The sequence below is a fragment of the Curtobacterium sp. PhB190 genome (assembly GCF_004365385.1).
Taxonomy (GTDB): Bacteria; Actinomycetota; Actinomycetes; order Actinomycetales; family Microbacteriaceae; genus Curtobacterium.
This window is the reverse complement of the sequence record NZ_SODN01000007.1, coordinates 168,830-225,352: the sequence shown is the minus strand read 5'-3', so window position 1 is coordinate 225,352 and position 56,523 is coordinate 168,830. Positions and strand designations below refer to the sequence as shown.

Below are 56,523 nucleotides of genomic sequence, written 5' to 3'. Positions count from 1 at the left end.
AAGAGCCGTTCGACGAACCGGACCTGGAACGGGTTGCGCATGCTGAAGACCGCACCGATGAGCCGCGTGCGGCCCTCGCGGAGCAGCCGGGCCGAGGTGTGCGGGCGGTAGCCTAGCTCGGCCGCCGCCGCGAGGATCCGGTCGCGGGACTCCGCGCTGGGTCCGGGCGCGCCGCGGAGCACGAGCGAGACGAGCTGCCGGGACATCCCGACGTGCTCGGCGACGTCGCGCATCGTCGGCAGGCGGCCGCCGGTGGGGCGCCGCTCCGGCAGGTCGTCGGTCCCCGTCGTCACCCGGCCAGTCTGGCACGTGCGAAGGACGCGTAGGCTGCGATGGCACGAGCCAATCCCTGCGAGAGGACGACGATGACCCTGACGCTGCCCACCCCGGTGCTGCCCGACCCCGACGCCGTTCCGGCCCTGCGGTGGGGCGTGATCGGCACTGGCATCGCCGGCAAGTTCGTCACCGCGATCCACCGGCACACGCCGCAGCGGGTGATCGCCGTGACCGCCCGTGATGCTGCGAAGACCGCACGGTTCGCGAAGGAGCACGGTATCGACCGGACCGTGCCGAGTGTCGAGGCGCTCGTGACCGACCCCGAGGTCAACGTCGTCTACGTCGCCACCCCGCACCCGCTGCACCGCGAGCAGGCCCTCGCTGCGATCGCCGCCGGCAAGCACGTCCTGATCGAGAAGCCGATCGCGATGTCCGCTGCCGAGGCGCAGGAGATCACCGGTGCGGGACGGGCCGCCGGCGTGGTCGTCATGGAGGCGATGTGGACGCGGTACCTGCCGCAGTCGGACATCATGCGGCGACTGCTCACCGACGGCACGATCGGCACCGTCCGGCTCGTGACCGCCGACTTCGGGTTCGTGATGCCGTACGACCCGGGGCACCGCCTGTGGGCGCCGGAGCTCGGCGGCGGCGCGCTGCTGGACGCCGGCGTCTACCCGATCTCGTTCGCCGCCTCGGTGCTCGGCTCCCCGGACCGCGTGCTGGTCGAAGGGGCGAGCGGTCCGGGCGGCGTCGACGTGCGCGCCGACCTGCTGCTCTCGTACGCGGGCGGAGCCCGGTCGATGTTGTCGACGTCGCTCGAGACCGCGCTGCCCGTGCGAGCCTCGGTCGTCGGCACCGAGGGACGCATCGACGTCGGCAGCCCGTTCTTCGGGCCCTCGTCGATCACCGCGGTTCGTGGGAACTTCGCGGCGTCGGAGTCCGCGACCTGGACGGACCAGCGACTCGAGGTGCTGCATGACGGGCTCGCCTACCAGGCCACCGCACTCGCGTCCTTCGCAGCCGAGGGGCGGATCGAGTCGCCGGTGCACACGCACGACGATGTCGTCGGCGTGATGCGGGTCATCGACACGGCCCGGGCAGCGATCGCTGCGGCCCTGTGACGGTCAGGTGAGCCCGACGTTCCGCAGCCACCGGTCGACGTCGTCTCCGGCAGCGCGCTCGCGGACGTCTTCGCCGCGCACTGCGAGCCCCTCGCCGAGCGTCGCCCCGGTGTCGAGGTCGCGGTAGAAGGACTCGGTGGAGCCCAGACCGCTCACCGCGTACGTGACGACCGGCAGCAGCCGCTTGCCGGACAGGTCGACGGCCTCGACGAAGGTCGCCATGATCATCGGCGGCTGGACGTTCCAGATCGGGCTCCCGAGCAGCACCGTGTCGTAGGCGCGCAGATCGGGCAGTTCGCTCGCGATCTCCGGACGGGCGTCGTCGTCCTGCTCCGTGCTGTTGCGCGCCACGGTGGCGTCGTAGCGGTCGGAGTAGGGGTCGGCGGCCTCGATGCGGACGACGTCGCAGTCGATCCGGTCACCGATCAGACCGGCGAGGACCTCGGTGTTGCCCGTGTCGATGGTGCGCCGACCGCCGTTCCAGTAGTTCTCGCCGGGTCGGGAGAAGTACGCCAGCAGGACGCGGTCGTCGCGCGCGGTCGGGGACACGGTGCTCCTCGGGGTGGTGGACGGAGTGGGCGCGGTGGTGCACGCGGCCAACAGCCCACCCACGGCGACACTGAGCGTGCTCGCTGTGGCGGTCCGCAGCACCTGACGGCGGGTGGGCTGCCGGCCGGGCACGCAGATCAGGCTTCGGCGCGGCCGGTGAGCCAGCGGACCATGTCGGGGTCGACGTGGGAGAAGAACTGCGACTCACCGGCCTCGAGCTCGGCGATCGTCGCCATCTGCTCGTCGGTGAGCTCGAAGTCGACGACGTCGAGGTTCTGCTGCATGCGCTCGGGCTTGACGGACTTCGACACGACCACGACGCCGCGCTGCACGAGCCACCGGAGCACGACCTGCGCGACCGATTTGCCGTGCGCCGCACCGATCTCGGACAGGACCGGGTTGGTGAACAGATCGTTCTTGCCCTCGGCGAACGGCGCCCATGCCTCGAGCTGCACGCCCTCCGTCTGCATCAGCTCCTGGTAGTCGGCCTGCTGGTGGAACGGGTTCGTCTCCATCTGGTTCACCGCGGGCACGACGTCGGCGAACGCGATGAGGTCCACGAGTCGGTCGGCGGCGAAGTTGGACACGCCGATCGCGCGGAGCCGGCCGTCTCGGTGCGCCGTTTCGAGAGCACGCCACTCGCCGTAGTAGTCACCGAACGGCTGGTGGATCAGGTACAGGTCGAGGTAGTCCAGGCCGAGCTTCTGCAACGACGTGGTGATCGCGTCACGGGCGCCGTCCTCGCCGCGGCGCTGGATCCACAGCTTCGAGGTGATGAACAGCTCCTCGCGGGGCACACCGCTGGCGGCGATGCCCCGGCCGACGGCTTCCTCGTTGCCGTACGAGGCGGCGGTGTCGATCAGTCGGTAGCCGGACGTGATCGCATCGGTGACGGCCCGCTCGGTCTCGTCGGCGGGGATCTGGTAGACGCCGAAGCCGAGCTGCGGCATCGTCGTACCGGTGTTGAGGGTCACTGTGGGAGTCGTCTTCGCCATGACTCCCATGAGACTCCCGCGACGGCGTCCGTGGGAGGGCGGGCTCTTCCGTGTACCAGCAGTCACTCCTTCGCGACAGCGCGTCGTCGTACGGTGAGGGGCATGGACAACCAGGCCGAGGTCAGTGACTTCCTCCGCACCCGGCGTGCTCGCATCACGCCCGAGCAGGCCGGCCTCATCAGCGGCGGTCGGCGACGCGTCCCCGGGCTCCGTCGCGAGGAGGTCGCGATGCTCGCGGGGACGAGCATCGACTACTACGCAAAGATCGAGCGCGGGAACCTCTCCGGGGTGTCGACCGAGATCCTCGAGGCGATCGCCAGTGCGCTGCAACTGGACGACGCCGAGACCGAGCACCTGCACGACCTCGCCCGCGGCGCGGCTCCGGCCCCGATCCGTCGGCGGACCACCACGCCGGAGCCAGTCGTGCGTCCGAGTCTGCAACGCTTCCTCGACACGGTCACCGGGACACCGACGTGGGTGCGGAACCGGCAGATGGACATCGTCGCGACGAACCCGCTCGGCCGGGCGCTCCTGGCACCGGTCCTCGACGCCCCGGGTGCGCAGGGCAACAACGCACGCTTCACGTTCCTCGACCCCGCGGCCCGGACCTTCTACCCGGACTGGGTGGCGGGCGCGAACAGCATCGTCGCGACGCTCCGACAGACTGCCGGACAACACCCGCACGACAAGGACCTCACCGGACTCATCGGGGAGCTCGTGACCCGGTCCGACGAGTTCCGGGCCCGCTGGGCTGCCCACGACGTGCGGTTCCACCGCACCGGTGCGAAGCGGATCCACCACCCCGACGTCGGCGACCTCGAGTTCACGTACGAGGCGTTCGACCTGCCCGACAGTCCCGGGTGGACCATGTACGCCTGCACGGCGACAGCCGGGTCGCCCACCGGAGAACGCCTCACCCTGCTCGGCAGCCTGTCGGCGACCTCGGCAACGAGCTGACGTGGGTACCGTCACTCCCGTGCCCGGTCCTCGCCTCATCCACCACCTCGGGGTCTTCGCCAGCGACTTCGCCGCGAGCGAGGCGTTCTACACGGCGGCACTCGCGCCACTGGGGGTCGAGGCGGGCTACCGCACCGAGTCCGTCGCCGAGTACTGGACCACCGGCCAGGACACCCCGAGCGTCTCGCTCGAGACCGCACCCACGACGGCGGCGGTGACCCGTGGTCTGCACCTGGCGTTCGAGGCGGCGAGCCGCACCGAGGTCGATGCGTTCCACTGGGCGGCCGTCGCGTCCGGCGGGCTCTCGCGCCACGAGCCTCGGTACTGGCCCGAGTACCGCGCCTACACGGCGTTCGTGAGCGACCCCGACGGCAACAACGTCGAGGCGCTCGTCAAGGAGCACTGAGCGCGGCGACGCCGCCCGTCGGTTCCCTCAGCATGCCTGCAGGCGACCGTTCGCCGACGCGGCGGCGTCGGTCATGCGTCGCAGGAACGCCAGGACGACCCGCGTCTCCTCAGGATCGGTGTCCCGCACCGTGGCGGCGATCTCGGCACCGGAGAACGCGAGGAACCGCCCGCTCTCGGCGCGCGCGGACTCGGTCGGCCGCAGGGTGACCCGCCGTCGGTCGGCGCTCTCGCGGTGCCGGGTGACGTGCCCGGCCCCTTCGAGGCGGTCGAGCAGTACCGACGTGGCGCCCGACGTCATGCCGATCCGCCGGGCCAACTGCGCCGGGGAGAGTGGCTCGCCGGCCTGGTCCGCCCACACGATCTGCCCGAGGGCGTTCGCGTCGGAACCGGGCAGACCGATCCACGACGACAGGTGGCGCTGGAGTTCGTCGAAGGTGACGGCCCAGTCGCGCAGCGCGTGCATGACGGCCACCTCGTCGTCGGACCACACCGTGGTGAGGGGGTCGATGTCGGGCATCCAGGTTCCTTTACTGTGCAGTTGCTTTACTGTAAAGCATGACCTCACAGCACGCAGTGATCTCCGGAGCCAGCATCGCAGGCCTGTCCGCCGCCTGGTGGTTGCGCCACGTCGGGTGGCAGGTGACGGTGATCGAACGTGCGCCGTCCTTCCGCGACGGCGGGCAGAACGTCGACGTCCGCGGGGTCGCTCGCGAGGTGCTCGAGCGCATGGGCCTGGTCGACGCCGTCCGCGCACGCAACACGACCGAGACCGGGACGGTGATCGTCGATCGTGACGGCAAGGTCCGGTCCGAGCTGCCCTCCGACGGCCCGGACGGTGCCACCGCAGAACTCGAGGTCCTGCGCGGCGACTTCGCCCGGGTGATCCTCGACGACCTGCCCGACGGCGTCAGCATCGTCTACGGCGAGACGATCCAGGACGTCGACGACCAGGCCGGCGGACGCCGGGCGACCGTGACCACCGACGCCGGACGGGTGCTCGACGCCGACCTCGTGGTCATCGCCGAGGGCGTCCGCTCCCGGACCCGCGACCGGCTCTTCGCCGCGGAGGGCGAGGTCGACGAGCGGGACCTCGGGGTGACCATGGTCTTCGGGACGATCCCGCGCACGCCGTCCGACGACGACCGCTGGCGCTGGTACAACGCTGTCGGCGGGCGTCAGGTCCACCTGCGCCCGGACCCGTACGGCACGACGCGGGCGATCCTGGCCTACGCCGGCGGCGACGACCTGGTCGGCCGCTCGCGGTCGGAGGCCCTGGCGACACTGCGGACCCGCTACGCCGACGCCGGCTGGCAGACCGAGCGCGTGCTCGACGGGTTCGACGGCTCGGACGACGTCTACCTGGACGAGCTGACCCAGATCCGGATGCCGCGCTGGCACCGCGGCCGCGTGTGCGTGATCGGCGATGCGGCCTGGTGCGTGACACCGATGGGTGGCGGTGGCGCTTCGCTCGCCCTGACGAGCGGGTACGTGCTGGCGGCATCGGTCACGGCGGACGAGGACCTCGACCGCGCGCTCGACGCCTTCGACACGTGGATGCGCCCCCTGGTCGACAAGATCCAGGGCATCCCGAAGGGCATCGTGCACTTCGCGTACCCGCAGACCCGGCTCGGGCTCGCCGCCCGGGGTGTGGCGGACAAGGTGCTGCTGTCGGCGCTCTTCCGACCACTGGCAGCACGGCTGACCCGGGTCGCCGACAGCGATCGCCCCCTGCCGCCACTGCCCGAGACCCTGCAGCAGGGTTCGCGGTAGCGCTGCCGGGGCGGGCCGTGCGTCCTGATCCGTCCGCACGGCCCGCCCCGTCGGCGCAGCCCCGGTTCAGGCCACCGTCCACTCGACGACCCGCGGGTCGTCCAGCGTCACCTCGTGCACCGGCCCCGTCACGTCGACCGTGGCGCGCTCCGTCGCGGAGCCGGGGACGGGGTGTCGGACCGGCCCGTCGCCGGACGCGACGATCCCGCCTGCCGGCACCGGGCCTCCCGGTCGTGACGCCGCCGCGTGGGACGCGACCCAGACCTGCACGGCACCGGGTTCGACGACCCGGCGCATGCGACGGTCGGTGAACGCGAACCGCTGGACGGGGACGCGGAAGCGGACCCGGGTGGACTCCCCCGCGGCGAGCGCGACGCGCGCGTAGCCGAGCAGCTGGACCTCGGGTCGGGTGACGCTGCCGTGCACGTCGTGGCCGTAGAGCTGGACGACGTCCTCGCCCGCGTGTGCGCCCGTGTTGCGGACGGTCACGGATGCCTCGAACACGGCGTCGGAGCGGACGGACGCGTCGACGACCAGGTCGTCGTACGTGAACGTCGTGTAGCCGAGGCCGAAGCCGAACGGGCGGACCGGCGTCGAGTCGGCGGCGGTGACGTCCGAGGGCCCCCCGAGCCGCGGGTGCAGGTACGTGTACGGCTGGGCGCCGGCGGCACGGGGCAGCGAGACGGGCAGGCGACCGGACGGCGATGCGGCGCCGGTGAGCAGGTCGGCGATGGCGGTGCCGCCCTCCTCGCCGGGGAAGAAGGCCTGCACGACGGCGGCCGGACGTCCCGCGCCGGCCGGGCCGGCGGCGACGACGCCGTCGCCGCCGCCGTCGAGCGCCCACCCGATGGCGTACGGCCGCCCTGTGAGCAGCACCACCACGGTCGGCGTGCCGGTGGCGACGACCGCCTCGACGAGCGAGCGTTGCACACCCGGCAGGTCGAGCGACTCGGTGTCGTTCCCCTCGCCGACGGTGCCGCGGCCGAACAGGCCGGCCTGGTCGCCGACGACGACGACCGCGACGTCGGAGGCAGCGGCCACGGCGACGGCGTCTGCGAAACCGGCACGGTCGGAGCCGGTGACGGCGCACCCCGCGGCGAAGCGCACGGCGTCGTCGCCGAGGGCGTCGACCATCGCCTCGCGCACGGTCGGGATGGCGAAGCCGAGCGGCAGGTCGGGGTGCGACGCGAGCACGTGGTTGGCGAACGAGTAGCAGCCCTGCAGGGCCTCGGCGCGGTCGGCGTTCGGGCCGATGACGGCGACGGACGCCCCGGCGCGCAGCGGCAGCACGGGCGCGGCGGCCGGCACGCCAACGCCAACGCCCGCACCAGCACCAGCGCCAGCGCCAGCGCCAGCGCCAGCGCCAGCGACCACATCGTCGTTCGACAGCAGCACCAGCGACCGCGCCGCCAACTGCTTCGCCAACGAGCGGTGCAGCGGGGTGTCCAGGTCGATCCCGGTCGGCGGTTCGTCCTCGAACGCCTGCGGGTCGAGCAGCCCCAGTCGCTCCTTCTGCCGCAGCACCCGCAGGACGGCGCGGTCGACGAGGGCCTCGTCGAGCAGACCGGCCCGCACCCGCTCGACGAGCGGCGCGAGGTACGCGTCCCCGGTGGGCAGCTCGACGTCGATGCCCGCCTCGAGCGCGAGCGCCGCGGCTTCGCCACGATCCGCGGCGATGCCGTGCATGACCTCGAGGAACGCGACCGAGAAGTAGTCCGCGACGACGGTGCCGTCGAAGTCGAGCTCGTCACGCAGCAGTCCGGTCAGCAGTTCACCGTTCGCCGCGACGGGCACGCCGTCGATCTCGGCGTACGAGTTCATGACGCTCCGGGCGCCCCCGTCGCGCAGGGCCATCACGAACGGCGGCAGGTACACGTCGGCGACCTCGCGCGGTCCGGCGTGCACGGGCGCGTGGTTCCGCCCCGCCTGCGAGGCCGAGTACCCGAGGAAGTGCTTGAGGGTCGCGTCGACGCCGGCCGACTGCAGACCGCGCACGTAGGCGGTCCCCACGGTGCCGACCAGGTACGGGTCCTCGCCGATGCACTCGTCGACCCGCCCCCACCGCGGGTCGCGCACCACGTCGAGCACCGGGGCGAGCCCCTGGTGCACGCCGAGCTGCCGCATCGACGCGCCGATGGCGGCGCCGACCTGCTCGACCAGGTCGGGGTCGAAGGCCGCACCCCACGCCAGCGGGGTGGGGAACGTCGCGGCCTTCCACGCGGCGAGCCCGGTCAGGCACTCCTCGTGCACGAGCGCGGGGATCCCGAGCCGGGTCTCGCGCTTGAGTCGCCGCTGTTCCGCCCACAGCCACGCCGCGCGGTCGTCGGGTTCGACCGGTCGGGTGCCGTAGACGCGGGTGAACTGGCCGATGCCGTCGCGGGTGATGTCCGCCAGGGTGCGGCCGTCGGCGGCCGCCGCCATCTCACCCTGCATGGGCGCGACGACGCCGGTCTGGTCGAGCCAGTAGCCGACGAGCTGCGCCGCCTTCTCGTCGAGCGTCATGGCGGCGAGCAGGGCGGTGGCGCGGTCGGGTCCGGTCGCGTCGGGTGCGTCGTGGTCGTCCTGGAGGCGCGGCTGGCGTCCGGTGTCCCGGGTCGCGTCCGTCGTCGTCACCCCTTCACCGCCCCGGTCAGGCCGCCGACGATGCGGCGCTGGAAGATGGTGAAGAACACCAGTGCCGGGATCATCGACATCGACGTGAACGCCAGCACCTTGGCCGTGTCGACCGAGTACTGCGACGAGAACGCCTGCACGCCGAGCGGCAGTGTGTAGCTGCCCTCGTTGTTCAGGATGAACAGCGGCAGGATGTAGCTGTTCCAGCTCGCGATGAACGCCAGGATGCCGACCGTGACGACGCCCGGCAGCGACAGCGGCACGACCATGCGGAAGAAGAACCCGAGGCGGCTGGCGCCGTCGATCGACGCTGCCTCTTCGAGCTCGTCCGGGATCGCCCGCAGGAACGGCACCAGGATGATGACCGTGGTCGGCAGCGCGAAGGCGATCTGCGGCAGGATCACGCCGGCCAGGCTGTTCGTCAGACCGAGGTCCTTCACGAGCAGGTACAGCGGCGTGATGGCGACGGTGATCGGGAACATCAGACCGGCGGCGAACAGGGCGTACAGCGCACCGCGGCCGGCGAACCGGTAGCGGGCGAGCACGAAGCTCACCATCAGTCCGAGCACGACGACGCCCGCGGTGGTGGTCACGGCGCTGATCGTCGAGTTCGCGAGCTGCTGCCAGAAGATCCCGCTGGACAGCACGGATCCGTAGTTGCCGAGCTCGAACGGCGCTGGTAGCCCGGCCGGGCTCGTGGTGATCTGCGAGTTCGTCCGGAAGCCGCCCAGCACGATGTACAGCACCGGGGCGAGGTTCGCGGCGACGAACAGGATCGCCACCAGGTAGGTGAGCGGGTTCGCGCGACCGATGGCCGCGCTGGACCGCCGCTCCCGCGTGGCCCGCCGCCCGGGGGCGACGATGCTCGTGGTGGCCATCAGTTCTTCCTCTCGGTGAGTGCACCCGCGGTGTCGCGGCGGAGCACGAAGCGCTGGTAGATCAGGGCGACGGCGAGCGAGATCACGAACATGACCACGGCGACGGCGCTGCCGAAACCGAAGTTGCCGGACGTGCGACCGTTGGCGACCATGTACGTCGCCATCGTCGAGGTGCCGGCGGTCGACGAGATGTACTGCCCCCAGATGATGTAGACGAGGTCGAACAGCTGCAGTGAGCCGATGATCGACAGGAACGCCCAGATCCGGATGGTGGGGCCGAGCAGCGGCAGGGTGATCCGCCGCTGGATCTGCCAGTAACCGGCGCCGTCGATGGCCGCGGCCTCGAACAGCTCCTCGGGGATGCTCTGCAGGCCGGCCAGGAACAGGATCACCGCGAAGCCGATGTACTTCCACGAGATGATCACGAGCAGGGTCCAGATGGCGATGTCCGGGTTGGACAACCAGTCGGCCCGCAGCCCGCCGAGCCCCATGCCCTGGAGCAGGTCGTTCACCGCGCCGTTCGACTGGAGCATCAGGCTCCAGCCGGTGCCGACGATCACCTCGGAGATGACGTACGGCACGAACACGAGCACGCGGACGAGCCCGCGGCCGTGCATCTTCTGGTTGAGCAGGAGCGCGAGCACGATGGCGATCGGCCCCTGCAGCACGAGGGACAGCACGACGATGAAGCCGTTGTGCATGAGGACCGCGTGGAACGCCTTGTCCTGGAAGATGATCAGGTAGTTCTGCAGCCCCACGAAGTCGGTGGGCGGCCCGTAGCCCTGCCACTTGAAGAACCCGTAGTAGGCGGCGAGCACCACGGGCAGGATCACGAAGGTGACGAAGACGATGATCGCGGGGCCGGCGAGCACCGCGATCTCGACGCGCTTCCGCCAGTCCGCGATGCGGCGCGTGGACCGCCGTCCGGCGGGGAGCGGCGCACCGCTCCCCGCCGGGGACGTCCCCGCGGCCGTGTCCGACCCGGTGGCCGGTGTCGTGCCGAGCGAGGTGTCGAGGGTCATGGTCAGCCCTTGGCCGCAGCCTGGTTGGTGGTGTCCACGATGTCCTTCGCGCTGCCCTTGCCGGCGAGCAGGTCGACGACGCTGGTGTTCAGCGCGTTGCCGACGTTCTGGCCGTACAGGGTGTCCAGGTACTGCGAGACGAACGGCGCGTCCTGGTAGGCGGCGAGCGCCGACTTCAGGTAGTCCGCGTCGACGACCGACTGGGCCTCCTGGTTGACCGGGATGGCCTGGAACGCCGTGTAGTAGGCCTCTTGGTTGTCCTTCTGCACGATGAAGTTCAGGAAGTCCGTGCAGGCCTTCTTCGGGGCCTTCGCCGAGCAGGAGTTGCCGTCGACGCCGCCCATCATCGACTTCGGGTCACCCTTGCCCCCGTCGATCGTGGGGAACGGGAACCAGCCGAGGTCGGCCAGCGGCTTGCCGTCCGGGGTGAGCGAGCTGATCACGCCCGGGTCCCACGCGCCCATGAGTTCCATGGCGGCCTTGTGGTTGGCCAGGAGTCCGGCGGAGCTGCCGGCACCCTGCTGGGCAGCGGTCGTCAGGAAGCCGTCGTTGAACGGCTTCGTCGCGGTGAAGTCCTCGAGCTGCTCGCCGGCCTTCGTCCAGCACGCGTTGTCGAACTTCAGCGACTTCGCCGCGCCCTCGAGCGTCTTCTGGCTGCACTCGCGCAGCGCGAAGTTGTAGTACCAGTGGGCGGCGGGCCAGGCGTCCTTCGCACCGACGGCGACGGGGTCGATGTCGGCGGCCTTGAGCTTCGCGATGTCGTCGTTCAGCTCGTCCATCGTCGTCGGGGTACGGTCGATGCCGGCTTTCTGGAACAGGTCCTTCGAGTACCAGATGCCCTCGGGGAGCACGGCACCGGGCATGGCGTAGGTCTTGCCGTCCTTCTCGTAGCCCGCGAACGTCCCGGCGCTGATCGACTTCTTCGCGTCGGCGCTGATGGAGCCGGAGATGTCCATGAGCTGCCCGGCGGCGATCATCGCGTCCATCTTGCCGCCGCCGCGCTGCAGGAAGACGTCCGGCCCGTCGCCCGAGTTGAGCGCGGTCTGCAGCTTGCCGTCCAGGTCCTCGTTCTGGATGGCCTGCGTCTTGATGGTGACGTTCGGGTACTTCGCCTCGAACGCCTTGACCGTCGAGGCCCAGTAGGCCTTGCCGGGTCCGGTGGTGGAGTTGTGCCAGAAGGTCATCGTGACCTTCCCGTTGCCGTCGTCGGCCGCGTTGCCGCCTGCCGAGCAGCCCGTGGCCACCAGTGCTGTCGCCCCGATCAGCGCGATGGCTGCCGCGGCACGGATCTTCCTCGTCATCGTGGAACTCCTCGTGTCGTCGTTGACATGCAGCGACATCCACTGCCGCTGCGGAGAGCGTGCCAGGTGCTCCTGCCGCTTGTCAATCGATATCGATAACGTTTTCTACGCCGTTTCGACTCGCCATCAGCGGTACGGTGAGCACATGGACTCGGCACTCGGCGCGCGTCCCGGTGCCGGCCGGGTGACGATCGGCGACGTCGCACGGGTCGCGGGGGTCTCGATCCCCACCGTGTCGAAGGTCATCAACCAGCGCGACGGCGTCGCCGCGGCCACGATGATCCGCGTGCAGCAGGTCGTCGCCGACCTCGGCTACGAGACCTCCTTGGTCGCCCGCAGCCTGCGGAGCTCCCGCACCGGGGTCGTCGGGATCCTGGTGCCCGAGTTCGAGCCGTTCTCGACCGAGCTCCTGCGCGGCATCTCGAGCGCGACGACCGGCACCGGCTACGAGCTGCTCGCCTACGCCGGCCTGATGACCGGCGCCGACCGCCCGGGCTGGGAACGCCGGTCGCTGTCCCGCCTGTCCGGCACCCTCATCGACGGCGCCATCGTCGTCACCCCGACCACGGCCCTGTCGAGCTCGTCGATCCCGGTCGTCGCGATCGACCCGCACACCGGACCCGAGGGGCACGCGACGGTGGATGCCGACAACGAGGGCGGGGCCGTCCAGGCCGTCGAGCACCTGCTCGCGCTCGGGCACACCCGGATCGCGCACCTGCGGGGCCGCGTCGACCTGGCGTCCGCCCAGCTGCGCGAGGCCGGGTACCGCTCCGCACTGACCGCCGCCGGACTCCCGATCGACGAGCGGCTCGTCCGCGACGGCGACTACCAAGAGGAGCAGTCCGCGGCCGTGGCGCGGGACCTGCTCACGATGGACGAGCGACCGACCGCGGTGTTCGCCGCGAACGACTCGTCAGCCGTCGGTGTGCTGCGGGCCGCGGCAGAGCTCGGCCTGCGGGTGCCGGAGGACCTGTCCGTCGTCGGGTTCGACGACGTCCCCCAGGCGTCGATCACCACCCCGCCGCTCACCACCGTGTCGCAGCCACTGGCCGAGCTCGGGTCCCGCGCGGTCGAGATGCTGCTGACGATGCTCCGTGGCGAGGCCGCGTCGGACCACGTCCGTCTGTCGACCACGCTGCGGGTGCGTTCCAGCACCGGCCCCGCGCCGCGGGCCTGACCCCCGGCTAGCGGCGCAGGGTCTGCTTCGGGTACTCGCCGAACCTGGCTGCGTACGACGCCGAGAACCGGCCGAGGTGCGCGAACCCCCAGCGTCGGGCGACGTCGCCGATCGCTCCGACCTGCGGGTCGAGTGCGAGGAGTTCGCTGCGCACGCGGTCCAGACGGACGTCCCGCAGGTAGGTGAGCGGCGACACGTCGAACACCCGACGGAACGACTCCTGCACCGACCGCACGCTCAGGCCGGCCACCGCGGCGAGGTCGGCGATGGTCACGGTCTCGGACGCGTGCGCGTGGACGTACTCGACGGCGGCGCGCAGCCGGGCGTTCCGCGGCAGGGCCAGTTCGGCCGGCAGGTCGTCGAGCTGCGGCGGGAAGGTCTCGAGGAACGCGGCGATCGCGAGCGACTTCGCCGCGACCCAGGTGTCGGAGTCCGGACCGCCGACACGGAGCGCGCGGGACAGCGCGGCGAGGGCACCCTGCCACCGGCCGTACATCGCGTTGTCCGGTTCGCGCGTGTGGTCGAAGCGCAGCGGGCGGTCGCCCAGGTCGAGCTGTTCGCCGGCGACCCGGTGCACGAGCTCCCGGTCGAGGTGCACCAGACGCTGGTCGTGGTCCTCGGCCGCGAAGACGAACGCGGTGTCGCAGGGCAGCAGCGTCGGCACGTTCCGGTGCAGGTCCACCCGCTGCCCGCCGACGTCGAGGTGGGCGCTGCCGCTCGTCATCCACGCGACGATGTAGTCGGTGCTGATCGGCATCGCACCGCGCAGGACGCCGCGCATCTGGGACCGACGGATGCTGATCTCGGTGTCGCCGACCGCGGTGTAGCGGTAGAGGAACTCGCCGCCGGTCTGCTGGGCGGACCACTGCTCGGCGCCGTGCACCGTGGCCAGGTCACGCGCCGCCGACTCCGGATCGGTGCCGGACACCTCGAAGCGCACCGACTCGCTCGCGCGTCCGCCGGCAGGTGGGGCCTCGTACGTGTCAGTCACGGTGCAACGCCCCGGTGCCGGACACCCGAACCTGACCGTGCGACTCGTTATGTGAATACGCTGACCCGGTGAGCACGGCGTACGGTGACGCGGACCCGATCGGTTCGAAGGGGGCGCGCTCGTGAGCGATCTCGACCTCGTGGCGGCGCTGACCCGACTCGAAGCAGCAGTGTCCGCACTGCGGGCGCGGCTGCGCGACCAGCTCGACGTCTCTGGCAGCGACCTGACCGTGCTGCAGTTCGTGTCCCGCGCCGAAGCGGCCGACCGGACCGTCCGCGTGAAGGACCTCGCGAAGCACCTCGGCCTGACCGGCCCGGCGGTGACCGGCATGGTGGACCGACTCGAGCAGAGCGGACACCTCAGCCGCGTGCCGAACCCGGCCGACGGACGGAGTCGCCACATCGAGCTGACCGAGACCGCCAGACGCGACTACTCGATCGCCATGGACGGCACGAACAAGCACCTGCACGAGCTCTTGGCCTCCTTCTCGGAACGGGACAGGGTCCGGTTCGTCCGGATCGTCGACCGCATCATCGCGGCCGTCGACCTCGGCGCCCCGAGCCCCTGACGGCAGATTACGGGCGGTCAGCGTGCGACTCCGGTGATTGTCCACCATGCGCAGCTAGGTAACGATGCTACCTATCTCGGGGGCGGGCCGTTCCGACGAGCGACACCGAGTTCGGCCCCACCACGGCGCTGGCCAGGTCGACGCGGGCCAGTCCCCCGGGCACCAGGGCGTCCGCGATCGACAGGCGGAGTGCGGTCTGCGTGTACTGCCCAGTCGTTGCACGGCCGGCCGGGGTCGGGGCGGCCGTGCGGTCCTGCTGCACGTTCACCCGGAGCGAGAGCACCCCGGGCAGCCACGCGAGGACCGTCCCGAGCGCGCGGACGACCGGGCCGCCGATCGTCGTCGTCAGCGTCGTGCCGAGCGCCCCGACGAGTGCGAACAACCGGGTCGTGAGCGTCCCCACCACCGCCTGGGTCAACGGGTTCACGAGCGACGTCGCGAGGCCGGTCACGACGCCGAGCAGACCACCCAGGTCGAGTCCGAGCAGCGCGACCCCGACCGACAGCTTCGTCTGCCCCGCCATGAGCGCCGCGACCCCGGTGTCGACGCCGATCGACAGCGTGGCGATCTTCACGCGGATGCCGAGCACCAGGGGTGCGCTGAGGTCGGCGGCGAGCGCGATCCGGACGTGCAGGGACCCGAGCGCGGTCGTCAGGGCGGTCGTGATCTTCCCCGCCCAGGCGTCCACCACCTGCCCGAGCCGGTCGGCCAGCGCACCGAGGGTGACGGCGTCGAGCACCACCTCGTGGTTCGGCGGCAGGTCGTTGAGCCCGTGCGCGTCGTCGCCGAGCAGGTGCGCGAGGTCGACCCGGACGGATCCGGCCGACAGGTCGAGCGACAACGTTCCGCCGGCGTCCTGCACGGGTTCGGCGAGAAGCGGCGCGACCGCGCCCGCCAGGTCCGGCCCGGTGATCTCGATCGTGCCCCCGATGGTGCCGAGCCCGAGGCTGCCGGTGAGCCCGCCGAGCACCCCGAGCACGCCCTGGTTGATCGTCCGTGCGAGCGCTCCGTCCGTGCCACCGAGTGCGTCGACCGTGGCGTCGAGCTGCACCACGGTGTCGTTCACGGCCGTGACCAGCGCACCGACGAGCGGGCTGTCCACACGGAGGTCGAGGCTCGCGATGCCGTAGTCGCGCTCGAGCCCGGCGGGCCCGCTGTCGGCAGCGACCTGTTGCACCGCGGCCCGCAGGTTCGTCGCGAGCGTGCGCTGGACGACCCCGCCCCACACGTCGTCGCTGATCGCGTCGCACCCGGCCAGCTGCGCACTCGCACCGACGGCACCGACGTCGAGCCCCACGTCGGTGACGTCCGCGATGCCCGGCAGCGCGCGGCCGAGCGTGATCGACGCCGGGTCGGGCAGGTCCCCGGACGGGGTCGTCGGCGTGACGAGCACGCCACCGGAGTCCGCGACGAGCCCGGATGCCGCCACCGCGTCACCGGTGCCCGACGCCGTCGCGACCTGGTTCACCGCGCCCGCCGAACCGGCCGGCAGTCCGAGGCCGAGACCGGTGAGGTCGATGCCCGCCACGTCGCCGAGCAGCCCGACGTCGAGCGGGTTGCCGAACGCCTGCGTGAACGGGCGGCCGCCGGTGCCGAGCTCGGGCGCGGTGGCCGGCTCGACCGATGCCGGTGCGGCTCCGGTCTTCGCGACGTCGACCCCGCGCACCGTCGCGACGTCGTCGAGGTCGATGCCGGCGATGCTCCCGCCCAGGAACCGGCTCGAGGCCGTCGACGTGTAGTCCGCGTCGGTGCCGCAGTCGAACGACGACGTCCCCACGGCCCCGTGCGCCCACTCGCGGTCCGACCACGACGCGGTGCTCGGGACGGCGGTGGGCGTGACCAGGGCTGCTGCGACGACGATGCCGGTGACGACCGCGATCCGCCCACGGCGCAGGTGCAGCGGACGCCGGCTCACGACCGGCTCCCGGGGCGTCGGAATCGGAGGGCGACGCCGGCGAGCACGGCCGCGACCGCGACGAGCACCGGCCCCGCGAACCCGCCGCCCGTCATCGCGAGGACGACCGGACCGACGTCGTCGCCCCCGCCGTCGCCACTGCCGTCGCCGTCGCCGTGAGTCGGGCGTCCGGGCACGACGGGGTCCCCGCCGCGCGCGGTCACGCCGACGCCGACCTCGGCGGTCCGGGGCACCGTGGTCGCGGCGTCACCGAGGGACAACCGGACGAGCAGGTACGCCGAGCCGTCGCCGTCCGGGTCGGGCACACGGACCGACGGCGCGGTCGTCGCCCAGTCGACGAGGGGGACGGCGTCGACGAGGGCGGCGGTCTGTCCGCCGCACGTGGGGGCTCCGGACGGGTCCCCCCACGGCTGGTCGCACGTCGCCACCGACACGAGCACGCCGTCGGTCCCGCCCGGCAGGCCGCCCCGCCCCGTGAGCTGCAGGTCGAGGGTGACCGGGCCGGGCGCGTCGACGCTCGTCCGCACCTGCCACGTGACGTCCGCGTCGTTCCCCGCCCCGGGCAGCACGAGGGGCTCCGGACCGGTGTGCAGCACCAACCGGCCCGGCGTGCCGGTCTCGGCCACGGGCCTCCAGTCCGTCGCGGCGACCGCCACCGCCGTCGTGCCGATGCCGGCCGCACCGACGAGCACCGCGGCGACCGCCGCGGAGGTGGCGAGGACGCGGGTCACGAGTCCTCCCGCCGGGCCGGCCAGAACGCCCACGCGACGAGCACGCCGACGAGCGCGACCGCCAGCCCACGGGCCGGGGCACTCGTGACCACGACGAGCACCGAGCCGAGGCCGGGGGCGTGCGCCAGCACGAGTCCGGCGTGCCGGACGACGTACGGGTCGCGGTCGTCGGAGGCGTTGTCGTCGCCCCGCAGGGTGAGCGACCGCGCCGCGGTGTCCCCCGGCACCCGGTCCACCGCGACCACCCGGTGGGTGACGGGCAGGGCCGACCCCGCGCGTGGGACCGTGACGACGTCCCGTCGGTGATCTCGGCCGCGGGCACGCGGTGCGTGATGGCGAGCCCGCCCGCGGGGATCGTCGGGGCCATCGACCCGGTGGTGACGACGACGAACGACAGCCCGGTGAACGCCACGGCGGCCCAGGCGAGCAGGCACGTGAGCCCGATCGCGCCGGCGACCGTCAGGACGACGGTGCGGATGCGGTCGGCAGGACGACGGGGCGGCGCCGCGCCCTCGTCGGAGGACGTCGGCGCGGTGGAGCCGCGCACGGCCGCGCTCAGTCGGACTCGGCGGCGAACTGCCACGCGGGCGCGGCCGTCCGCCCCTGGAGCGCGTCGACCGACGTGCCGGCGGGCAGGGTCGGCGACGCGGGCAGCGAGACCTCGAAGCAGTACACCTGCGTCGACCCGCCGGCCGCGGCGAGGGGGCGCGCGATCGTCGCGGCAGCCGTGCCGAGCGGCCCGGACGCGACGCTCGTCCACGGCACGTCGAACGCGGTGGCGTCGCACACTGCGGTGGTGTCCGTGATCGCGGCGACCCGGACCTGCAGGGCGTTCCACAGCACGTCGTCGGCGTCGGAGACCGTGACCCCGGACGCCGGGACCGCCGCCCGGAGCACCAGGTCGCCGGCGATCGAGTCGGCGGTGGTGCGGAGCGCGACGGGGGCGTAGGTCGCGGTGCCCGGCGACAGGGCGAGCGCGTCGACGGTGAACCGGAGCGCCTGCCCCGGGTTCGTCTCGTCCGAGGTGAAGCCCGCCGCGGCGAACGGCGCCGTGACGTTCTGCTCGACCTCGAACCCGGACGTCCCCACGCCCGGCCCACCCGAGCCGTTGCCGCCGAACACCCACTCGGTGTCCGTCCACGACGCGAGCGTGTAGCCAGCGCCACCGATGACGAGGACCCCGCCGGCAGCGAGCGCGAACACCCGGTTGCGACGCCGGGAGCGGCGGGCGGTGTCGTCCGCGGCGCGACGGCCGCGGTTCCGGGCGCGCGGGGGCGCAGTGCTGTCAGCCATGACGTGTCTCCTGATCCGTGACGCCGATCGGTGGCGGCGACGGCCGGGGTGGTTGGTCCTGGCCGTCGCCGTCGGCGTCTGCTCCGATCCTGGCGGACTATCCCTCAGGAATCAATGGACGCGTCACCCCTTGACGGCACCGGAGGTGAGCCCCGACACGATCGAGCGGCGGAACACGAGCACCAGGATCACGATCGGCACCGTCGCCGCGACGCTCGCCGCGAAGATCTGCGCGAACGGCACCGTGAACTGCGTGCCGAACAGCGCGATGCCGACCGGGATCGTCCGGAACGAGTTCTCGCTGTTGAACGTCAGCGCCATCAGGAACTCGCTCCACGACGCCGTGAACGTGAAGACGCCGACCGTGAACAGGCCCGGCTTCGCCATCGGCAGGATCACGCTGAGCACGGTGCGCCAAGCTCCCGCCCCGTCGATCTCGGACGCTTCCTCGATCGTCGAGGGGATCCCGACGAGGTAGTTCCGCATGATCCAGATGGCGAACGGCAGGTTGAACGCGACGTACGGCACGATCAGGCCCGGGTACGAGTTGAGCAGCCCGAGGTTGCGCTCGAGCAGGTACAGCGGCGTGAGCACCGCGATCGCCGGGAACACCGACAGCATGAGCAGCGACGTCATGATCGCCGTGCGGCCCTTGATCCACCGGCCGGCGAGCGCGTAGCCGGCGAGGAACGCCAGCGCGAGCACGATCACCGTCGTCGACACCGACACGATGACGCTGTTCACCATGTACTGCCCGAGCGCGTTGTCGCGGAAGGCCACCACGAAGTTGTCGAGGGTGAACGACTGCGGGAACGCGGTGGGCGGCGACTGCCCGATCTCGGACGCCGGCTTGAGCGACGTCGACACCAGCCAGTACAGCGGCAGCGCCGTGAGCACCGCGATGACGACACCGCTGACGTTGACGGTGTTGACCCACTTGCGCCAGCCCTTGCGCACACGTTGACGGGGCATCAGGCATCCCCTCCCTTCGCCTGGTTCCGGAAGGCCCGGAGGAACAGCAGACACCCGGCCGCGACGATGATCGCGGTGGACGTCGCGATCGCCGCGCCCGGGCCGATGTTGATGTCCTGGAACAGGACCTTGTAGCCCATGATCGCGAGCGACTGGGTGGCGGTGCCCGGTCCGCCGTTCGTCAGCACGAACGGCAGGTCGAAGACGCCGAACGCCTGCAGGATGCGGAACAGCACCGCGATCGTCAGCGTCGGGGTGAGCTGCGGCAGCACCACGCGCCAGAACGTCTGCCAGGTACTCGCGCCGTCGAGCTCGGCGGCCTCGTAGTGGTCCTCGGAGATCTGCACGAGCCCGGCGAGCAGGATGATCGCCACGAACGGCGTCGTCTTCCAGATGTCAGAGACCATCAGGCCCGTGATCGCGGGCACCGGTTCGCCGAGGATCACCGGGGCGTCCCCGAACAGGCCGAAGAACCAGGTCGCGACGCCGTAGGTGCTGTCGTAGATGTACTTCCACAGCTGCGCGTTGACGATGGTGACGAGCGACCACGGGATGAGCATGAGCGCGAGCATCCAGCCGCGCGTGGCCCCGAGCCGCTCGAGCACGAGGGCGACGAGCATGCCGAGCACGAGTTCCACCGAGACGGTCACGACCGTGTACAGCACCGTGAAGCCGAGGGCTCGGTACCAGTCCGCGCTCTGCAGCAGGGCCGCGTAGTTGCCCAGCCCGAACGACTGGATCGTGAACCCCTCGTAGCCGACCTCGACGTCCGCGAAGCTCAGGACGATCGAGTAGACCACCGGGAAGATCGTCACCGCCGCGACGACCAGGAGCGCCGGGGCCGCGAAGCCCCACGCGCCCCGCGCGCGGATGCGGTCGAGACGCGACCGCCCGCTCAGGCGGGGCGGCGGGTCTTGGCGACCCGTGCCTCCCGGCCTGGTGCCCGACCGTGTGGCCGTGCCGGCGCTCACAGCGCCTCCCCCTGCAGGGCGAGCGCGATGGCCGAGGCCATCGTGCGCGTGCCGCCGTCGACGGACGCCTGTCCGCCGAGGATGCTGTTGCCGTTCTGGTACACGCCCTGCGAGACCTTCGGGTAGTACGCCGTCGACGTCGGACGGGGCACGAGCGTGATGCCGGCAGCGGTGTCGTACGTCGGGCGCTTCTGCTGCTTCGCGTCCTCGCTGACGAGCGACGCGCTGCGGGCAGGCAGGACGCCGCCCTCGCGGGTCAGGAACTGCTGCGCCGTCTCGCTCGACATCCAGCGTGCGAACGTCAGTGCCGCCGCGGGCTGCTGCGTGTGCGGGTTGATGTAGTTCCCCCACCCGCCGATGGTCGAGTGGTGCTCGTCCTGCCCGTCGAAGGTGGGACGGGCGGCGAGCCCGACCTTGCCCGCGACCTGGCTGTCCGGCCCGTTCGCGATGCCCCACGCGTACGACCAGTTGCGCAGGAACGCCGCCCGGCCGCCCGAGAAGGCGTCGTTCGTGTCCTGCTCCTGGTACGTCAGGGTGGCCCGGGGGCTCGCGCCGTCCGTGATCAGGGACCGCATGAACTCGAAGGCGCGCTTCGTCTCCGAGCTCGTCGTCTCGGGCTTCGTCAGGTCGTCGTTGAGCAGCGAGCCGCCGGCGTCCGCGACGAACTCGGTGACGTTGCAGGTGAGGCCCTCGTACACGTCGCCCTGGAACGCGAACCCGTAGCTGACGTCACCGGTGTCGACGAGCTTCGCGGCCGTCTCGCGCACTTCCTCCCACGACCCCGGCACCTGCAGGGAGTGCTTCGCGAGCAGGTCCTTCCGGTACAGGAAGAACGACTCGTCGATGTAGAGCGGGAACATGTAGTACGTCCCGTCGACGCTCGCCGCCTGCCGCAGGCCCTCGGGGAACTGGTCGAAGAAGTCCTCGCCCACGAGCTGGTTCACGGGGGTGGCGAGCTTGTTCTTCGCGAACTGCCCGGGCCACGCGACGTCGCCGAGGTAGACGTCCGGCGTGCTGCTGCCGGCAGCGATCTGCGTCGTCAGGCTCGTCCGGTTCGTGTCCGTGTCGCTCGGGGCGGACACGATCCGCACCCGGATGTTCGGGTGCTCCTTCTGGAACTCGGCGATGAGCCGGCGCCGCAGGTCACCGCCGTCCTTCGAGGCGACCTGCCCCGCCCACCAGCTGATCGTCGCCTCGCCCTCCGGCGGGTCGGTGGGCCAGTCCTGGACCAGCGTGCGCTCGGGGCGCGTGGAGCAACCCGCGAGGAGCAGCACCCCCGCTCCCCCGAGCAGGAACATCCTGCGGTCGATGGCCATCCGTCCTCCTCGACGTGTGGTGCTGCGAACCTGTGCGTCCACACAACCAACGGACCCTGAGCGCCCGGTAGGCGCGCGCGGCGGCGGCCGCACGGTGTCACTGGCGGCTCGGTCACTGTCGCGAAAGCGACACCCTGCCGCGGAACGTTCGCAGGGATCTGTCGCTTTCGCGGGTGGGGACGTGGGGCCGCGGGGCGGCGGCCTGGAGGCCCGTGGCGGGGACGACCCGCGCCTCCAGTCCGGCAGGTGGTCGCGAAAGCGACAGAACGCGCGCAGGTGCCCCCGTCAGTGCTGCGAAAGCGACAGTGTGCCGCGAACCGTTCGCGGAGATCTGTCGCTTTCGCGGGCGGGGTTGGCAGGTGGTCAGGCGGGGGCGGGGGCCGTGGACTCCGCCGTGCGGAGCGTGCACGGCAGCAGGAAGTGCGGCAGGTCGTCGGACGTGCCGTCGAGCTGCTCGATGAGGGCGTCGGCGGCCCGGATCCCGAGCTCCTGACCCGGCGCGACCATGGTCGACAGCCGCGGGTAGTGCTGGTCAGCGTTGGCCTCGGACGACGCGATGCTGAGCACGGAGACGTCCTCGGGGACCCGCCGCCCGGCGGTGTAGAGGCCGACGAGGACACCGGCGGACGAGTCGTCCTTCATCACGAGCAGCGCCGTGACGTCGGGGTCCGCCGCGAGCAGGTCGCTCGTGGCCTGCCGTCCGCCGTCGCTGCCCGGCCCGGCGGTGACGACCGTCCCGGCCAGCCCGCGCTCGGCGATCGCGCGCCGGAAGGTCGCCTCGACGCGCAGGTGCGGGGCGTAGCCGGCCATCGGGGTGCCCTCGAGGTCCTCGAGCACGAGTCCGAACCGGCGGTGCCCGAGCGTCTCGAGGTGGTCGAGGCTGTCCTCGATGGTCGTCTCGAAGTCGATGTCGACGAAGGGCAGACCGCTGCTGTCGCGGGTCCGGCCGATCAGGGTGAACGGAACGCCGAGGTCGGTGAGGACGGCGACGCGGGGGTCGTCCATCCGCACCTCCATCAGGATGACGCCGTCCACGAGCCCACCCGAGACGAGGTCGTCGAGGTCGTCTCCAGCGGGGTCCACCGGCCAGAGCACGAGGTGGTAGCCCCGCTCGGACGCCCGTTCCGCCGCACTCATGAAGAACTGCGAGGTCGTCGGGCTGAAGCGGTTGCCGGTGGTCGGGAACAGCAGCGCGATGATCCGGGTCCGCCGGCTCGCCAGGGCCCGGGCGACGACGTTGCCGCGGAACTTCAGCTCGCGCATCGCGGTCTTCACCCGCGCGGTCGTGCCGGGGGTCACGTACTTCGTCCCGTTCACCACGAAGGACACGGTGGCGATCGAGACCCCCGCCCGATCGGCGACCTGCTGCATCGTGGCCATGGCGCTGATCCTAGCGCGCGGGAAGTCAGAAAAGCGCTTTACAGGTGAAGCGCTTATCTGTTAGCTTCTCGCCCCAGGAGCACAGCGACGATGACGTCAGCGGCCTCGTCGATGCGTGCCTGCCCCAGCACCCGTCAAGAGAAGAGCTCTGCAATGAAGCAAAGATTCCCCTCCATGTCCCGCCGGACGCGCGCCCTCGTCGGCGCTGTCGCCGTCGTCGCCACGATCCCCCTGGTCCTGTCCGGCTGCTCCGGCTCCGGATCGGCCTCGTCGGGCGGCAGCAAGGCCCTGACGATCGAGGACTACTACGACGCGAACTACAACCCGGTCTACAAGACCTGCGCGAAGGAGGTCGGCGCGACGGTCACGATCAACCACGTCGCCGGCGCCGGTCTGATCGCGAAGGTGCTGCAGCAGGCATCGTCGAAGACGCTGCCCGACGTCCTCATGCTCGACAACCCCGACGTCCAGCAGATCGCCTCCTCCGGTGCCCTGTCCGACCTGTCCGACTACGGTCTCGACGCCGACGGCGACGTCCCCGGCGTGAAGGCGGCGAGCACCTACAAGGGCAAGCTCTACGGCCTGCAGTCGAACACGAACTCCATCGCGCTCTACTACAACAAGAAGCTCCTGGCGGACGCCGGCGTCCAGCCGCCCAAGACGTGGGACGAGCTCAAGGCCGCGGCGAAGAAGCTCACCAAGGGCTCGACCTACGGCTTCGCGATGAGCAACATCAACACGTACGAGGGCACCTGGCAGTTCCTGCCGTTCTTCTGGTCGAACGGCGGTGACGAGAAGGACATCGCCACCGCGGACGCCACCCAGGCGCTGCAGCTCGTCGAGGACCTGCAGGACGACGGCTCGATGTCGAAGAGCTCGATCAACTGGGCCCAGGCGGACGTCAACAACCAGTTCCTGGCCGGCAAGGCCGCGATGATGATCAACGGTCCCTGGCAGCTGCCGGCGCTCAACGAGAAGAAGAGCCTCGAGTTCGACAGCGTCCCGATCCCGACGCGCACCGGCGAGGCCACGGTCGCACCGCTCGGCGGCGAGGCGTTCACCGTCCCGCAGACCGGCGACAAGGACAAGATGCAGCTCGCCGGCAAGTTCGTCGGCTGCCTCCACTCGCAGAAGATGCAGAAGACCCTGTCCGAGGTGAGCGGCAACGTGCCGACCAACCTCGAGGCCGGCGCCGCCTGGGCGAAGGACCACCCGCAGGTCGCGTCCTTCGTCACCACGGTGCAGACCGCCCGCGCCCGCACCGGTGAGCTCGGACCCGACTGGCCCAAGGCCGCCACGAAGATCTACACCGCCGTCCAGCTCGCCCTCACCGGCAAGGCCAGCCCCGAGGCAGCGCTCAAGCAGGCGCAGTCGCAAGAGCAGTAGTCCACGGGGAGCCGGCCGACCGGTCGGCTCCCTCCGGCGTGCAGGAAAGGACCCCGGCGTGAGCGCCTCGACACAGACACGACCACGGACGATCCCGCCCGTGACGACACCCCGACCCGGGCAACGACGAGCCCGGTTCCGATCCGGCGTGACCCGATGGCTCTTCGTGGTGCCAGCGGCGGTCTTCGTGGCCGTCTTCTTCGGCTACCCCGTGGTGAAGAACATCATCATGTCCTTCCAGGACTACACGACGGCGACCTTCTTCACCGGCGAAGCCCCCTGGGTGGGACTCGGCAACTACATCTCCGTGTTCCAGAGCTCGGTCTTCACGACGAGCCTCGTGAACACCGCCCTGTTCACGGCCGGCTCGATCATCCTGCAGTTCGTCATCGGGCTGAGCCTCGCGCTGTTCTTCCGTCGGCACTTCCCGCTGTCGGGCTTCCTGCGGGGGCTCCTGCTCCTGCCGTGGCTGCTGCCGCTCATTGCCTCGAGCGCGGTGTGGAAGTGGCTGCTCGACCAGGACAGCGGGGCACTCAACCAGCTCCTTGGCCTGGTGGGCATCGCCCCGGTCCCGTGGCTGGTCAGCCCGAGCCTCGCGCTCATCGCCGTCATCGGCGTCAACGTGTGGCTCGGCATCCCGTTCAACACGACGATCCTCTACAGCGGCCTGCAGTCCGTGCCGCCGGAGCTCTACGAGGCCGGGTCGCTCGACGGCGCCACCGGGTTCAAGGCGTTCTGGTACATCACGTGGCCGAGCATCCGGTCGGTGGTCAGCGTCGTGGTCGTGCTCGGGGTCGTCTACACGTTGAAGGTCGTGGACATCATCCTCGGCCTGACCGGCGGCGGGCCGGCGAACTCGACCCAGACCCTCGCCACGAACGCGTACCACCAGTCGTTCATCAACTTCCAGTTCGGCATCGGAGCCGCGGTGAGCAACGTGCTCATCGTCGTCTCGTTCGTCTTCGCGATGGTCTACATCGCGATCTCCCGGAAGGCGGTCGACGAATGAGCGTCGGACTCGCGAACCAGACCGTCACCGCCACCCGCGCGATCACGACGAAGCGGACCACCCGGGCACCCCGCCCGCGCGGTTCCGCCAAGGGCATCCCGTTCACGATCCTCGGGTGCGTGTTCCTCGCGATCATGGTGTTCCCCGTCTACTGGATGGTGAACACCAGTCTGCAGGCGACGTCCGGGGCCGCCACGGCGACGTGGTTCCCCTTCTCCCCCACCTTCGCCGGGTACGAGGCCGCGTTCGCCCAGCAGGGACAGAACTTCCTGTCGAGCATGATCATCGGCCTCGGAACCGTCCTGCTGACGCTGGCCATCGCGACGCCGGCCGCCTACGGGCTGGCCCGGTTCCGGATGCGCGGCGGCCGGGTGTTCCTGCTCGTGCTGCTGATCACCCAGATGATCCCGGCGATCGTCATCGCGAACGCGCTGTACACGCTGTTCAACAACATCGGGCTGCTCAACAGCTACGTCGGGCTGATCCTGGCCGACAGCGCGGTCCAGGTGCCGTTCGCCATCCTGCTCATGCGGGCGTTCATGGAGTCGATCCCGCCGAGCCTGGTCGAGGCGGCACTGGTCGACGGCGCCAGCGACTTCCGGGCGTTCGTGTCGATCGTCGTGCCGATCAGCCGGAACGCCATCGTCACCGCGGCGCTCTTCACGTTCCTCGGCGCGTGGGGTGACTTCCTCATCGCACTGACCCTGACGTCGACGACCGCAGTGCGACCGATCACGCTCGGCATCTACAACTACATCGGCTCGAACGTCACCGACTGGGGACCCGTCATGGCGACCTCGGTGCTGGCGTCCCTGCCCGCTGCCGTCCTGCTGATCTTCGCGCAGAAGTACATCTCCGCTGGTGCCCTCGGCGGTGCCGTCAAGTGACGGCCCCGGACCGACGCCACCACGCAACCCAGCCAGAAAGGCACACCATGACCACCACCCCGCTGCGCATCACCGTCTGGGGCGAGAACGTCCACGAGCAGGTCGAGCAGCACGTCGCCGAGCGGTACCCCGACGGCATGCACGGCGCGATCGCCGACGGCATCCGCGAGAACCTGCCCGACGCCGTCGTCCGGACCGCCACCATGCAGGAACCCGAGCACGGCCTGACCGACGAGGTCCTGGCCGCGACGGACGTCCTGACGTGGTGGGGGCACGCCGCGCACCAGGACGTCGACGACGCCGTGGTCGACCGGGTGCACAAGCACGTCCTGTCCGGCATGGGCCTGGTCGTCCTGCACTCCGGCCACTGGTCGAAGATCTTCGGCAAGCTGATGGGCACCACGTGCACCCTGCGCTGGCGGAGCGAGCACGACCAGGAACTCGTCTGGACCGTCAACCCGCAGCACCCGATCACGCGCGGCGTCCCGAACCCGATCGTCATCCCCGAGCAGGAGATGTACGGCGAGTACTTCGACGTGCCGACCCCCGACGAGCTCGTGTTCATCTCGGGCTTCACCGGCGGCGAGGTGTTCCGGAGCGGCATGACGTACCGCCGCGGTCTGGGGAAGATCTTCTACTTCTCGCCCGGCGACCAGGACTTCCCCGTGTACCACCACAAGGACGTCCGCCGCGTGATCGCGAACGCCACCGAGTGGGCCCGGCCGGAGCGCGAGCGCGAGATCCCGACGCTCCGCCGCTACGACCTGGGCGAGTACTTCGAGGGCCAGCACTACCGCGGCCCGTTCGACGACGCGCCCGTCGACGACGCTCCGGTCGACGACGCCCCCGTCGACGACCACGCCGGGGCGCAGGCGTGACCGCGCTCCGCGTCCTGCAGGTCGGTGCCGGGGGCATGGGTCGGGCCTGGCTCGGCACCGTCGCCGCCGACCCCGACGTCGAGCTGGTCGGCATCGTCGACCTCGACCTCGACGCCGCCCGGGCCGGTGCCGAACACGCCGGCGACCCGAGCATCCCCGTCGGCACCGACCTGACCGTGCTCGCCGCCGAGACCGGTGCACAGGCGGTGCTCGACATCACCGTCCCGGTCGCGCACCACCCCGTCACGCTGCAGGCCCTGCACGCCGGACTCCCCGTGCTCGGCGAGAAGCCGGCAGCGCAGACCGTCGCCGAGGCACTGTCGCTCGCCGCGGCCGCCGAGGCCACCGGCAAGCTGTTCATGGTGTCGCAGTCGCGGCGCTACAACGACCAGCTCGTCGCGTTCCGCCAGCACGTGCGCGGCCTGGGCGCGATCGGCGGCCTGGGCACCCGGTTCGCCAAGGCCCCGCACTTCGGCGGCTTCCGCGAGCAGATGGACGACGTCCTGCTGCTCGACATGGCGATCCACGCGTTCGACTCCGCCCGTTACGTGCTCGAACGGGACCCGGTGTCGGTGTACTGCGAGTCGTGGAACCCGTCGTGGTCCTGGTACCGCGGCGACGCGGCGGCGGCAGCGGTCTTCGCCTTCGAGGACGACATCCGGTACGTGTACGACGGCTCGTGGTGCGCACCGGGGGCCGAGACCTCGTGGAACGGCGACTGGCGGGCCTCGGGCGCGGCTGGCACGGCGCTGTGGGACGGCGACCACGACCCGTCCAGCGACCTCGACGGCACAGCCGGTGCGCCGTCGCCCGCCGCCAGCGTCGGGCACGAGATCGCCGGGGCATTGACGTCCTTCGTGCACGCCGTGCGTTCCGGCGAGACCCCGGATGGTGAGGTGCACGGCAACGTCATGAGCCTCGCGATGGTCGAGGCGGCGATCGCCTCGACCCGCACCGGGCAGCGCATCGTCATCGACGAGGTGCTCGAGCGCGCACACGTCGAGGCACTCGCCGCCGAGCGGCACGACGCGGTCCGCGACCGCCTGGCCGCCTGGGGCCCCGTGCGCGAGGCGCTGAGCACCCCCGTCCCCACGCCGTAGGCGCCCCGGCACGCGCGCGCGTGTTCCCCCGAGGTTCCGAGATCTCGGCATGTCGGCGGCCGTCAGGCTCCCGATCGGAACCTCGGCGGACGTGAGAGGCGAGTCGCGGGACCGCGACCGCTCCTGTCGGGCGCGGCGCGTGCGGTGGACGCGACCGAGGACGGACGGGAGGCCCGTGGCGACGCCGCCACGGGCCTCCCGTCCGTCCCGCGGTCACGTCAACGCGGGATGACCGAGAACAGGAACCTCTTGCGGACCATGTACCAGGCCAGCAGGATCAACGCCGAGTGCACCACGAAGCCGATCCAGAAGTCGCCCCACGGCACGCCGGGGATCGACGCGATCGCCAGCGCGAAGAACACCTGCCACACGAAGACGTAGAGGCTCGCCTGCCCGATCGGGATCCAGAGCCAGCCGATCGCCGTCGAGATCGGCTTCCAGAACACCGTCAGGATCGCGTACGAGACGATCGCGAAGAACGCGATGTCGACCAGTCGGCCCCACTGCAGGTCCACCCGCTGGTACGCCGTGTTGTACAGGTCCTCGTACATCGACGCCGGGAACGGGACCGGTGTGAACCCGGCGTGGTTCGCCGCCCAGACGTACACCAGGAACGCCGCGTAGCAGCCGACACCGATGCCGACCAGGACCTTGCCGAGCCGCCCGGTGAGCGCGCCGATGATCTGCCGACGGTAGTACCCGAGCACGAGTCCGTGGGTGAACACGACCTGCCAGGTGAGCAGGGGGAAGACCGCCTCGAACTGCGAGTTCAGCGGGCGGAACTCGGGATTGAGGGCCTGGAACACGTACAGCGCCCAGCTCACGACGAGCACCACCCACCAGAAACCGCGGCGGATCAGCCAGAGCAGCGGTGGGATGAACAGGCTCAGCACCACGAACAGGCCCATGATGTTGAACGGCCACGGGCCCATCTCGAGCAGCAGGAACTGTCGGATGGCGTACCACGGCGGCGGGTAGCCGAGCAGCTGCATCGCGTTCGGGTACAGGTCGTACACCCGACCCTCGGCGCCGACGCCCCCGGTGCCGGTCCCCCGGTCGGTGAACGTCGTGATCGCGTCGGTGTTCAGGAACGGGACGAAGCTCAGCGCGAAGACGACCGCGATCACCACGAGCGTGACGAGGTACTGCTTGCGGGCACGCTTCCACGCCCCGATCGCGGCCGCCCACTCGCCGAACTTCTTGATGGCGAACGGGTAGGTCATGCCGAGGACCATGCCGGACAGGAACACGAACATCTCGGCACCGGTGATCGCACCGACCGCGTGCAGCGTGAGGTACGAGTACGGCCCGCCGATCTCGATGTGGGTGATCACCACCGCCAGGATGATGAACCCGCGGAACAGGTCGAGACGCAGGTCACGCCCGGGTTTGCCGTCGTCGGGGTAGCGCCAGCTCGGCAGCAACCGTCCGAACAGCCCGCTCAGCAGGAACACCACCGCCAGGCCCACGGCGACCCAGACGATCCACGCCATCTGGTCGCCGCCGGTGTCGTACTGCTGGTCGGTCGCGGCGTTGCCCTGCTGCGTGGTGATGCGGTCGGTGACGGGCCCGAAGGCGAAGTGGTCGCCGCGCTCGAGGTCGGTGCGGAACGACCCGGCGATCCCGGGCACCGCTGTGTCGCGCCAGTCGGCGACACGGTTCCCGGCCTCAGGCTCGCGGCGGTTCGTCTCGAGGAAGGTCACGCCCCGGATCAACGGGCGGTCCTGGACCGAGGCGATCACCTGCCGCCACCAGCCCTGCTTGACCGGGAGCTCCGCGTCGCCCCGGCGGGTGTGGTCGTACAGCGCGCCGGTGTCGAGCAGCATCGACCGGTCACCGGCGACGGCGAACCGGTCGTAGAAGCTGTCCGCCTGCTGCTGCTCGTAGCCCCACGTCTCGTCGAACCGGGACTCGACCTCGCCACGCTCCGGCACGTCGTTGCGGGTGAGGGGGACGTCACGACCGGCGGCTTCGGTCGACTTGCCCTTGCCGAAGTAGTACATCGACAAGCCGACCCAGTCCACCGAGGCGTCGCCCGGCCAGTACGGCTCGTAGGGGTCGTCGGCCGCGGTCAGCTCGCCGTCGCCGTTGGTGTCGAGCTTCGCGACGTCGGTCGCGGAGAGGTCCGCCAGGCGTCCCGCAGACTCACCGAACGGGTACCCCGCACCGTACGACGGCGACCACACCATGCGCGCGTCGGAGTCGCCGCCGTGCACCGCGGTCGCGAGCGTCCGGAACGCCTGCACGAACTGGGTCGGCTGCTGCCCCCAGCGCACCCACGTGCCGTTCATCTGCGGCGCGAACCGCACGAGCACCTGGGTGTCGTACTGGTCGTGGATCTCCTGGAACGCGGTGTTCGCGGCGCGGGCGTCGGCGGCGTCGAGTGACCGGAGCGACTGCCCGGGCTCGAGGCTCACGACGAGGACCGCGCCCTGCGTCGCCGCGGCACGCGTCGCGCGGAGGAGCTCCCGCCGGGCCGAGCGGTCGAGCGGGTAGTCGATCTCCACCCCGTACATCGACGGCGTCGCACCGAGCCGTCCCTCGTACCCCGCCGGGGAGTCGTCGCCCCAGTCGAGGTCCGGGCCGAACCAGGTCGTCCCGCTCGCCGGCTCCGTGGCCGAGGCCGTGTGCACCGTCGCCGCGGCCGTGTGTTCCGTCACCGCGGACGCCGGCAGCGCACCGCCGAGCAGGAGCGTCGCGATCGTGACGAGGACGGCGACCACGCGGGCCGCCAGCAGCCTCACCGGTCGCACACCAGCGTCCAGACGTTGTGCCCGTGCTCGTGCCGGTGCTCCAGCCGGTCGAGGGCGGCGATCGCGAGCGCCAGACCGCGTCCGCTCTCCTGCTCGACGTCGGCCATCGTGACGGCGCTCAGGTCGATGTCCACGGGCAGACCGTTGTCGGTGAGCTCCGCGGTGAGCGCTCGGTCGGTCGACTCGAGCCGCACGGTGTAGCGCCGACCGGTCTCCTGGTCGGAACGGATCGTGTGCTCCACGATGTTCGCCGCGACCTCGGCCAGCGCGGTCTCCAGCGCGAAGCGGAGCCGGGCGTCGTCGATGCCGAGGCCGTCCCACCAGACGCCGAAGCGGTCCTGGACCTCGTCGAGCGACACGGGCGTCGCGGCGACGTCGAAGGTGGTCTCGGCGTTCACAGTGGTCCTCCGGCGGTGCTCGACTCGTGCTCTGACTGGACTCCCGTGCCCGGGCCGCGGTAGAGCACGGCCCGGGTCACGATGCTGAAGATGAACAGGTCGAAGACGACCCATGCGGTGTTGACGAGCGGCGCGATGCCCGACGCCTGCCCGGTCAGGTAGCGGATGCCGATCAGGATCAGTGCCGCGACCAGCGCCCCCATCGCGATGAGCTGCGGCTTGACGAGGTCCCACCGGGGCTTCTGCTCGGTCTCGTCGCGCACCTTCGGCGTGACCCGGAACCCGAGCGGCTTGCCGCGGAACACGTTCTCGAACGCGCTCGTCACCGCCTCGATCCACACCGGGAACAGCGCGAGCGAGTACTGCTGCCCGCGCCACGTCGGTCTGCCGGCGGCCACCACCCAGAACAGCAGCTGGTTGAGCACGAGGAACGGGATCAGCCGGGCGAAGAAGTCGACGCTGTAGGCCTGCACCGGGACGACGCCGAACGACAGGCAGAGCACCGGGGCCGCGATGTAGACGATCGCGGCAAACCCGGACAGGTAGCTCCACATCGTCGAGAAGTACATCAGGCGCTGCCCCCAGGACAGGCCCTTCTGCACCAGCGGGTTCTCGCGGAAGAACACCTGCATGGTGCCCTGCGCCCAACGGAGCCGCTGCACGAGCATGGTCGGCATGTCCTCCGGCGCCAGGCCCTTCGCCAGGATCTCGTCGTGGTACGCCGACTTCCAGCCGAGCCCGTGCAGCCGCATGGCGGTCGCCATGTCCTCGGTCACCGAGATCGTCGCCAGCGGCATGATCGGCTGCGCCTCGTCGTCGCGGTTGACGTCGAGTGCCCGTGCGAGGACCGCGATCGACTCGATGGCCGCCACGGGCGATGCGTCCCGCCGCCCGAGCACGTCGAGCGCGGCGTCGTCGAGCCCGGCGAAGGTGTTCGCGTCGGTCGACATCGCGGCGAGTTCCTGCAGGTCGTTCCGCACCGACTCGAGGTCGGCGGCGGCGAACCGGAAGGCGATCGTGTCGATCCCCCGCTGGAACGCGTAGGTGACGTCGCCGAGCGGTTCGCCGGACCGGACCTGGTCGCGAGCGCGGTCGACGACGGCTTCGGCCTCGTCCAGGGCGCCGAGCACCCGCGGGTCCGTCTCGGTCTCACGCGCACGGGCCAGCAGCTTCCGCGACGTCGTGATCGTGCGCTGCACCGAGGCCTCGACCTCGACCACGTAGCGGGAGATGCCGAGCTGCATCAGTGCCTCGCGCCGCAGGATCGCGTTCGACCCGCAGAAGAAGGCGGCGTTCCAGCCGTCCTTCGACTGCTGGATCGGCCCGTAGAACAGCGGCGCCTGACTGCCGAGCAGGTCCGCCTCGGGGACGTTCTCGAACCACTGCGGCGTCTGCACGAGCGCCATCCGCGGGTCCTTGAAGTAGCCGAGCGTGCGGTCGAGGATGCCGGGCTCTGGTACCTGGTCGGCGTCGAGGATGAGCAGGAACTCTCCCTGGGTCGCGAGCAGGGCGTTGTTGAGGTTGCCGGCCTTGGCGTGCCGGGGACGATCGATCCAGTCGGCACCGCGGGTGATGACACCGACGCCGAGCGAGTCGGCGGCCGCACGCATCTCGGGGCGGTTGCCGTCGTCGAGGATCCACGTCGTGTGCGGGTGTGATCGCCTGCGCCGCACGGGCCGTGCGCACGACCATCTCGACGGGTTCGTTGTAGGTGGTGATGAAGACGTCGACCGTGACGTCGGAGGACGGCTTCGTCGGGGGCTCACCGCGCTCGCGCAACCGCCATGCCCCGAACGCGAACAGGAGCGAGTCGATCACGCTGTAGGTCTCGGCCAGGATGAGCGGCACGGCGATCCACCAGGAGTGCCAGTTCACCGAGGCGGCCCAGCGCCAGACGACGTAGTTCACACCGGCGATCGACGCCAGGAGCGCGACCGTGCGCACCGTGACGAGTCGTCGGCGGGCCGTGCCGGTGGTCAGCCGGCGGCGGTCCTGGCGGCTGACGTCGAGCGCCGTCACCGGGTCGCTCCGTCTGCGGGGTCGCCGGCCGAGCTGCGTCGCAAGGGTGCCTCCTGATCCGCGCGGACCCCGGCCGCAGCGCACGCCCGGGTGTGGTGCCGTCCGGTCGCTGCCCAGGGGACACCGTGCCGGCCGTCCGCTCCGGTCGTCGGGCACGACCTCGGCGTAGGGACCTGTCTACCGCAGTGACCGGAACTCTGTCAGGCCCCGAGTGCGAGTCGTGGACAACGGCCCGGGGCGACCGCACGACCGGGTCAGAACGCGGCGGCGAACCCGAGGTCGTGGGCGAGCCGCGCGACCACCTGGTCGAAGTAGGCGGCGCCGTCGGACACGGAGCCGACGAAGTGGCCGAAGAGCTCGAACGAGATCGTCCCGAACACCGTCGACCAGGCCATCAGGGTGCGGACCAGGACCTCGTCGGGCAGTGCGATGCCGAACGACCGCAGGGTGGTCACTGCGTCTGCGACGGCGGGACCGGCCACCCCGGGAGCCGCCGTGGGCGCGGCGGGTGATCCGGGCCTCCCGTCCGCTCCCGACGCCGACGTGACGTCCCCGCCGGGCGCGACCGCGTCGGCCACCACCCGCACCAGCGCGAGCGTCGTCCGCGCGGCGGGCACGACCGTCTCGCGCGGTGCGGCGTAGCCCGGCACGGGCGATCCGAACAGCAGCGCGAAGTCGCCCGGGTGCGCGACGGACCACGATCGGATCGCGCGGCACGCGGCGACCCAGCGCGCACCCGGTTCCGGGCCGGCCGCAGCGTCAGCAGCCTCGACCGCTGCGCCGAGTTCGTCGTAGTCGACGATGAGCAGCGCGGTGAGCAGGTCGTCGCGACTCGGGAAGTACCGGTACACCGCGGACGACACCATGCCGACGTCGCGGGCGACGGCTCGGAGGCTGAGCGCTGCGGGCCCCTCGTCGGTGAGGCGGGTGCGCGCGGCGGCCAGGATGTCCGCCCGGATCGTCTGCCGGGCGAGCTCGCGTGCTGTCGGTGCCATCTGGTCACCATGCCACAAGAGAGCACTGCACACAAATGAGAGCAGTGCTCTTGCTCTTTCGTCGCCGGACGCGCATCCTGGTTGCGAGAGCACCGCTCTCACAACCAGAACGGAAGCAGGGACCATGTCGCACCACCACCTCGTCATCGGCGCCGGCCCGGTGGGCCGCCACGTCGCCGCGCTGCTCGCCGAGCGCGGCGAGCACGTCACCGTCGCCACCCGCTCGGGTCGGGACACCGGCCTGTCAGGGGTCGATCACCTCGCGCTCGACGCCTCCGACGCCGAGGCCCTCACCCGGGCAGCCGACGGCGCCGCCGTGCTGTACAACTGCGCGAACCCCGGCGACTACACCCAGTGGGAGCGCACCTGGCCACCGCTCGCGGCGTCGATGCTGACCGCTGCCGAGCGGACCGGAGCCGTCTACGCCATCACCGGGAACCTGTACCCGTACGGCCCGGTCGACGGCCCGATGCGCCCCGACACACCGGACGCGGCGACCGACCACAAGGGGATCCTCCGCGCACGGCTGTGGGCCGATGCCCTGGCCGCGCACCGTGCCGGACGCATCCGCACGGTCGAGGTCCGCGCTTCGGACTACGTCGGGCCGGGCATCGGGGCGAACGGACACGTCACGCGGGTGCTGCCGGCCGCACTGCAGGGGAAGGCCGTGACGATGATCGGCAGGACCGACCTGCCGCACACCTTCACCGACGTGCTCGACGTCGCCAGGACCCTGGTGGCGGCAGCCTCGGACGAGCGCACGCACGGCCGCACGTGGATGGTGCCGAGCAACGCTCCTCGCACCCAGCGGCAGGCACTGACCGAGGTGCTGGCAGCGGCGGGCAAGGCACCCGTGGGCGTCCACCGGATGCCCGCGGGGGTGATCCGTGCGCTCGGGCTCGTGTCGCCGATGATGCGGGAGCTCGCCGAGATGAGCTACCAGTGGACCGCACCGTACGTGGTCGACGATGCCGAGAGCCGCGCGGTGTTCGGCATCGAGCCGACCCCGTGGGATGAGGTGTGTCGCCGGACCGTGGCGGGGGTGGCGTGAGGCGGGCTGGGTGGCGGGCTGCGCCGCCGCCGAGGTTCCACAACATGCCGCCGGTGTGCCGCCGAGGTTCCACGGAGTGACCGAGAGAGCGCCGACACTCCAAGATTTCGGAACCTCGGGCCCCGCCGCACGACCCCCCCCCCGCACGACGCCCGCGCCCGCCCCGACCCCCGGAACACAGGACGGGGTGGGACGCGCCGTTGCGTCCCACCCCGTCCTGCCTCGGTCTGCCGGTCAGATCACCAGCAGCCGCGAGTACTGCGCCGACGACAGCTGCTGCGCAGCCCCGCCGGAGGCCGGCACGCGCCACAGCCCGGCCGAGGGCCCGCTGTCGACGTTCGCGAACACGTCGCCGTCGTCGGAGGCGGCACCCGTGTTCGCCCCGCGCGACCCCGCCGTGATGCCGGAGACCGCCACGGTGGACTTCCCACTGGAGCCGACCACGAGCTTGTCCGGGATCGTGCGGTCGACCTTGCAGCCGGCCGGGCTGGTCGGGTACTCGGCGGGGGCGCTGCACCACTCGGCGGACTGCAGCAGCGAGAACCCGTCGGCGTTGGCGGCCGCGTACTCGAACGCCAGCCGGGGCTCGATCCGCGTCAGCGCCGTGGCGCCCGGCTTCAGCTGGTACCAGGCCCACGAGCCGGCGCCACCGGGCGAGCGGATGTCGACGTACACGTTGCCGTGCGAGTCGGCGAGGACCGCTGCGGGGTACCCGACGCCGGAGCTGCCGGGGAGCGTGATCGCCCGTGCGGCCGTGCCGGTGCCCACGACGATCGGGGAGATCTGCGAACCACCGACGGCGACGACCTTGCCGTCGGGGGTGACGGTCCAGAACCGCTGGCCGCTGCCCGTGGCAGTCAGGTCGAGCACGGTCGTCGCGGTGGAGCTGCCGACGGGGAGCTTCTGCACGGCCCCCGTCACCGAGTCGATCCAGTACAGGTTGCCGGCGACGTCGGAACGCAGGTCGGGGGTCAGGTGCAGCCCGGTCGCCAGCGTCCGCGTGGCACTTCCGTCGGCGGGGTGGAACAGGATCGAGGTCAGGTCCGCCGAGGGGGTGAACACGTCACCGACGTCGTCCGCGGCGAAGCCCGTCCCCTTCGCGGCGACGACCTTCCCGGCGCCGGAACCGTCCTCGGCGAAGCGCACGACGTTGCCGGACGCGTCGAGGGCGAAGAGCGACTGCGTCGTGTCGACCACGGACGGCGTGGTGTAGCGGACCAGGATCGTGCGGCCGGACTTCTTCGCGCCGATCGCCCGGACCGAGAACTTGTAGGTCGTCTTCGGCGTCAGGTCACCGAAGCGGTCGGACCGCGCCTTCGCCGGCAGCCGGTCGACGCCGTTGCCGGGCTGCTGCTGCGCGGGGGCGATCGTGACCTTCCAACCAGTCACCTTCGCGCCCGACTTCGGGGCGCCCCAGGTCACGGTCGCGCTGTCGCCGGCTCCGGTGACCCGGACGGTGGTGGGCGCTCCGGGCGCCGAGGACGAGGGGGCTGCCGTCGCCGGCGCCACTCCCCCGATGACGAGCGCCGCCGCTGCTGCGACGGTGATGAGTGCTCGGTACACGTTCGTTCCCCTGCCTTCTCCGCGGCTCCCTGCGTCACGGCTCCAGGTATCACAGCACCGCTCGGGCGCCAGGGGAACGGATCCGAGCGTGATCTGCGGTTCCCCGCACCGCAAAGCTGGTGACGCAAGGCCGGCACGCGGGGCGGCCCGCGGCGGGAGACGCGACCGGACGACGGACGGGAGGCACGGTGCCAGCTGGCACCGTGCCTCCCGTCAAGAGGTGGTCGCGTCCAGGACGCAACTCGCGTCGACGACGCGACTCGCGTCAGTAGCGCGGCTTGCGCTCCGGACGCTCGTCGCGGCGGCCACCACCACGGCGGTCGGGCTTGATCTCGATGAGCTTTCCGCTGATCCGGGTGTCGGTCAGGCGGTCGAGCACGCCGCCGTCCATGTCGGCGGGCAGCTCGACGATGGAGAAGTCCGGCTGGATGCGGATCGCACCGAAGTCGTCGCGGCGCAGGCCACCCTCGTTGGCCAGGGCGCCGACGATCTGGCGCGGCTCGACGCGGTGACGGCGGCCGACCTCGATGCGGTAGGCGGTCATCGGCTGCGAACGGCGGGGCGCACGGTCCCGGTCGCCACCACGGTCGCCGCCACGGTCGCTGCGCGGGCCGCGGTCGTCACGTGCACCGCGGTCGTCGCGCTCGCCACGGCGGGCGTCGCGCTCCATCTGCGTGCGGAGGGCGTCGTCGGCTGCGGTCAGGAGCAGCGGCGAGTCGCCCTGCGCCACGACGGCAAGGGCGGCGGCGACGTCGTCCGAGGGGACGTCGTGGTGCTCGACGTAGTGCGCGATGACGTCGCGGAAGGCAGCGATGCGACCCTGGTCCTCGAGCGCCGCGGTGATCGCGTCGTCGAAGCGGGTCAGGCGCGTCTCGTTGACGTCGTCGATCGTCGGCAGCTGCATCTGGGTGAGCGGCTGCTTCGTGTGGCGCTCGATCGCGGAGAGCAGGCGACGCTCGCGGGGGGTGACGAAGCTGATCGAGTCACCCGAGCGGCCGGCACGACCGGTGCGGCCGATGCGGTGCACGTAGGACTCGATGTCGACCGGGATGTCGTAGTTCACGACGTGGGTGATGCGGTCGACGTCGAGGCCACGGGCGGCGACGTCCGTGGCGACGAGGATGTCGAGCTTGCCGGACTTCAGCTGGTTGACGGTCCGCTCGCGCTGGGCCTGGGCGACGTCACCGCTGATGGCGGCTGCGGCGTAACCACGGGCACGGAGCTTCTCGGCCAGGGTCTCGGTCTCGCTCTTGGTGCGGACGAAGATGATCATGCCCTCGAAGTCCTCGACCTCGAGGATGCGGGTCAGGGCGTCGACCTTCTGCGGGTACGAGACCATCAGGTAGCGCTGCGTGATGTTCGCGGCGGTCTTCGTCTTGGTCTTGACGGTGATCTCGGCCGGGTCCGTCAGGTACTGCTGCGAGATGCGGCGGATCTGGGCGGGCATGGTCGCCGAGAACAGGGCGACCTGCTTGTCGTCGGGGGTGTCCGCCAGGATCGTCTCGACGTCCTCGGCGAAGCCCATCTTGAGCATCTCGTCGGCCTCGTCGAGCACGAGGTACTTCAGCTCGGACAGGTCGAGCGTGCCCTTCGCCAGGTGGTCCATGATGCGACCGGGGGTGCCGACGATGACGTCGACGCCGCGGCGCAGGGCGGACAGCTGCACGCCGTACGCCTGACCGCCGTAGACCGGCAGGACGTGGACGTGCTTCATGTGCGACGCGAACTGCTCGAACGCCTCGCACACCTGCAGGGCGAGCTCACGCGTCGGGGACAGCACGAGGGCCTGCGGCTTCTTGCTGCCGGGCTCCATGCGGGACAGGATCGGCAGCGCGAAGGCGGCGGTCTTGCCGGTTCCGGTCTGCGCGAGGCCGACGACGTCGCGGCCGTCGAGCAGTGTGGGGATGGTGGCTTCCTGGATGGCGGAAGGGGTTTCGTAGCCGATGTCCTTGACGGCCTTGAGCACAGCATCGCTCAGGCCGAGATCGGCGAAGGTCACCACGGGCCCCTCGTCGGTGGTCTCGGTGGTGGTGGCGGTGTCCGTGCTCATACACCAACGGTATCTCGAATGCACGCTCCGCAGTGACCGGGGGGCGTGCGGACGGGAGGAACGGGGCGGGCCCGCCCCGCGCCTCCCGTCCTCTTGTTGGTCACGTCACGGGCGCGTGGTGCCGATCCCGAGGACCGCGTCGGCCCGGTCGTTCAGTCGCGTGAGCATCTCGGCGAGCGAGCGCAGCTCGTCCGAGGCGAACTCCTCGGTGAGGTCGTCGAAGACCTCGGCGCCGGCGGCGTCGAGCTGGTCGAGCAACTGCTTGCCCGCGGGTGCGAGCGAGACCAGGGTCGCTCGGCCGTCGGCGGGGTCCGGCGAGCCGACCAGGTGCTCGGCCTCGACCAGCGACGCCACCCGGCGACTGATCACCGGGCGGGACAGGCCCGTCGCGTCGGCGATCGCGGTCGCCCGGACGGGTCCGTGACCGGCGACGGCACGCAGGATCACCCGCGCCGTCGGGTCGAGCCCGCCGCGGGACTCGATGAGCGAGGAACGCAGGGTCTGCCGGACCCACAGCCGGTCGAGCTGGGATCGCAGGAGTCGCTCGGCGGCACGCCGGTCGTCGCACATGGGGCCAGCGTAGTGGGCACATTTAGTTGCTTGCTGGAAGCAACAGATGTATCGTTGCGCGGTCTGCAAAGTTACACAGCACGAAAAAGGAGTTCGATGACCGCCACCGCACCCGTCCAGGTGCAGCACGGTCGGCACACCGCCGAGGCCCCAGCAGCCTCCGGCGGGACCGGCCCGCAGCCCCTGATGACCCACCGCCAGATCCTCCTGGTGATCTACGGCCTGATGGCGGGCATGTTCCTGTCGTCCCTCGGCCAGACGGTGTTCGGCACGGCGATCCGCACCATCGGCGACGACCTGCACGGCCTCGACCAGCAGGCCTGGGTCACCACGGCCTACCTGATCACCTCGACGATCGCGACGCCGATCTACGGCAAGCTCTCCGACATCTTCGGCCGCCGGCCCCTCTACATCTTCGGCATCGTCGTGTTCATCCTCGGCGCCGTCCTGTCGTCGATGTCCACCTCGATGCTCATGCTCGCGGCCTTCCGCGCCGTGCAGGGCATCGGTGCCGGTGCGCTCATGTCGCTGCCGCTCGCGATCATGGGCGACATCCTCGCCCCGCGCGAACGTGCCAAGTACCAGGGCTACTTCCTCGCCGTGTTCGGCATCTCGTCCGTCATCGGGCCGCTCATCGGTGGGCTGCTCGCCGGTTCCTCCGAGATCCTGTGGATCACGGGATGGCGCTGGGTCCTCCTGATCAACGTGCCGATCGGTGTCGCCGCGCTCCTCATGGTCATCGTCTTCCTGCACCTGCCGAAGGTGCACAGTGCCGACGACGCGAAGCCCAAGGTCGACTGGTGGGGCGCGACCGCCGTCATCGTCACCCTCGTGCCGCTGCTGCTCGTCGCCGAACAGGGCCGCATCTGGGGCTGGGGCTCCCCCGCCGCCATCGCCTGCTACGTCGTCGGGGTCGTCGGCCTGATCGGGCTGCTGCTCATCGAGTCGAAGATGGGCGACGCGGCGATCATCCCGCTCAAGCTCTTCCGCTCGGGCACGTTCTCGATGGCGACCGTCATCGGGTTCCTGGTCGGCTTCGCGATGTTCGGTGCGATGCTCACCATCCCGCTCTACCTGCAGATCGTCGTGGGGCTCACCCCGACCGAGTCCGGCTTCGCCACGCTGCCCCTGGTCGGCGGTCTCATGATCGCCTCGATCACGAGCGGTCAGATCGTCGCCCGCGTCGGCCGCTACCGGATCTTCCCGGTCATCGGCACCGCGCTCGTGTCCGCCGGCTACGTCGTCCTGACCTTCATGTCGATCGACAAGCCGCTCTGGTTCCTGATGATCGGCATGTTCCTGATCGGCCTCGGCCTCGGCTCGGTCATGCAGTCGCTGACCCTGGCCTCGCAGGGCTCCGTCGAGGCCCGTGACATGGGCGTCGCCACGTCGTCCGCCACGTTCTTCCGGCAGATCGGTGGAACGCTCGGCACCGCGGTCCTGCTGTCCATCCTGTTCTCGGTGATGCCGGCGAACATCCTGCACGCCACCGCGAACGAGAAGGACCTCGGCCCGGCGCTCGACGCCGCGCTCAACCCCACCGTCGCCAGCGCGAAGGCGAACCAGGGCGCGATGGACAAGATCTGGACGCCCGTCGTCACCCCGCTGACGAAGACCGTGCAGTCGCAGCTCGACGCCGCCTCGGCGAAGGCGACGCAGGCCGCCGATGCCGCGGTCACCGAGCAGGTCACGGCAGCCGTGCAGCAGCAGGTCGCCTCCGGTGCGGTCCCCGCCGCCTCGGCCCAGTCCGTCATCGACCAGCAGGTCGCAGCGGCGACGCCGGCGGCCGAGCAGTCAGCGCTCGAGCAGGTCGCCGACCAGGCACACGCCAGCGTGCAGGACGGCACCGTGTCCGTCGACTGGTCGAACGCCTCGCAGCGCTCGTACTGGGTCGACGAGCTCACCCCGGAGCTCGCGAAGAAGATCGACGACGGCAACACCACGAGCGACAGTGCCACCAGCACGAACGACACCTCGTTCCTGACCGGTGCCGACAGCCGCCTGACCCGGCCGTTCATGGCGGGCTTCAACGCCTCGTCCGTGACGATCTACTGGGTCGGCCTCGGTGTGATCCTGCTCGCGTTCGTGCTCACCTGGTTCTTCCGGGTGCCGCCGCTGCGCCAGCGATCCGCCCTGCAGGAGCGTGCCGACCTGTCCGCCGAGGCCCAGCTCGAGGCCGAAGCCGGCGCCGCCGCTGCCGACGCCGGCTCGTTCACCGGTCCGATGACCGGGTCCGTGCCGACCGGCTCGGTGCCCACCGGATCGGGTTCGACCGGATCCGCGCCGACGCACCGTCGGTGACCGACCGGGCCGTCCGTGCCGTGCCCCCTTTCCGGCACGGGCGGCCCACCAACCCCCACCACCAGGAGTCCACGTGATCACCACCCCGGCAGCTGCAGTGGCGACGGAGCCGTGCACCCTGCGGGAGCGCAAGAAGCAGCAGACCCGGCAGGCGCTGCACGACGCGGCCCTGACGCTGGTGTCCGCGCACGGGCTGGACGGCGTCACCATCGAGCAGATCTGCGCCGATGCCGACGTCTCGCCCCGCACCTTCTTCAACTACTTCTCGTCCAAGGCGCACGCCGCCCTCGGACTCGACTCCGTCGAGGTCCCGGAGCCTTCCGCAGCATGGTTCACCGAGGCTCGTGGCGGCCTGGTCGACGACCTCTGCACCCTCGTCGCGGCGACCGTACCGCTGTCCCAGGACCGCCGCCGGATGAAGGAGCTGCTGGTCCTCCGGCCCGAGATGTCGTCGATGGTGATGCAGTGGATGGCCGAGTCGCGCCAGTCCCTGCTCAGCGTCGTGGGCACCAGGACCGACGACCAGACCGCACGCACGGCGGTGACGCTCGTGATGTCGGCGCTCAGCGAGGCCGCCCACCGCGACTCCGTGCGGAACAACGACGAGCTCGCGGTGCGGCTCCGGGCCGTGGTGCGCGAGATGGCGGCGCTGGCGTCCTGAGGGGGTCGTGCGGGCCGCCGCGCGGAGCGTACCGAGTCGTTTCGGGCGTACCGGGTCGGAACTTCTGACCAGGTGCGCCCGATTCCGCTTCCCATCGCACGCGTTCTGGGAAAGAACGTCAGGTGGTGGCGACGCCTGCTGGCCGCCGAGCTGGCCGGTGCCAGATGAGCGCGGCGTTCGCGGAGTCGCGGGCGAAGCGGAGCACCCGCAGCACCACGATGTCGTGGTCGCCCGCGCGGTGGACGGCCTCGACTGAGCACTCCAGCCACGAGTGCGCGCCGTCGAGCAGGATCGCTCCCGCCCCGGTGTCCGTGGACGGCACGCCCAACAGTCGCTGCGCCCGGTCGCGGGAGGCCAGCTGCCGGGTCTGCGCCGCGTGCCCCTCGGCGAGCACGGAGATGCCGAGCACCGGCGCGCAGGCCAGGTCCGGCCAGGTCGTCGACGAGTGCTGCACGGCGATCGTCGCGAGCGGCGGGTCGTACGAGACCCCGACGGTGAAGGACGTCGCCACCATGACGACCAGCACGCCGTCGACCCGGGCTGCGATGGCGGCCACGACGGAGGGGACCTCGGCGATCGCCTCGCGGATGTCGAGCGGGTCGTCGGTGAAGTCGTGCTGCATGGTGGTTCCTTCGTTCAGGAGCGGGCGAGCAGGGTGCGGGCACGGCGCTCGTCGGCACGCATCGCGGCGACGAGGGCGTCCGGCCCGGGGAACGTGCGCTGCCGCCGGAGCCGACGGCCGACGGTGAGCTCGACGGGGGTGCCGTACAGGTCGCCGTCGAAGTCGAGCACGTGGATCTCGACGGTGCGCGGCCGGTCGGCGAAGGTGCTGTTGCTGCCGATCGACACGAGCGCCTCACGGGCACCGGACCAGGTCGGCGCGGTGAGCCAGCCGACGTAGACCCCGTCCGACGGAACAGCGCCCGCGTCGTCGGGCAGCAGGTTGGCGGTCGGGAACCCGAGCCCGTGCCCGACCCCGGCGCCGTGCACGACCGCGCCGGTCAGGACCGCCGGCGCTCGCCCTGGCAGGGACGCCGCCGCCACGAGTGCCCCGAGGGCCGCCAGCGCCAGGGCACCGAGGGCAACCGCGTCGGTCGACACCGCGAGCAGCACCGCGGTGACCGTGCTGCCCAGGACGGCACCGAGCTGCTTCACGGTGTTGAAGGTGCTCGACGCCGCACCGATGGTCGCCGGTCCGGCCCCGAGCACCGCCGCGAGCGAGAACGGCGACCAGACGAACGCGTTCGCGACCCCGAAGCCGGTGAACGCCGTCGCGACCGCCCAGAGGGGTGCGGCGGTCCCGATGAGCACGGCGGTCAGCGCCACCGAGACGACGAGCAGGACGGCGCCGATGGTCGCCGTCGCACGGGGGCCCGCGGTGTTCGTCGTGCGGCCGACGAACGGTGCGGCGGCCAGGCAGGCGACCCCCATCGGCACGAGCACGAGGGCCGCGGCACCCGGTCCGAGACCACGTCCGTCCTGCAGGTCGAGCATGAGCGGGATCGGCGCCGACCCGACGCAGAACGACGCAGCCGTCGCGCCCCACGAGCCGGTCACGAACCCGCGGTCGCGGAACAACCCGAGCGGGACGAGCGCCCGGTCCCCCGCGCGGCGCTGCACCGTGAGCACCGCAGCGACGACGAGTGCGCCGAGCACCACCAGACCGACCCGCGGCAGGGGGGCGGCGAGGACGCCGTCGCCCGTGCCCTGGACACCGACGACCACCGCGAACACCCCGGCGGTCACCCCGACGACGGCGAGCACCGGCAGGGGCACCGCGATGCGTCGGGACACCGGCACGAACCGCAGCACGGCGCCGGCGGTGACGATGCCGACGGGCACGTTCACCAGGAAGACCGACGGCCACCCCCACGCCTCGACGAGCACGCCGCCGACGATCGGGCCGGCGACGGTCGCCGCACCGCCACCGGCGCTCCAGACGGCGAGCGCGACGGCGAGTCGGGGTGGTTCGAACAACGAGCGGATCACGGTCAGGCACTGGGGTGTCAGCAGCGCGGCACCGACGCCCTGCACGGCGCGCCAGACGATGAGCGCGCCGATCCCCGGTGCGAACGCGCACCCGACCGACGCGACGGTGAACACCGCGAGCCCGAGCAGGTAGACCCGGCGGTGCCCGAAGCGGTCGCCGAGCCGTCCGGCGACGAGGAGCGGCACGGCGAACGCGAACAGGTAGGCGCTGTTCACCCAGACCGACAGCGACGCGTCGGTGCCGAGGTCGCTGCCGATGTCCGGCAGGGCGACGGACACGATCGTGCTGTCCAGCAGCAGCATGAAGAAGCCGAGGCAGAGCCCGCCGAGCGCGAGCCACCGACGGGCCGGGGTCACCTCACACCGCCAGGTTCTCGCGGAGCGTCGACCCCGGGTACCGCGGCGCCAGGGCACCTCGGGCACGCAGCTCCGGCACGAGCAGCTCGCTCAGGTCGGCGAACCCGGTGGGCATGCCGAGCGGGCTGGACAGCATGTAGCCGCCGCGTCCGCCGGTGGCCGCGAAGTTCTCCTGCAGGGCGTCGGCGACCCCCGCGGCGTCGCCGACCAGCATGTGGTCGAGGCCCGTCGCAGCACGCCAGCCGTGCTCGAAGAAGTCGTCGCGGTCCATGGTGTGGTCCTCGCCGAACTCGGCGACCAGGCTGCCGACCAGGCCGGCCGGGCTCGCCTGCGCGGCGACGATCTCGTCGCGCAGCTCGCCGAGGCGGAACGTCTCCGGGAGCGTGGAGAAGTCGTACCCGGCGTTGTGCGAGATGAAGGTGCCGACGGCCTCGCGGTTCCAGAACGACAGCAGCGAGTCACGGCGGGCGGCGGCCTCGGCGTCGGTGGCGCCGACGATGACCTGGGTCGCCCAGAGGATCCCGACGCCGGACGGGTCCCGACCGGCGTCGGTGAGCGCTGCGTCGAGGGCGTTCCGGTGCCGGAGCTGTCCGGCGACGCTCGACCCGAACCCGAACACCAGGTCGGCGAACGACGCGCTGGCGGCGATGCCGCGCGGCGAGTTGCCGGCCTGCACGACGACGGGGTGCCGCTGCGGACTCGGGACGCTCGCGAGCGGGCCGCGCACCTTGAAGAAGCGGCCGTCGTGGTCGATCGGGTGCACCCCGGCCGGATCGGCGAACCGGCCGGTCGCGCGGTCGCGGACGATCGCGTCCGGGGCGACGGAGTCCCAGAGCGCACGGCAGACGCCGATGAACTCCTCCATCCGTTCGTACCGCAGGTCGTGGTCGATCAGGTGGTCGGACCCGTAGTTCGCCGCGTCCGCGCCCCGCGACGAGGCGACGACGTTGAACGCCATCCGTCCCCCGGTGACGTGGTCGAGCGAGTTGAGCAGTCGGGCGACGGAGAAGGGGTGGGTGAACGTGGACGAGTAGGTGAGCCCGAACCCGATGTGCTCCGTGACGGTGGACATCGCGGCGATCACGGGCGACATGTCCTGCCGGGGCCACTGGATGCCCCACTCGACGGCCGGGTCGATGCTGCCGCGCCACGTGCTCGGCACACCGGACCCGTCGCCGAAGAACAGCATGTCGACGCCTGCGCGCTCGGCGGTCCTGGCGACCTCCATGTACATGCGGACGTCGGGGAAGTCCTGGCCGACCCAGCTGCCGGCCGCTGCCCACCGCCCCTCGGTGTGGGTGAAGGACAGGTCGTAGGCCAGGTGCATGCCGCTCATCGGGCACCCACCGGCGAAGCGGACGCAGACCCGGACGCAGACGCAGCAGCAGCAGCAGCAGCAGCAGCAGCAGACGCAGACGCGTCAGCAGCCGCGCGCCACAGCGCCACCGTCTCGTCGGCGTCGGTCACGACGCCCACGTTGAGGTCGATCAGGGTGAGTGCGGCGTCGTGCACGTCGGTGTCGTACGCGGCGGTGGCGTCCTGCGGGACCACCACGTGCCAGCCGAGCTGCATCGCGTCCTGTGCGGTGGCGAGGACGCAGCACTCGGTCGTGAGTCCCACGACGGTGACCCAGCCGATCCCTGCGGCGGTGAGCCGGGCCTCCAGGTCGGTGCCCAGGAACCCGCTGTAGCCGCGCTTGACGACGCGTGTCTCACCGGGCTCGGGCGCCGTGCGGTACCACTCGGCGCCCTCCGTGCCGATCCGGCAGGGCTCGTCGTCCGGCATCGGGCCGTCCGGGTCGCCCCCGCGCAGCCACGTGCTGGAGCGCCACGGCCGGGCCGGGTCGCTGCCGAGTTCGACCCAGACGACGGGGACGCCCGCTGCGCGGGCCTCGTCGACGAGCGAGCCGATGCGGGTGACGGCGGCGGCCACGGCGACGGACGCGCGGTCGTCGAGTCCGTAGGGGGCGATCCGCGCCGGCTCACCGAAGTCGCGCTGCACGTCGACGACGACGAGCGCGGGGCGGAGCGGAGCGGACAGCAACTGCGCGAGCCGCGGGTCGCGACCCGCGTCGGGTCCCCCGGTCACCGGACGACCGCCGCGTCGTGCTGGCGGAGCGCCGGCAGGACGGTCTCCCCGAACAGCACCATGTCCTGGTCGTACTCGGGGAAGATCAGCATCAGGCCGTCGAGCTCGCCCCGGTCGACGATGTACTCGATGTGCTCGATGACGGTCTCGGCGGACCCGGCGACGTACGCGGTCTGGAACGCGTCCTCACCGGCAGCACCGTCCGCCCAGGCACGCGCCTGCTCGGCGGGGACGCCCCACGACGCCCGCATCGAGGCCAGTGCTTCGCGGTCGACGCCGGCACCCCACTCGCGCACCTTCCGCTGCGCGGCGGCGTCGGTCTCGCCCTGCACGACCGTGAGCATCGAGTAGGTGCGGCACTCGCGTCCCTCGGCGGCGGCGCGGTCGTGGACGTCGCGGGACAGGTCGCGCATCTCGTCCAGGCTGTCCGCTGCCAGGAAGGCGCCGTCGGCGTGCTTCGCCTGGAACGCCCGGGCTGCCTCGGACTTGCCGGCGCTGATGATGGTCGGCCGCGATGCGGGGTGGGGGCGGGACTCGCACGCGTCGAGGTCGAAGTACGGCGTGTGCATCGTCACGCTGTCCTCGGTCCACAGGCGCGTGACCGCCTCGGTCCAGAGCTCCGTCATCCGGTACCGGTCGGCGTGGCTGAGGGCCGCGTCCCAGATCCCGAACTGCTCGAACTCCGCCGCGTAGGCGCCGTTGACGATGTTCATGCCGGCCCGGCCGCCGGAGACGTCCTGCAGCGTCGTGTACATCTTCGCGGCGACCGCCGGGTTGTGGACGTTGGCGTGCATCGTCGCCCAGATCTTGACCCGCTCGGTGGCCTCGGCGATGCCGGCCATCATCGTCATCGACTCGAGGGAGCGACCCCAGTGGTCGGTGGAGCCGCCGAAGCCGCGCCACTTCGCCATCGACATCACGAAGTCCAGGCCGATCGTCTCGGCGTGCAGCGCCGCGCGCTTGTTCCACGCGTAGGTCGCCTCGGGGTGGGGTGCCGTGGTGGAGAGCATCCACCCGCCGTTGCCGATCGGGAGGAAGATCCCGTACTCCTTCGCGGGCATCTCACGCCGCCTTTCTGGTCGTTGCGGAACACTCGGTGACGATGGCGCTCACGGTGCCGGCCACACGGTCTCGCCGTCCTTCGTGATGGCGTCGATGTACTCGTTCGTGAACCAGCGCTTCGCGTCGTCGGCGGTCACGGAGCTCTTGACGATGTCGAACTGGTGCAGCATGTCCACGAGCTTCGTCACGTTCTCCGGGTCGATCCCGCCGAGCGGCTGGTCCGGCGTCGGGTTGTCCGCGATGACCTTCGTCTCGGTGGTCCAGATCTTGGTGTTCTGGGCGGTGTCGTAGGTGGCGCCGGACAGCTTCGCGGCGTACCCGACGCACTGCTTGGTCTTCGCCTCGCTCGCGGAGCAGAAGTCGTAGGCGTGCAGGGCTGCGCGCAGGACGTCCTCGACCGCGGTCGGGTGCGCCTTCGCGAAGGCGGGGTTCACGGCCATCGCACCGATCGACGAGGGGATGTCGTAGTCGACGGGCTGCCAGACGGTGACGTCGTCACCGGCGGCCTTGAGCAGGTTCGGTTCGTTCGACACGAAGCCGGTCAGCGCCTCGAGGCCGTTCTGCTTGCGGGGCAGGACGGACGGGTCGTAGCCCTCCTTCACGAGCGTGAGGGAGTCCCACTCGACACCGGCCTTCTCCATCATCGCCCGGACCGAGGCGGGGACGTAGCCCTTGTGGCCGACGACCTGGCCGTCGAGCTGCGGCAGCTTCGTGATGTCCTTGTTCGTCATCAGGACGTCGAGGCCGGCGTTCGAGTACGACGAGATCCCGGTGATGTCGATGCCGTTCGCCCGGGCCTGGATGAGGTCCTGCTCGGCGACGGCGGACACGGTGGCCTGGCCGCTGGCGAGGAGCTTCGTGTTCTGGGCGGTGTCACCCGAGCCCGGCTTCAGGGTCACGTCGAGGCAGAGGTCCTTGAAGTAGCCGAGCTCGTCCGCCGCGATGTACTCGAGGATCGACGCCGACGACTGGTACTGGTAGCCGGAAAGGTAGGTGATCTTGCCGGCGTCCTTGTTCTCCTTGCACCGCTCGGCCGAGATCGCGCTGCCCTCGGACGAGGTGGTTCCGGCGCTCGAGCCGGTGCTGCAGCCGGTGAGCGCGAGGGCGACGACGGCGGTGGCGAGGGCCGCGAGTGCGGCCTTGGTGCGGTGCTGCATGGTGCTGTGCTGCATGGTCACTCCTGTGGGAAGAGATGGGTGGTGCAGGGCGGGTGCGGGTGGGTCGGTGGGTCGCCGGACGTCGGCCTGGAGGCGCGGCTGACGTCGCGCGGGCAGGCTCGCGCCGGCGGGTGGTGCGGCAGGGCCGCGGGGCGGCCGCGTGGTGCGGCCGGCGGACCGCGCGTCAGTCGTTCGCGGTGCGGTGCCAGTGCAGGACGCGCCGCTCGACGACCGTGATGAGTCCGAGCAGGACCACGCCCATCACCGCGAGGATCGCGATCGCCGCGTAGACGACGTCGAGCTGGTTCATCGACGACGCCGTGCTGATCACGGTGCCGAGGCCGCCGGTCGAACCCGAGGCGGACAGCTCCGCGACGACCGCGCCGATGATCGACAGCGGGAACACGATCCGCAGGGCCGCGAACACGAACGGCAGGGCGTTCGGGATCCGCAGGTGCACGAGCATCTCGAACCGGGAGGCATCGATCGTCTTGTACACCTGCAGCACGGGCTGCGGCACGGACCGCAGGCCTGCGGCGGTGTTGATCAGGATCGGGAAGAAGCAGATGAGCGCCGTGATGACGAGCTTCGGCAGCGGCCCGAACCCGAACGCCACCACCAGGGCCGGGGCGATCGCGACGAGGGGCGTGACGTTCAGCACGATGGCGATCGGCATGACCGCACGGCGGACGATCGGCAGCTCACTCGTCAGCACCGCGAGCACGAAGGCGGCGAGGAACCCGATGGCCAGGCCGACGAGCGACTCCGCCAGGGTGATGCCGGCGTTCTGCAGGTAGTAGGGCAGCTGCGTGGCGAGGGTCTCCCCCACCGCGGGCAACGGCGGCAGCAGGTACGGCATCGCCGTCGCGCCGATCTGCCAGAGCACCGCCAGGACGGCGAGCATCACGACGAGGGGCAACCAGACGGTCGGTCGGAGCCAACCGGGCACCGGTCGGCGCGCGGTGCGTCGTTCGGCGTCGGCCGTGGTGGCGGTCGCGGCGGGCGTGGAGGTGGTGGTGGCGCTCATGGTCCCGTCTCCCTCAGGCCGCATCGGTCATGCGCCAGGCGCTGTGCAGACGGGTCCGGACCAGGTCTTCGTACTCGTGGAACCGCTGTTCCTCGAACAATCGCTGGTTGCGCGGGCGGGGCAGGTCGATGTCGATGACGTCGACGATCCGGCCGGGGCGCGGCGCCATCACGACGACGGTGTCCGACATCCGGACGGCTTCGGACACCGAGTGCGTCACGAAGAGCACCGTCGTGCGCAGCTCGTCCCACAGGTCGAGCAGCTGGTCCTGCAGGCTCTCGCGGGTGAACTCGTCGAGCGCCGAGAACGGCTCGTCCATCAGCAGGACGTCGGGGCGCAGGCCGAAGGCCCGGACGATCGCGGCACGCTGCTGCATGCCGCCGGACAGCTGTGCGGGGAGCTTGTCCATCGCCTCGCCGAGTCCCGCCATCCGCAGGAGTTCGCGCATGTCCGGGCCGGTGCCGGTACTGCGCTCCTCGAGGTCCTCGATGGCGGCACGGCGGCGACCGGCACCCGGGTTCACGCGCCCGGCGAGCGACACGTTCTGCAGCACGGTGAGCCAGGGCAGCAGCGCCGGCGCCTGGGGCACGAGTCCGATGAGCTTCGCCGCGCAGGCCTGGGCCGGTGTGACACCGTGCACCCGGACGTCACCGCGGTCGGCGGGCTCGAGCCCGGCCACCAGGCGGAGCAGCGTCGACTTCCCGCAGCCGCTCGGGCCGATGAGCGACACGAACTTCCCGGGCTCGATGGTCAACTCGACGTCGTCGAGCGCGACCATCGCGCTCGGGCCGCTGCCGTACACCTTGCGCACCGCGTCCACGCGGACCGCTGATGTGGTCATCCGTTCCTCCATACCGTCGGCGAGCACGCAGGCTCGGTCTCGTATGGCGGAGAGCGTGCGTCGCGAGCTCGGGTTGGTCTGCGACGCGGAAATCCGCTGCTGGTGACGAGGCTAGGACGCCCGTGTTACGGAGTCGGACCACATGTGTTGCGAACGTGTGAACGAGTGCGCGGGTCGGGTCGACTGCGCTCAGCGCGGCGAGAGCACTGCGGTCTGCCCGTCCCAGACGAGCACCTCGACGCCGAGGTCCTCGGCGGCAACCGCCACCCACCCGGCGAGCGCCCTCGCCGCGGGTTCGGCGACGACGAGCACGGCCCGCTCCACCCCGGGGACCGACCGCCGCAGCCACAGCAGCTTGAACAGGTCCGCCATCACCTTGTTGCGCCAGGCGGGCTTGTAGGCGCCCTGGTTCGCGACGAGCTGCACGACGACACGGTCGGCGTCGTCGATGCCCTCGACCTCGACCCGGGCGCGGTCGAGCACGACCGTGCGCGGGCGGAGGACGAGGCCGAGGGCGGTGCCGGTGTGCTCGAGCATCCGGCGTTCGACGGAGTCGGGGGCGAACCGGCCCCACTCGGAGCGCGCGACGGGGACCTCGGTCATGTCGGCAGTGTAAGCGGGCCAGCCGCTCCGGATCGACCGGCGCGTCAGACCGACCGCGCGGCCGCCTCGAGGGCCTCGGCCGCTTCCCCGGCGCGCACGATGTCGCTGTCGCTGACCGACCGCGCGTTGTACTCGGCTTTGGTCTTCACCGCCAACAGCACCTCGAGGTGCTTCGCAACCGGCTGTCCAGCTGCCGCACGCAGCACGGGTACCGCTTCGTCGTGTGCTCCCGATCGCGAGTACTCGCCGGTCCGAGCGACGCAGATCGCGTCAGCCGCGGCGATGCCGCTGAGGACGCACTGCGTGACGAACGCGTTCGCGAACTGCGATCCGGCACTGAAGACCCCTGCGTCACCGCCGAGCGCGCGGAGGGCCTCTGCAGCTTCGAGGAACTCCGTCGCCTTGGCGAGCCGGCCCCTCCGGAACGACTCGTCGCCCGGTGCGGTGGTGCCGGTTCGCGGGGTCATCCAGTCAGGGTACGGAGCTTCCGGGACAGCCATCGACCATCGCCTGCGATGGGAATCCCGTCCCCGGCAACCGATGCGAGGAGCGGGTCGGTGCCGTCGATCTCGTCCTCGTCGAAGAGGACCGGCCGCACGGCGTTCCCGGTCCACCGACCGGCCGCACGGCACAACGCGTGGATCTGGTCCTCTGCCTCCTCACGTCGGCCGTGCTCGACGATGAAGCAGACATCGAGGTCGCTGTCCGGCCGCATCTCACCACGGGCGCCGGATCCGAAGAGCGCGGCGTACCGGAGGGGGATCGATCGACAGCCCGATCGGAGTCGTTCGAGGAACGCGCGCCGGAGATCGGCCAGAGCGGTGATCGCATCGGCGGCGAGGTGTTCCCGGTTCAGGCTGAACGACTTCGTCCGTCCGGTCCGGTGCCCGTCGACGACACCCTGCTCGACCAGCCGATCCGCACTGTTCCGGACCCCGGCGTACGACCGGTCCGGCACCAGGCTGCAGATGGCCGCGATCGTCATCGGTCCTGGCGCTCGTGCCAACACGGCGAGCACATCGCCGTCCACGGAGGTGGTCACCGTCGCGAAGGGGGACTGCAACTGCATCGGGACCTCCGATCGGATACGAGTAGAAATCTACCACTTCTAGTAGATTTCTACTCGTATCTGAGCATTTTCGTCAGACGACCGACCACCCACCGTCGCTCGGCAGCACGGCGCCGTTCACGTTGGCAGAGTCGTCGCTGAGCAGCCAGGTGATGGCCGCTGCGAGCTGCTCCGGCTGCGCCACCGGCGGGATGGCGACCTGCATGATGGGGCCGACCCGGCTGGCGGCGTACTCGCTGCGCATCGGCGCCTCGATGTTCGTCGCGACCGCGCCCGGCGCGACCGCGTTTGCCCGGATGCCCTGCGGCCCGTGGAAGAACGCCACGCTCTTGGTGAACCCGGCGATCGCGTGCTTCGACGCCGTGTACGCGGCACCCGCTGCCGAGGCACGGAGTGCGGCCTCGGAGGCGACGTTCACGACGGCGCCGCGGCCGGCGGCGATCATGTGCGGCAGGACGGCGCGGGTGAGGCGCATCGGTCCGGTGACGTTGACGCTGAAGACGCGGTCCCAGGTGGCGTCGTCGACCTCGCTCGGCGGAAGGAAAGCGTCCATGATGCCGGCGACGTTCGCCAGTCCGTCGATGCGATCGCCCGCGGCCGCGATGAGTGCGTCGATGGTCTCGGTCGCGGCGACGTCGCCGATGACGGTCTCGAGTTCGAGGCCCTCGAGTTCGGAGCGGAGCGCGTCGAGGCGGTCGGCGACGACGTCGGTCGCGATCACCCGCCCGCCCTCGTTCGCGATGCGCGTCGCCGTGGCGCGTCCGATGCCGGAACCCGCCCCGGTGACGATGATGGTCCTGCCGGTGAAACGTCCGGCGGTGGTGTCGGTCATGTCGTCTCCTCACTGAGAGGCGCTCGCTGCGCCACGACGGTTATAGCACTCAGTGCCGAAAGGACTCCATGCGCCCGACGAGTGACCGGCCGACGAGCGATCGACCGACGAGCGATCGGCCGACGGGACGCCCCCGCACGATCGACCCGGACGCGGTGTCCCTCGTGGCGCTCCGGCTGTTCGACGAGCAGGGCTTCGACGCCGTGTCGATGGACGACGTCGCGACAGCTGCCGGGGTGAGCCGCCGGTCGTTGTTCCGGCTGTTCCCGAACAAGGCGGCGCTCGTCTGGGGTGGGCTCGACGAGTTCGCCTCGCGGTTCGGTGACGCACTCCGACAGCGGCCGTCCACGGAGTCGTCGTCGGTCGCCCTGCGTGCCGCCTACCGGATCGGCGCGACCTTCCCCGACGACGCCGTCGAGGTCACCCGCCACCGACTCCGCGTCATCCGCGCCAACCCCTCCCTCGAGCACGTCGGCGCGGCCACGGTCACGACCCTGACCGACGCGATCGTCCGGTTCGTGGCCGAGCGGGACGGCGCGACGCCCGACGACCTCGCGGTGTCGGTGCGCGCGCACGCCCTGGCGGCCGCGGCGAGCGCGGCCCTCACCTGGTGGGCGCTGCACGGCGACGGCCGACCGGAGGACGTCGTGGACCGCGCACTCGCCCTGCTCGCCTGAGACGCGCCCTGGACACGACCACCGGACGGACGGGAGGCCCGTGGCGGGCGCGCCACGGGCCTCCCGTCCGACACCCGGCCGGGCTCAGCCCATCGCGCGCTTCCCACGGACGTCGCGCGACAGCGCGTCGATGCGCACCACCTCGTCGTCAGTGAGCCGCACGTCGGCGGCGGAGACGTTCTCGGCGACGCGTCCGGGGTTGCGCGATCCGGGGATCGGGACCAGGTCGGCGCGCTTCGCCAGGATCCAGGCCAGCGCGAGCTGCGAGAGCGAGACGCCCTTCACATCGGCGATCTCGGTGAGCGCGGCGACGACGGCGACGTTCGCGTCGAAGTGCTCCGGCGCCCACCACTCGAGCTGCTGCCGGATGTCGTCGGCCGCGTAGGCGCTCGCGGGCTGCACGGCACCGCTCAGGAACCCGCGCGCCAGCGGCGAGTACGCGACGACGCCGATGCCGAGCTCGTCGACGAGGGGGAAGAGCGCCTCGGACTCCCGCGAGAAGACGGAGTACTCGGTCTGGAACGCCGAGATCGGGTGCACAGCGTGCGCGCGGCGGATCTGGTCGGCATCGGTGTTCGACAGGCCGAGGTACCGGACCTTGCCGGCCTGCACGAACTCCTGCATCACGCCGACGACGTCCTCGATCGGGACAGCCGGGTCGTGCACGTGCTGGTAGAGCAGGTCGATCGAGTCGGTGCCGAGGTTCTGCAGGCTCGCGTCCACCACCTGCCGGATGTGCTCCGGTCGGGAGTCCGGCGCGTAGGCCTCGGGCGTGAACCCGAACTTCGTGGCGATCGTCACCTCGTCGCGGATCGGGGCGAGCGCCGCGCCGAGGAGCCGCTCGCCGGTCCCCCAGCCGTACAGCTCGGCCGTGTCGAAGTGCGTGACGCCGAGTTCGTGGGCGTGCCGGATCGCGGCGACGGACTCGGTGTCGTCGCCGGGTCCGTACGCGAACGTGGTGCCCATGGCGCCGTAGCCGATGGCGCTGACGGTGAGGCCCTGTCGGCCGAGGGTGCGTTGCTGCATGGTGCCGTCCCTTCGTGACGTGTGGTGGTCATGCGAGTGGCACTGTACGCCATTACTGTCAGAGTCTGACAACTTGGACGGAAGATGACGTCACGGTACGATCGGTCCCGTGAGCGACGTGCGAACCGGCCTACGGGACATCACCCGCGATGCCGTCCGCGCGCGCATCGCCGCCGTGGCACTCGAGCGGTTCGACACCGACGGGTTCGACAACGTCACCGTGGAACAGGTCGCCGCCGAGGTGGGGATCTCGGCGCGGAGCTTCCACCGGTACTTCCCCGCGAAGGAGGACGCCGTCATCGGCGACCCCGCGCGACACCGGGACGCCCTCGCCGAGGCGTTCCGGTCGCGGTCGACGACCCAACCGGTGTGGCCCGCGCTGCGCGAGGCCTTCGCCGAGATGCTCGAGCGCGGCAGCACCGACGACCCCGAGACCGGTCGACGGTCCGTCCGCGTGATGACGAGCACGGCGTCACTGCGCGCACGGAACCTCGAGAAGCACCAGGCCTGGGCGGACGTCCTGACGCCCCTCGTCGTCGGGCAGCTCCACGGCCCCGACGCCGACCTGCGGGCACGGGTCCTCGTGCAGGCGGCCCTCGGTTGCTTCGACGTGGCGATCACCACCTGGGCCACGGGCAACGACCCCGACGCGGCCGCGATCCTGCGACGCGCGTTCGACGGCATCGCACCGAGCGCCTGACGAGCGGACGCGCGCCCTCGTCCAGCGGTATCGTCCGGGCATGAACGTCACCGGACCGTCGCCGTACTTCCAGTTCGCCGGCACCGCCAGGCAGGCCCTCGAGCACTGGCAGGGTGTCTTCGGCGGCGAGGTCCAGATCGCGACCTACGCCGACTTCTCACGGACCGACGGCCCCGCCGACGCGGTCGCCCACGGACAGCTCACCGGCGGGCTGCAGCTCTTCGCCGCCGACGCGAGCGAGACCGACGAGCCGTTCGCGGCGACCGGCCT

53 protein-coding genes and 1 pseudogene (2 of these 54 only partly in view) are annotated in these 56,523 nt (G+C 71.2%); 17 read left to right on the top strand and 37 right to left on the bottom strand.

Features of this window, described 5'->3' with window-relative positions; translation table 11 throughout:
- A protein-coding gene (locus EDF47_RS13525; RefSeq protein ID WP_207906634.1) for a LacI family DNA-binding transcriptional regulator crosses the window boundary here: on the bottom strand, positions 1 to 293 show its beginning. The gene continues 748 nt to the left of window position 1, outside the view; 293 of the gene's 1,041 nt are visible here — the first part of the coding sequence; its start codon is at positions 291 to 293; its stop codon lies beyond the left edge, outside the window.
- A 72-nt stretch (positions 294 to 365) separates the two neighbouring features.
- Between EDF47_RS13525 and EDF47_RS13520 the strand changes: the two genes are divergently transcribed.
- Positions 366 to 1,397 (top strand): Gfo/Idh/MocA family oxidoreductase, encoded by a 1,032-nt coding sequence (locus tag EDF47_RS13520; RefSeq protein ID WP_131878154.1) that lies wholly within the window; start codon positions 366 to 368, stop codon positions 1,395 to 1,397.
- 3 nt (positions 1,398 to 1,400) lie between these two features.
- Here EDF47_RS13520 and EDF47_RS13515 read toward each other — a convergent pair whose 3' ends face one another.
- Both EDF47_RS13515 and EDF47_RS13510 read right to left on the bottom strand, forming a co-directional pair.
- On the bottom strand, positions 1,401 to 1,946 hold the full coding sequence (locus tag EDF47_RS13515; protein ID WP_243648959.1) for a flavodoxin: 546 nt from the start codon (positions 1,944 to 1,946) through the stop codon (positions 1,401 to 1,403).
- A gap of 137 nt (positions 1,947 to 2,083) precedes the next feature.
- Complete coding sequence (locus EDF47_RS13510; RefSeq protein WP_131878152.1) at positions 2,084 to 2,941, bottom strand: aldo/keto reductase; 858 nt, start codon at positions 2,939 to 2,941, stop codon at positions 2,084 to 2,086.
- 102 nt (positions 2,942 to 3,043) lie between these two features.
- On the opposite strand from EDF47_RS13510, the gene EDF47_RS13505 reads away from it, so the two are divergent.
- A complete protein-coding gene (locus EDF47_RS13505; RefSeq protein ID WP_131878150.1) occupies positions 3,044 to 3,898 on the top strand; it encodes a helix-turn-helix transcriptional regulator in 855 nt (284 codons plus the stop codon).
- A gap of 19 nt (positions 3,899 to 3,917) precedes the next feature.
- Positions 3,918 to 4,304, top strand: coding sequence for a VOC family protein (locus tag EDF47_RS13500; protein ID WP_131878148.1), 387 nt, complete (start codon positions 3,918 to 3,920; stop codon positions 4,302 to 4,304).
- A 27-nt stretch (positions 4,305 to 4,331) separates the two neighbouring features.
- On the opposite strand, the gene EDF47_RS13495 is transcribed toward EDF47_RS13500, so the two are convergent.
- Positions 4,332 to 4,823, bottom strand: coding sequence for a MarR family transcriptional regulator (locus EDF47_RS13495; RefSeq protein ID WP_131878146.1), 492 nt, complete (start codon positions 4,821 to 4,823; stop codon positions 4,332 to 4,334).
- Between the two features lie 38 nt (positions 4,824 to 4,861).
- Between EDF47_RS13495 and EDF47_RS13490 the strand changes: the two genes are divergently transcribed.
- On the top strand, positions 4,862 to 6,076 hold the full coding sequence (locus EDF47_RS13490) for an FAD-dependent monooxygenase (RefSeq protein ID WP_123340593.1): 1,215 nt from the start codon (positions 4,862 to 4,864) through the stop codon (positions 6,074 to 6,076).
- 66 nt (positions 6,077 to 6,142) lie between these two features.
- On the opposite strand, the gene EDF47_RS13485 is transcribed toward EDF47_RS13490, so the two are convergent.
- The 4 genes from EDF47_RS13485 to EDF47_RS13470 all read right to left on the bottom strand — a co-directional run bounded on the left by EDF47_RS13485 (position 6,143) and on the right by EDF47_RS13470 (position 11,890).
- Positions 6,143 to 8,578, bottom strand: a complete 2,436-nt coding sequence (locus EDF47_RS13485; protein ID WP_133938544.1) for a glycoside hydrolase family 3 N-terminal domain-containing protein — start codon at positions 8,576 to 8,578, stop codon at positions 6,143 to 6,145.
- A 107-nt stretch (positions 8,579 to 8,685) separates the two neighbouring features.
- Positions 8,686 to 9,567, bottom strand: a complete 882-nt coding sequence (locus EDF47_RS13480; RefSeq protein ID WP_123313217.1) for a carbohydrate ABC transporter permease — start codon at positions 9,565 to 9,567, stop codon at positions 8,686 to 8,688.
- On the bottom strand, positions 9,567 to 10,589 hold the full coding sequence (locus tag EDF47_RS13475) for a sugar ABC transporter permease (RefSeq protein WP_133938531.1): 1,023 nt from the start codon (positions 10,587 to 10,589) through the stop codon (positions 9,567 to 9,569). Before EDF47_RS13475 ends, EDF47_RS13480 begins: the two co-directional genes overlap by 1 nt.
- Before the next feature lie 2 nt (positions 10,590 to 10,591).
- Positions 10,592 to 11,890, bottom strand: coding sequence for an extracellular solute-binding protein (locus tag EDF47_RS13470; RefSeq protein WP_133938533.1), 1,299 nt, complete (start codon positions 11,888 to 11,890; stop codon positions 10,592 to 10,594).
- 145 nt (positions 11,891 to 12,035) lie between these two features.
- On the opposite strand from EDF47_RS13470, the gene EDF47_RS13465 reads away from it, so the two are divergent.
- Complete coding sequence (locus tag EDF47_RS13465) at positions 12,036 to 13,067, top strand: LacI family DNA-binding transcriptional regulator (protein WP_123294674.1); 1,032 nt, start codon at positions 12,036 to 12,038, stop codon at positions 13,065 to 13,067.
- 7 nt (positions 13,068 to 13,074) lie between these two features.
- Here the strand turns inward: EDF47_RS13465 and EDF47_RS13460 are convergent, their stop codons facing one another.
- Positions 13,075 to 14,058: an AraC family transcriptional regulator gene (locus tag EDF47_RS13460; RefSeq protein WP_133938535.1), complete on the bottom strand. Its 984-nt coding sequence runs from the start codon at positions 14,056 to 14,058 to the stop codon at positions 13,075 to 13,077.
- Between the two features lie 121 nt (positions 14,059 to 14,179).
- On the opposite strand from EDF47_RS13460, the gene EDF47_RS13455 reads away from it, so the two are divergent.
- A complete protein-coding gene (locus EDF47_RS13455) occupies positions 14,180 to 14,626 on the top strand; it encodes a MarR family transcriptional regulator (RefSeq protein WP_123294672.1) in 447 nt (148 codons plus the stop codon).
- Between the two features lie 67 nt (positions 14,627 to 14,693).
- Here EDF47_RS13455 and EDF47_RS13450 read toward each other — a convergent pair whose 3' ends face one another.
- The 8 genes from EDF47_RS13450 to EDF47_RS13415 all read right to left on the bottom strand — a co-directional run bounded on the left by EDF47_RS13450 (position 14,694) and on the right by EDF47_RS13415 (position 23,204).
- Positions 14,694 to 16,541 (bottom strand): choice-of-anchor G family protein, encoded by a 1,848-nt coding sequence (locus EDF47_RS13450; protein ID WP_133938537.1) that lies wholly within the window; start codon positions 16,539 to 16,541, stop codon positions 14,694 to 14,696.
- Positions 16,538 to 17,272: a hypothetical protein gene (locus tag EDF47_RS13445; RefSeq protein ID WP_133938539.1), complete on the bottom strand. Its 735-nt coding sequence runs from the start codon at positions 17,270 to 17,272 to the stop codon at positions 16,538 to 16,540. The genes EDF47_RS13450 and EDF47_RS13445 overlap by 4 nt, the downstream gene beginning before the upstream one ends.
- Entirely contained in the window at positions 17,269 to 17,508 is a 240-nt protein-coding gene (locus EDF47_RS13440) for a hypothetical protein (RefSeq protein ID WP_133938541.1), read from the bottom strand. The genes EDF47_RS13445 and EDF47_RS13440 overlap by 4 nt, the downstream gene beginning before the upstream one ends.
- Before the next feature lie 319 nt (positions 17,509 to 17,827).
- Entirely contained in the window at positions 17,828 to 18,565 is a 738-nt protein-coding gene (locus EDF47_RS13435; protein WP_243698022.1) for an acyl-CoA dehydrogenase, read from the bottom strand.
- A gap of 123 nt (positions 18,566 to 18,688) precedes the next feature.
- The gene (locus tag EDF47_RS13430) at positions 18,689 to 19,537 is read right to left on the bottom strand and encodes a carbohydrate ABC transporter permease (protein ID WP_228504701.1); all 849 of its coding nucleotides are present in this window, start codon (positions 19,535 to 19,537) and stop codon (positions 18,689 to 18,691) included.
- Complete coding sequence (locus EDF47_RS13425) at positions 19,537 to 20,508, bottom strand: sugar ABC transporter permease (protein WP_185094279.1); 972 nt, start codon at positions 20,506 to 20,508, stop codon at positions 19,537 to 19,539. The genes EDF47_RS13430 and EDF47_RS13425 overlap by 1 nt, the downstream gene beginning before the upstream one ends.
- Entirely contained in the window at positions 20,505 to 21,824 is a 1,320-nt protein-coding gene (locus EDF47_RS13420) for an ABC transporter substrate-binding protein (RefSeq protein WP_131878130.1), read from the bottom strand. Before EDF47_RS13420 ends, EDF47_RS13425 begins: the two co-directional genes overlap by 4 nt.
- 363 nt (positions 21,825 to 22,187) lie before the next feature.
- The gene (locus tag EDF47_RS13415; RefSeq protein WP_173170643.1) at positions 22,188 to 23,204 is read right to left on the bottom strand and encodes a LacI family DNA-binding transcriptional regulator; all 1,017 of its coding nucleotides are present in this window, start codon (positions 23,202 to 23,204) and stop codon (positions 22,188 to 22,190) included.
- Positions 23,205 to 23,378: 174 nt separating this feature from the next.
- On the opposite strand from EDF47_RS13415, the gene EDF47_RS13410 reads away from it, so the two are divergent.
- The 5 genes from EDF47_RS13410 (at position 23,379) to EDF47_RS13390 (ending at position 28,464) form a co-directional block, all read left to right on the top strand.
- Positions 23,379 to 24,590, top strand: coding sequence for a sugar ABC transporter substrate-binding protein (locus EDF47_RS13410; protein WP_123294666.1), 1,212 nt, complete (start codon positions 23,379 to 23,381; stop codon positions 24,588 to 24,590).
- A gap of 148 nt (positions 24,591 to 24,738) precedes the next feature.
- Positions 24,739 to 25,599, top strand: coding sequence for a sugar ABC transporter permease (locus EDF47_RS13405; protein WP_111084886.1), 861 nt, complete (start codon positions 24,739 to 24,741; stop codon positions 25,597 to 25,599).
- The gene (locus EDF47_RS13400) at positions 25,596 to 26,486 is read left to right on the top strand and encodes a carbohydrate ABC transporter permease (RefSeq protein ID WP_111084887.1); all 891 of its coding nucleotides are present in this window, start codon (positions 25,596 to 25,598) and stop codon (positions 26,484 to 26,486) included. Before EDF47_RS13405 ends, EDF47_RS13400 begins: the two co-directional genes overlap by 4 nt.
- 47 nt (positions 26,487 to 26,533) lie before the next feature.
- Positions 26,534 to 27,364 (top strand): ThuA domain-containing protein, encoded by an 831-nt coding sequence (locus EDF47_RS13395; protein WP_131878128.1) that lies wholly within the window; start codon positions 26,534 to 26,536, stop codon positions 27,362 to 27,364.
- Positions 27,361 to 28,464 (top strand): Gfo/Idh/MocA family oxidoreductase, encoded by a 1,104-nt coding sequence (locus tag EDF47_RS13390; RefSeq protein ID WP_279432376.1) that lies wholly within the window; start codon positions 27,361 to 27,363, stop codon positions 28,462 to 28,464. Before EDF47_RS13395 ends, EDF47_RS13390 begins: the two co-directional genes overlap by 4 nt.
- Before the next feature lie 218 nt (positions 28,465 to 28,682).
- Here the strand turns inward: EDF47_RS13390 and opgC are convergent, their stop codons facing one another.
- From opgC to EDF47_RS13370, 4 genes and pseudogenes are all read right to left on the bottom strand, one after another.
- Positions 28,683 to 31,208: an OpgC domain-containing protein gene (opgC, locus tag EDF47_RS13385; protein ID WP_131878126.1), complete on the bottom strand. Its 2,526-nt coding sequence runs from the start codon at positions 31,206 to 31,208 to the stop codon at positions 28,683 to 28,685.
- Positions 31,205 to 31,615, bottom strand: coding sequence for an ATP-binding protein (locus EDF47_RS13380; RefSeq protein ID WP_165901162.1), 411 nt, complete (start codon positions 31,613 to 31,615; stop codon positions 31,205 to 31,207). The genes opgC and EDF47_RS13380 overlap by 4 nt, the downstream gene beginning before the upstream one ends.
- A pseudogene (locus EDF47_RS13375) lies at positions 31,612 to 33,595 on the bottom strand (glycosyltransferase). Before EDF47_RS13375 ends, EDF47_RS13380 begins: the two are co-directional and overlap by 4 nt.
- 293 nt (positions 33,596 to 33,888) lie before the next feature.
- On the bottom strand, positions 33,889 to 34,629 hold the full coding sequence (locus EDF47_RS13370) for a TetR/AcrR family transcriptional regulator (protein WP_131878122.1): 741 nt from the start codon (positions 34,627 to 34,629) through the stop codon (positions 33,889 to 33,891).
- 124 nt (positions 34,630 to 34,753) lie between these two features.
- Between EDF47_RS13370 and EDF47_RS13365 the strand changes: the two genes are divergently transcribed.
- Entirely contained in the window at positions 34,754 to 35,680 is a 927-nt protein-coding gene (locus tag EDF47_RS13365; RefSeq protein WP_131878120.1) for an NAD-dependent epimerase/dehydratase family protein, read from the top strand.
- Positions 35,681 to 35,914: 234 nt separating this feature from the next.
- Here the strand turns inward: EDF47_RS13365 and EDF47_RS13360 are convergent, their stop codons facing one another.
- The 3 genes from EDF47_RS13360 to EDF47_RS13350 form a co-directional block, all read right to left on the bottom strand.
- Positions 35,915 to 37,243, bottom strand: a complete 1,329-nt coding sequence (locus tag EDF47_RS13360) for a fibronectin type III domain-containing protein (protein WP_131881954.1) — start codon at positions 37,241 to 37,243, stop codon at positions 35,915 to 35,917.
- A gap of 265 nt (positions 37,244 to 37,508) precedes the next feature.
- On the bottom strand, positions 37,509 to 39,293 hold the full coding sequence (locus tag EDF47_RS13355; RefSeq protein ID WP_131881956.1) for a DEAD/DEAH box helicase: 1,785 nt from the start codon (positions 39,291 to 39,293) through the stop codon (positions 37,509 to 37,511).
- A 105-nt stretch (positions 39,294 to 39,398) separates the two neighbouring features.
- A complete protein-coding gene (locus EDF47_RS13350; RefSeq protein ID WP_131881958.1) occupies positions 39,399 to 39,863 on the bottom strand; it encodes a MarR family winged helix-turn-helix transcriptional regulator in 465 nt (154 codons plus the stop codon).
- Positions 39,864 to 39,959: 96 nt separating this feature from the next.
- On the opposite strand from EDF47_RS13350, the gene EDF47_RS13345 reads away from it, so the two are divergent.
- Entirely contained in the window at positions 39,960 to 42,164 is a 2,205-nt protein-coding gene (locus EDF47_RS13345) for an MDR family MFS transporter (protein ID WP_131881960.1), read from the top strand.
- Positions 42,165 to 42,237: 73 nt separating this feature from the next.
- Positions 42,238 to 42,825 carry a TetR/AcrR family transcriptional regulator gene (locus tag EDF47_RS13340; RefSeq protein WP_123939119.1) on the top strand — a complete coding sequence of 196 codons (588 nt, stop codon included), beginning with the start codon at positions 42,238 to 42,240 and terminating at the stop codon, positions 42,823 to 42,825.
- A 118-nt stretch (positions 42,826 to 42,943) separates the two neighbouring features.
- On the opposite strand, the gene EDF47_RS13335 is transcribed toward EDF47_RS13340, so the two are convergent.
- The 12 genes from EDF47_RS13335 to EDF47_RS13280 form a co-directional block, all read right to left on the bottom strand.
- Entirely contained in the window at positions 42,944 to 43,447 is a 504-nt protein-coding gene (locus EDF47_RS13335; protein WP_131845214.1) for a flavin reductase family protein, read from the bottom strand.
- A 14-nt stretch (positions 43,448 to 43,461) separates the two neighbouring features.
- On the bottom strand, positions 43,462 to 45,171 hold the full coding sequence (locus EDF47_RS13330) for an MDR family MFS transporter (RefSeq protein WP_243649829.1): 1,710 nt from the start codon (positions 45,169 to 45,171) through the stop codon (positions 43,462 to 43,464).
- A gap of 1 nt (position 45,172) precedes the next feature.
- Positions 45,173 to 46,507: an NtaA/DmoA family FMN-dependent monooxygenase gene (locus tag EDF47_RS13325; protein ID WP_123939121.1), complete on the bottom strand. Its 1,335-nt coding sequence runs from the start codon at positions 46,505 to 46,507 to the stop codon at positions 45,173 to 45,175.
- Entirely contained in the window at positions 46,504 to 47,259 is a 756-nt protein-coding gene (locus EDF47_RS13320; RefSeq protein WP_131845213.1) for an isochorismatase family cysteine hydrolase, read from the bottom strand. Before EDF47_RS13320 ends, EDF47_RS13325 begins: the two co-directional genes overlap by 4 nt.
- Positions 47,256 to 48,320 (bottom strand): LLM class flavin-dependent oxidoreductase, encoded by a 1,065-nt coding sequence (locus tag EDF47_RS13315; RefSeq protein WP_131845212.1) that lies wholly within the window; start codon positions 48,318 to 48,320, stop codon positions 47,256 to 47,258. The genes EDF47_RS13320 and EDF47_RS13315 overlap by 4 nt, the downstream gene beginning before the upstream one ends.
- Positions 48,321 to 48,368: 48 nt before the next feature.
- Positions 48,369 to 49,493, bottom strand: a complete 1,125-nt coding sequence (locus EDF47_RS13310; protein WP_243649828.1) for an ABC transporter substrate-binding protein — start codon at positions 49,491 to 49,493, stop codon at positions 48,369 to 48,371.
- A 169-nt stretch (positions 49,494 to 49,662) separates the two neighbouring features.
- Positions 49,663 to 50,505 (bottom strand): ABC transporter permease, encoded by an 843-nt coding sequence (locus EDF47_RS13305; protein WP_207896064.1) that lies wholly within the window; start codon positions 50,503 to 50,505, stop codon positions 49,663 to 49,665.
- Positions 50,506 to 50,518: 13 nt separating this feature from the next.
- A complete protein-coding gene (locus EDF47_RS13300; RefSeq protein ID WP_123294748.1) occupies positions 50,519 to 51,346 on the bottom strand; it encodes an ABC transporter ATP-binding protein in 828 nt (275 codons plus the stop codon).
- A gap of 189 nt (positions 51,347 to 51,535) precedes the next feature.
- Complete coding sequence (locus tag EDF47_RS13295) at positions 51,536 to 51,949, bottom strand: hypothetical protein (RefSeq protein WP_131845211.1); 414 nt, start codon at positions 51,947 to 51,949, stop codon at positions 51,536 to 51,538.
- Between the two features lie 44 nt (positions 51,950 to 51,993).
- Entirely contained in the window at positions 51,994 to 52,416 is a 423-nt protein-coding gene (locus EDF47_RS13290) for a hypothetical protein (RefSeq protein WP_131845210.1), read from the bottom strand.
- Entirely contained in the window at positions 52,413 to 53,018 is a 606-nt protein-coding gene (locus tag EDF47_RS13285; RefSeq protein ID WP_131845209.1) for a nucleotidyltransferase domain-containing protein, read from the bottom strand. The genes EDF47_RS13290 and EDF47_RS13285 overlap by 4 nt, the downstream gene beginning before the upstream one ends.
- Positions 53,019 to 53,091: 73 nt before the next feature.
- Positions 53,092 to 53,850 carry an SDR family NAD(P)-dependent oxidoreductase gene (locus tag EDF47_RS13280; protein WP_131845208.1) on the bottom strand — a complete coding sequence of 253 codons (759 nt, stop codon included), beginning with the start codon at positions 53,848 to 53,850 and terminating at the stop codon, positions 53,092 to 53,094.
- 68 nt (positions 53,851 to 53,918) lie between these two features.
- Here EDF47_RS13280 and EDF47_RS13275 point away from each other — a divergent pair, with 68 nt between their 5' ends.
- Positions 53,919 to 54,527, top strand: a complete 609-nt coding sequence (locus EDF47_RS13275) for a TetR family transcriptional regulator (RefSeq protein WP_131845207.1) — start codon at positions 53,919 to 53,921, stop codon at positions 54,525 to 54,527.
- Positions 54,528 to 54,611: 84 nt separating this feature from the next.
- Here the strand turns inward: EDF47_RS13275 and EDF47_RS13270 are convergent, their stop codons facing one another.
- Complete coding sequence (locus tag EDF47_RS13270; RefSeq protein ID WP_131845206.1) at positions 54,612 to 55,553, bottom strand: aldo/keto reductase; 942 nt, start codon at positions 55,551 to 55,553, stop codon at positions 54,612 to 54,614.
- Between the two features lie 109 nt (positions 55,554 to 55,662).
- On the opposite strand from EDF47_RS13270, the gene EDF47_RS13265 reads away from it, so the two are divergent.
- Together EDF47_RS13265 and EDF47_RS13260 are read left to right on the top strand one after the other, a co-directional pair.
- On the top strand, positions 55,663 to 56,253 hold the full coding sequence (locus EDF47_RS13265; protein WP_243649826.1) for a TetR family transcriptional regulator: 591 nt from the start codon (positions 55,663 to 55,665) through the stop codon (positions 56,251 to 56,253).
- A 40-nt stretch (positions 56,254 to 56,293) separates the two neighbouring features.
- Positions 56,294 to 56,523: the 5' portion of a VOC family protein gene (locus EDF47_RS13260; RefSeq protein WP_131845204.1), read on the top strand. 184 nt of this gene lie beyond the right edge of the window; the window shows 230 of its 414 coding nt (coding positions 1-230); the start codon lies at positions 56,294 to 56,296; the stop codon falls past the right edge of the window.

What these genes read in the sequence shown, in the direction of transcription:
- EDF47_RS13520 (WP_131878154.1), top strand. Translation starts at nt 366, where the DNA reads ATGACCCTGACGCTGCCCACCCCGGTGCTGCCCGACCCCGACGCCGTT.
- EDF47_RS13510 (WP_131878152.1), bottom strand. Translation starts at nt 2,941, where the DNA reads ATGGCGAAGACGACTCCCACAGTGACCCTCAACACCGGTACGACGATG.
- EDF47_RS13505 (WP_131878150.1), top strand. Translation starts at nt 3,044, where the DNA reads ATGGACAACCAGGCCGAGGTCAGTGACTTCCTCCGCACCCGGCGTGCT.
- EDF47_RS13495 (WP_131878146.1), bottom strand. Translation starts at nt 4,823, where the DNA reads ATGCCCGACATCGACCCCCTCACCACGGTGTGGTCCGACGACGAGGTG.
- EDF47_RS13490 (WP_123340593.1), top strand. Translation starts at nt 4,862, where the DNA reads ATGACCTCACAGCACGCAGTGATCTCCGGAGCCAGCATCGCAGGCCTG.
- EDF47_RS13485 (WP_133938544.1), bottom strand. Translation starts at nt 8,578, where the DNA reads ATGACGCTCGACGAGAAGGCGGCGCAGCTCGTCGGCTACTGGCTCGAC.
- EDF47_RS13480 (WP_123313217.1), bottom strand. Translation starts at nt 9,567, where the DNA reads ATGGCCACCACGAGCATCGTCGCCCCCGGGCGGCGGGCCACGCGGGAG.
- EDF47_RS13475 (WP_133938531.1), bottom strand. Translation starts at nt 10,589, where the DNA reads ATGACCCTCGACACCTCGCTCGGCACGACACCGGCCACCGGGTCGGAC.
- EDF47_RS13470 (WP_133938533.1), bottom strand. Translation starts at nt 11,890, where the DNA reads ATGACGAGGAAGATCCGTGCCGCGGCAGCCATCGCGCTGATCGGGGCG.
- EDF47_RS13465 (WP_123294674.1), top strand. Translation starts at nt 12,036, where the DNA reads ATGGACTCGGCACTCGGCGCGCGTCCCGGTGCCGGCCGGGTGACGATC.
- EDF47_RS13435 (WP_243698022.1), bottom strand. Translation starts at nt 18,565, where the DNA reads ATGGCTGACAGCACTGCGCCCCCGCGCGCCCGGAACCGCGGCCGTCGC.
- EDF47_RS13430 (WP_228504701.1), bottom strand. Translation starts at nt 19,537, where the DNA reads ATGCCCCGTCAACGTGTGCGCAAGGGCTGGCGCAAGTGGGTCAACACC.
- EDF47_RS13420 (WP_131878130.1), bottom strand. Translation starts at nt 21,824, where the DNA reads ATGGCCATCGACCGCAGGATGTTCCTGCTCGGGGGAGCGGGGGTGCTG.
- EDF47_RS13415 (WP_173170643.1), bottom strand. Translation starts at nt 23,204, where the DNA reads ATGGCCACGATGCAGCAGGTCGCCGATCGGGCGGGGGTCTCGATCGCC.
- EDF47_RS13410 (WP_123294666.1), top strand. Translation starts at nt 23,379, where the DNA reads ATGTCCCGCCGGACGCGCGCCCTCGTCGGCGCTGTCGCCGTCGTCGCC.
- EDF47_RS13400 (WP_111084887.1), top strand. Translation starts at nt 25,596, where the DNA reads ATGAGCGTCGGACTCGCGAACCAGACCGTCACCGCCACCCGCGCGATC.
- EDF47_RS13395 (WP_131878128.1), top strand. Translation starts at nt 26,534, where the DNA reads ATGACCACCACCCCGCTGCGCATCACCGTCTGGGGCGAGAACGTCCAC.
- EDF47_RS13370 (WP_131878122.1), bottom strand. Translation starts at nt 34,629, where the DNA reads ATGGCACCGACAGCACGCGAGCTCGCCCGGCAGACGATCCGGGCGGAC.
- EDF47_RS13365 (WP_131878120.1), top strand. Translation starts at nt 34,754, where the DNA reads ATGTCGCACCACCACCTCGTCATCGGCGCCGGCCCGGTGGGCCGCCAC.
- EDF47_RS13355 (WP_131881956.1), bottom strand. Translation starts at nt 39,293, where the DNA reads ATGAGCACGGACACCGCCACCACCACCGAGACCACCGACGAGGGGCCC.
- EDF47_RS13350 (WP_131881958.1), bottom strand. Translation starts at nt 39,863, where the DNA reads ATGTGCGACGACCGGCGTGCCGCCGAGCGACTCCTGCGATCCCAGCTC.
- EDF47_RS13345 (WP_131881960.1), top strand. Translation starts at nt 39,960, where the DNA reads ATGACCGCCACCGCACCCGTCCAGGTGCAGCACGGTCGGCACACCGCC.
- EDF47_RS13335 (WP_131845214.1), bottom strand. Translation starts at nt 43,447, where the DNA reads ATGCAGCACGACTTCACCGACGACCCGCTCGACATCCGCGAGGCGATC.
- EDF47_RS13325 (WP_123939121.1), bottom strand. Translation starts at nt 46,507, where the DNA reads ATGAGCGGCATGCACCTGGCCTACGACCTGTCCTTCACCCACACCGAG.
- EDF47_RS13315 (WP_131845212.1), bottom strand. Translation starts at nt 48,320, where the DNA reads ATGCCCGCGAAGGAGTACGGGATCTTCCTCCCGATCGGCAACGGCGGG.
- EDF47_RS13310 (WP_243649828.1), bottom strand. Translation starts at nt 49,493, where the DNA reads ATGCAGCACAGCACCATGCAGCACCGCACCAAGGCCGCACTCGCGGCC.
- EDF47_RS13305 (WP_207896064.1), bottom strand. Translation starts at nt 50,505, where the DNA reads ATGAGCGCCACCACCACCTCCACGCCCGCCGCGACCGCCACCACGGCC.
- EDF47_RS13300 (WP_123294748.1), bottom strand. Translation starts at nt 51,346, where the DNA reads ATGACCACATCAGCGGTCCGCGTGGACGCGGTGCGCAAGGTGTACGGC.
- EDF47_RS13295 (WP_131845211.1), bottom strand. Translation starts at nt 51,949, where the DNA reads ATGACCGAGGTCCCCGTCGCGCGCTCCGAGTGGGGCCGGTTCGCCCCC.
- EDF47_RS13290 (WP_131845210.1), bottom strand. Translation starts at nt 52,416, where the DNA reads ATGACCCCGCGAACCGGCACCACCGCACCGGGCGACGAGTCGTTCCGG.
- EDF47_RS13285 (WP_131845209.1), bottom strand. Translation starts at nt 53,018, where the DNA reads ATGCAGTTGCAGTCCCCCTTCGCGACGGTGACCACCTCCGTGGACGGC.
- EDF47_RS13280 (WP_131845208.1), bottom strand. Translation starts at nt 53,850, where the DNA reads ATGACCGACACCACCGCCGGACGTTTCACCGGCAGGACCATCATCGTC.
- EDF47_RS13275 (WP_131845207.1), top strand. Translation starts at nt 53,919, where the DNA reads ATGCGCCCGACGAGTGACCGGCCGACGAGCGATCGACCGACGAGCGAT.
- EDF47_RS13270 (WP_131845206.1), bottom strand. Translation starts at nt 55,553, where the DNA reads ATGCAGCAACGCACCCTCGGCCGACAGGGCCTCACCGTCAGCGCCATC.